44 protein-coding genes, 1 tRNA gene and 5 pseudogenes (1 of these 50 running past the window's edge) are annotated in these 57,671 nt (G+C 47.5%); 29 read left to right on the top strand and 21 right to left on the bottom strand.

Annotated elements, in window-relative coordinates; translation table 11 throughout:
- On the bottom strand, nt 1–557 hold the 5' portion of the coding sequence (locus ACIDITHRIX25_RS93260) for a hypothetical protein (protein WP_201732924.1). 184 nt of this gene lie to the left of the window's left edge; the window shows 557 of its 741 coding nt (coding positions 1–557); its start codon is at nt 555–557; the stop codon falls past the left edge of the window.
- A 36-nt stretch (nt 558–593) separates the two neighbouring features.
- Nucleotides 594–974, bottom strand: coding sequence for a hypothetical protein (locus tag ACIDITHRIX25_RS93255; protein ID WP_201732923.1), 381 nt, complete (start codon nt 972–974; stop codon nt 594–596).
- Nucleotides 975–980: 6 nt separating this feature from the next.
- Here ACIDITHRIX25_RS93255 and ACIDITHRIX25_RS93250 point away from each other — a divergent pair, with 6 nt between their 5' ends.
- Together ACIDITHRIX25_RS93250 and ACIDITHRIX25_RS93245 are read left to right on the top strand one after the other, a co-directional pair.
- Nucleotides 981–1,259 carry a hypothetical protein gene (locus ACIDITHRIX25_RS93250; protein WP_213333421.1) on the top strand — a complete coding sequence of 93 codons (279 nt, stop codon included), beginning with the start codon at nt 981–983 and terminating at the stop codon, nt 1,257–1,259.
- 486 nt (nt 1,260–1,745) lie between these two features.
- Nucleotides 1,746–2,537, top strand: coding sequence for a GntR family transcriptional regulator (locus ACIDITHRIX25_RS93245; protein WP_349632153.1), 792 nt, complete (start codon nt 1,746–1,748; stop codon nt 2,535–2,537).
- A 374-nt stretch (nt 2,538–2,911) separates the two neighbouring features.
- On the opposite strand, the gene ACIDITHRIX25_RS93240 is transcribed toward ACIDITHRIX25_RS93245, so the two are convergent.
- The 7 genes and pseudogenes from ACIDITHRIX25_RS93240 to trpS all read right to left on the bottom strand — a co-directional run bounded on the left by ACIDITHRIX25_RS93240 (nt 2,912) and on the right by trpS (nt 14,508).
- On the bottom strand, nt 2,912–3,847 hold the full coding sequence (locus tag ACIDITHRIX25_RS93240; protein ID WP_052605656.1) for a lysophospholipid acyltransferase family protein: 936 nt from the start codon (nt 3,845–3,847) through the stop codon (nt 2,912–2,914).
- A gap of 37 nt (nt 3,848–3,884) precedes the next feature.
- Nucleotides 3,885–5,473: pseudogene (larAH, locus tag ACIDITHRIX25_RS93235) on the bottom strand (NPN-dependent hydroxyacid isomerase, LarAH14/15/16 family).
- The gene (locus tag ACIDITHRIX25_RS93230) at nt 5,474–6,679 is read right to left on the bottom strand and encodes a zinc-dependent alcohol dehydrogenase (protein WP_201732921.1); all 1,206 of its coding nucleotides are present in this window, start codon (nt 6,677–6,679) and stop codon (nt 5,474–5,476) included. It abuts the pseudogene before it with no gap.
- Nucleotides 6,676–8,979 (bottom strand): HAD-IB family hydrolase, encoded by a 2,304-nt coding sequence (locus ACIDITHRIX25_RS93225; protein WP_201732920.1) that lies wholly within the window; start codon nt 8,977–8,979, stop codon nt 6,676–6,678. Before ACIDITHRIX25_RS93225 ends, ACIDITHRIX25_RS93230 begins: the two co-directional genes overlap by 4 nt.
- A gap of 153 nt (nt 8,980–9,132) precedes the next feature.
- Entirely contained in the window at nt 9,133–9,666 is a 534-nt protein-coding gene (locus ACIDITHRIX25_RS93220; protein WP_052605660.1) for a hypothetical protein, read from the bottom strand.
- 115 nt (nt 9,667–9,781) lie between these two features.
- Entirely contained in the window at nt 9,782–12,709 is a 2,928-nt protein-coding gene (locus ACIDITHRIX25_RS93215) for a sensor domain-containing diguanylate cyclase (protein ID WP_201732919.1), read from the bottom strand.
- Between the two features lie 815 nt (nt 12,710–13,524).
- The gene (trpS, locus tag ACIDITHRIX25_RS93210) at nt 13,525–14,508 is read right to left on the bottom strand and encodes a tryptophan--tRNA ligase (protein ID WP_201732918.1); all 984 of its coding nucleotides are present in this window, start codon (nt 14,506–14,508) and stop codon (nt 13,525–13,527) included.
- A gap of 221 nt (nt 14,509–14,729) precedes the next feature.
- Between trpS and mtnN the strand changes: the two genes are divergently transcribed.
- Nucleotides 14,730–15,515 carry a 5'-methylthioadenosine/S-adenosylhomocysteine nucleosidase gene (gene mtnN, locus ACIDITHRIX25_RS93205; RefSeq protein WP_052605663.1) on the top strand — a complete coding sequence of 262 codons (786 nt, stop codon included), beginning with the start codon at nt 14,730–14,732 and terminating at the stop codon, nt 15,513–15,515.
- A gap of 971 nt (nt 15,516–16,486) precedes the next feature.
- Here mtnN and ACIDITHRIX25_RS93200 read toward each other — a convergent pair.
- From ACIDITHRIX25_RS93200 to ACIDITHRIX25_RS93190, 3 genes are all read right to left on the bottom strand, one after another.
- Nucleotides 16,487–17,410, bottom strand: coding sequence for a cytochrome c oxidase assembly protein (locus tag ACIDITHRIX25_RS93200; RefSeq protein ID WP_201732917.1), 924 nt, complete (start codon nt 17,408–17,410; stop codon nt 16,487–16,489).
- Between the two features lie 229 nt (nt 17,411–17,639).
- Nucleotides 17,640–18,101 carry a SixA phosphatase family protein gene (locus ACIDITHRIX25_RS93195; RefSeq protein ID WP_201732916.1) on the bottom strand — a complete coding sequence of 154 codons (462 nt, stop codon included), beginning with the start codon at nt 18,099–18,101 and terminating at the stop codon, nt 17,640–17,642.
- A gap of 346 nt (nt 18,102–18,447) precedes the next feature.
- Nucleotides 18,448–18,657, bottom strand: a complete 210-nt coding sequence (locus ACIDITHRIX25_RS93190) for an acyl-CoA carboxylase biotin carboxyl carrier protein subunit (protein WP_052605667.1) — start codon at nt 18,655–18,657, stop codon at nt 18,448–18,450.
- A gap of 135 nt (nt 18,658–18,792) precedes the next feature.
- On the opposite strand from ACIDITHRIX25_RS93190, the gene ACIDITHRIX25_RS93185 reads away from it, so the two are divergent.
- The 6 genes from ACIDITHRIX25_RS93185 (at nt 18,793) to aroA (ending at nt 23,375) form a co-directional block, all read left to right on the top strand.
- Entirely contained in the window at nt 18,793–18,957 is a 165-nt protein-coding gene (locus tag ACIDITHRIX25_RS93185; protein ID WP_201732915.1) for a hypothetical protein, read from the top strand.
- Between the two features lie 236 nt (nt 18,958–19,193).
- On the top strand, nt 19,194–19,931 hold the full coding sequence (locus ACIDITHRIX25_RS93180) for a segregation and condensation protein A (protein WP_052605668.1): 738 nt from the start codon (nt 19,194–19,196) through the stop codon (nt 19,929–19,931).
- A gap of 177 nt (nt 19,932–20,108) precedes the next feature.
- Nucleotides 20,109–20,675, top strand: coding sequence for an SMC-Scp complex subunit ScpB (scpB, locus tag ACIDITHRIX25_RS93175; RefSeq protein WP_052605669.1), 567 nt, complete (start codon nt 20,109–20,111; stop codon nt 20,673–20,675).
- Between the two features lies 1 nt (nt 20,676).
- Entirely contained in the window at nt 20,677–21,453 is a 777-nt protein-coding gene (locus ACIDITHRIX25_RS93170) for a pseudouridine synthase (RefSeq protein ID WP_201732914.1), read from the top strand.
- The gene (gene aroH / locus ACIDITHRIX25_RS93165) at nt 21,446–21,826 is read left to right on the top strand and encodes a chorismate mutase (protein WP_235347737.1); all 381 of its coding nucleotides are present in this window, start codon (nt 21,446–21,448) and stop codon (nt 21,824–21,826) included. The genes ACIDITHRIX25_RS93170 and aroH overlap by 8 nt, the downstream gene beginning before the upstream one ends.
- Nucleotides 21,827–22,043: 217 nt before the next feature.
- Entirely contained in the window at nt 22,044–23,375 is a 1,332-nt protein-coding gene (gene aroA, locus ACIDITHRIX25_RS93160; RefSeq protein ID WP_201732913.1) for a 3-phosphoshikimate 1-carboxyvinyltransferase, read from the top strand.
- 253 nt (nt 23,376–23,628) lie between these two features.
- Here the strand turns inward: aroA and pspAB are convergent, their stop codons facing one another.
- The gene (gene pspAB / locus ACIDITHRIX25_RS93155) at nt 23,629–24,201 is read right to left on the bottom strand and encodes a PspA-associated protein PspAB (RefSeq protein WP_052605672.1); all 573 of its coding nucleotides are present in this window, start codon (nt 24,199–24,201) and stop codon (nt 23,629–23,631) included.
- Between the two features lie 500 nt (nt 24,202–24,701).
- Complete coding sequence (htpX, locus tag ACIDITHRIX25_RS93150; RefSeq protein WP_249685664.1) at nt 24,702–25,616, bottom strand: zinc metalloprotease HtpX; 915 nt, start codon at nt 25,614–25,616, stop codon at nt 24,702–24,704.
- A gap of 199 nt (nt 25,617–25,815) precedes the next feature.
- On the opposite strand from htpX, the gene cmk reads away from it, so the two are divergent.
- Entirely contained in the window at nt 25,816–26,460 is a 645-nt protein-coding gene (gene cmk / locus ACIDITHRIX25_RS93145; RefSeq protein WP_201732912.1) for a (d)CMP kinase, read from the top strand.
- 129 nt (nt 26,461–26,589) lie between these two features.
- Nucleotides 26,590–27,291 (top strand): lysophospholipid acyltransferase family protein, encoded by a 702-nt coding sequence (locus tag ACIDITHRIX25_RS93140; RefSeq protein ID WP_052605675.1) that lies wholly within the window; start codon nt 26,590–26,592, stop codon nt 27,289–27,291.
- Nucleotides 27,292–27,688: 397 nt separating this feature from the next.
- Here the strand turns inward: ACIDITHRIX25_RS93140 and ACIDITHRIX25_RS93135 are convergent, their stop codons facing one another.
- From ACIDITHRIX25_RS93135 to ispH, 3 genes are all read right to left on the bottom strand, one after another.
- Nucleotides 27,689–28,120, bottom strand: coding sequence for a hypothetical protein (locus ACIDITHRIX25_RS93135; protein WP_052605676.1), 432 nt, complete (start codon nt 28,118–28,120; stop codon nt 27,689–27,691).
- 173 nt (nt 28,121–28,293) lie between these two features.
- Complete coding sequence (locus tag ACIDITHRIX25_RS93130; protein ID WP_201732911.1) at nt 28,294–28,908, bottom strand: HD domain-containing protein; 615 nt, start codon at nt 28,906–28,908, stop codon at nt 28,294–28,296.
- A 225-nt stretch (nt 28,909–29,133) separates the two neighbouring features.
- A complete protein-coding gene (gene ispH / locus ACIDITHRIX25_RS93125) occupies nt 29,134–30,159 on the bottom strand; it encodes a 4-hydroxy-3-methylbut-2-enyl diphosphate reductase (RefSeq protein ID WP_052605678.1) in 1,026 nt (341 codons plus the stop codon).
- Nucleotides 30,160–30,196: 37 nt separating this feature from the next.
- On the opposite strand from ispH, the gene ACIDITHRIX25_RS93120 reads away from it, so the two are divergent.
- From ACIDITHRIX25_RS93120 to ACIDITHRIX25_RS93080, 9 genes and pseudogenes are all read left to right on the top strand, one after another.
- Nucleotides 30,197–31,609 (top strand): DUF512 domain-containing protein, encoded by a 1,413-nt coding sequence (locus ACIDITHRIX25_RS93120; protein ID WP_201732910.1) that lies wholly within the window; start codon nt 30,197–30,199, stop codon nt 31,607–31,609.
- A 61-nt stretch (nt 31,610–31,670) separates the two neighbouring features.
- Nucleotides 31,671–32,990 carry a ribosome biogenesis GTPase Der gene (gene der / locus ACIDITHRIX25_RS93115; RefSeq protein WP_052605680.1) on the top strand — a complete coding sequence of 440 codons (1,320 nt, stop codon included), beginning with the start codon at nt 31,671–31,673 and terminating at the stop codon, nt 32,988–32,990.
- A gap of 114 nt (nt 32,991–33,104) precedes the next feature.
- Complete coding sequence (locus ACIDITHRIX25_RS93110) at nt 33,105–34,613, top strand: acyl-CoA carboxylase subunit beta (protein ID WP_201732970.1); 1,509 nt, start codon at nt 33,105–33,107, stop codon at nt 34,611–34,613.
- Between the two features lie 835 nt (nt 34,614–35,448).
- Nucleotides 35,449–36,645: a methyl-accepting chemotaxis protein gene (locus ACIDITHRIX25_RS93105; protein ID WP_201732909.1), complete on the top strand. Its 1,197-nt coding sequence runs from the start codon at nt 35,449–35,451 to the stop codon at nt 36,643–36,645.
- A 222-nt stretch (nt 36,646–36,867) separates the two neighbouring features.
- Nucleotides 36,868–38,244, top strand: coding sequence for a glycosyltransferase 87 family protein (locus tag ACIDITHRIX25_RS93100; protein ID WP_201732908.1), 1,377 nt, complete (start codon nt 36,868–36,870; stop codon nt 38,242–38,244).
- 21 nt (nt 38,245–38,265) lie between these two features.
- A tRNA-Pro gene (locus tag ACIDITHRIX25_RS93095) sits at nt 38,266–38,343 on the top strand.
- A gap of 237 nt (nt 38,344–38,580) precedes the next feature.
- Nucleotides 38,581–38,664 (top strand): annotated as a pseudogene (locus tag ACIDITHRIX25_RS93090) (ATP-binding protein); the annotation flags it as partial.
- A gap of 300 nt (nt 38,665–38,964) precedes the next feature.
- Nucleotides 38,965–39,282: a hypothetical protein gene (locus tag ACIDITHRIX25_RS93085; RefSeq protein ID WP_201732907.1), complete on the top strand. Its 318-nt coding sequence runs from the start codon at nt 38,965–38,967 to the stop codon at nt 39,280–39,282.
- 98 nt (nt 39,283–39,380) lie between these two features.
- Nucleotides 39,381–39,893 (top strand): hypothetical protein, encoded by a 513-nt coding sequence (locus ACIDITHRIX25_RS93080; RefSeq protein ID WP_201732906.1) that lies wholly within the window; start codon nt 39,381–39,383, stop codon nt 39,891–39,893.
- Nucleotides 39,894–40,152: 259 nt separating this feature from the next.
- Here the strand turns inward: ACIDITHRIX25_RS93080 and ACIDITHRIX25_RS93075 are convergent, their stop codons facing one another.
- On the bottom strand, nt 40,153–41,745 hold the full coding sequence (locus ACIDITHRIX25_RS93075; RefSeq protein ID WP_201732905.1) for an FAD-binding oxidoreductase: 1,593 nt from the start codon (nt 41,743–41,745) through the stop codon (nt 40,153–40,155).
- A gap of 821 nt (nt 41,746–42,566) precedes the next feature.
- Between ACIDITHRIX25_RS93075 and ACIDITHRIX25_RS93070 the strand changes: the two genes are divergently transcribed.
- From ACIDITHRIX25_RS93070 to ACIDITHRIX25_RS93050, 5 genes are all read left to right on the top strand, one after another.
- Nucleotides 42,567–46,304: a bacteriohemerythrin gene (locus ACIDITHRIX25_RS93070; RefSeq protein WP_201732904.1), complete on the top strand. Its 3,738-nt coding sequence runs from the start codon at nt 42,567–42,569 to the stop codon at nt 46,302–46,304.
- 322 nt (nt 46,305–46,626) lie between these two features.
- A complete protein-coding gene (locus ACIDITHRIX25_RS93065) occupies nt 46,627–47,598 on the top strand; it encodes an alpha/beta hydrolase (RefSeq protein WP_052606400.1) in 972 nt (323 codons plus the stop codon).
- Nucleotides 47,599–47,690: 92 nt separating this feature from the next.
- Nucleotides 47,691–49,622: an alkyl/aryl-sulfatase gene (locus ACIDITHRIX25_RS93060; protein WP_201732903.1), complete on the top strand. Its 1,932-nt coding sequence runs from the start codon at nt 47,691–47,693 to the stop codon at nt 49,620–49,622.
- A 360-nt stretch (nt 49,623–49,982) separates the two neighbouring features.
- Entirely contained in the window at nt 49,983–51,212 is a 1,230-nt protein-coding gene (locus ACIDITHRIX25_RS93055; protein WP_201732902.1) for an MFS transporter, read from the top strand.
- A 288-nt stretch (nt 51,213–51,500) separates the two neighbouring features.
- Nucleotides 51,501–51,836 carry a transposase gene (locus ACIDITHRIX25_RS93050; RefSeq protein WP_201732901.1) on the top strand — a complete coding sequence of 112 codons (336 nt, stop codon included), beginning with the start codon at nt 51,501–51,503 and terminating at the stop codon, nt 51,834–51,836.
- A 13-nt stretch (nt 51,837–51,849) separates the two neighbouring features.
- Here the strand turns inward: ACIDITHRIX25_RS93050 and ACIDITHRIX25_RS93045 are convergent, their stop codons facing one another.
- The gene (locus tag ACIDITHRIX25_RS93045) at nt 51,850–52,245 is read right to left on the bottom strand and encodes a hypothetical protein (RefSeq protein WP_201732900.1); all 396 of its coding nucleotides are present in this window, start codon (nt 52,243–52,245) and stop codon (nt 51,850–51,852) included.
- Between the two features lie 301 nt (nt 52,246–52,546).
- Nucleotides 52,547–52,783 (bottom strand): hypothetical protein, encoded by a 237-nt coding sequence (locus ACIDITHRIX25_RS93040; protein WP_201732899.1) that lies wholly within the window; start codon nt 52,781–52,783, stop codon nt 52,547–52,549.
- Nucleotides 52,784–52,873: 90 nt separating this feature from the next.
- On the opposite strand from ACIDITHRIX25_RS93040, the pseudogene ACIDITHRIX25_RS93035 reads away from it, so the two are divergent.
- The 3 genes and pseudogenes from ACIDITHRIX25_RS93035 to ACIDITHRIX25_RS93025 form a co-directional block, all read left to right on the top strand.
- Nucleotides 52,874–53,087 (top strand): annotated as a pseudogene (locus ACIDITHRIX25_RS93035) (transposase); the annotation flags it as partial.
- A gap of 303 nt (nt 53,088–53,390) precedes the next feature.
- A pseudogene (locus tag ACIDITHRIX25_RS93030) lies at nt 53,391–53,483 on the top strand (IS3 family transposase); the annotation flags it as partial.
- Nucleotides 53,457–53,765, top strand: a complete 309-nt coding sequence (locus tag ACIDITHRIX25_RS93025; RefSeq protein ID WP_502756203.1) for a DDE-type integrase/transposase/recombinase — start codon at nt 53,457–53,459, stop codon at nt 53,763–53,765. The pseudogene ACIDITHRIX25_RS93030 and the gene ACIDITHRIX25_RS93025, both read left to right, overlap by 27 nt.
- Here ACIDITHRIX25_RS93025 and ACIDITHRIX25_RS93020 read toward each other — a convergent pair.
- Nucleotides 53,704–54,803: pseudogene (locus ACIDITHRIX25_RS93020) on the bottom strand (IS630 family transposase). The gene ACIDITHRIX25_RS93025 and the pseudogene ACIDITHRIX25_RS93020 sit on opposite strands and share 62 nt — an antisense overlap.
- Before the next feature lie 1,129 nt (nt 54,804–55,932).
- Here ACIDITHRIX25_RS93020 and ACIDITHRIX25_RS93015 point away from each other — a divergent pair.
- The gene (locus ACIDITHRIX25_RS93015; RefSeq protein WP_349632152.1) at nt 55,933–57,330 is read left to right on the top strand and encodes an MFS transporter; all 1,398 of its coding nucleotides are present in this window, start codon (nt 55,933–55,935) and stop codon (nt 57,328–57,330) included.
- The last annotated feature ends 341 nt before the right edge of the window (nt 57,331–57,671 follow it).

The following is a 57,671-nucleotide window of genomic DNA, read 5'->3' as shown; positions in this document are numbered from 1 at the left end:
GCAAGCAGGGACGCCGGGGCCCAGCGACCAGTCGGTGAGAGGCTCCGACCCGTAGTCACCGACGCGATCCCGAACAGGTAGCTGGCAATTACAACGCCAAAGACTGGATAGAAGAGGGGTAGCCCCGACGTGTCATTGGGCAGTAGGGGCAACTTGTCGACGGTGTGCAATGGAGCGCTCTGCGAGATCATCGAGTGTAAGAGTTCGTTTCGAGGCCAGATGTCACTGACAGCCCGTTGGCGCCGGCAACGTAGAGAGTTGGATTGCTGCTTAGAGTGAGGACGCCGAATATCCGTCCCTCGCGTAGCGACTCGAGGCCTATTTCGCTCGAGCGAGCCCGGACAAGGTCGAGAGCCCCCGGTTTGCTTTGATTGACATTGATGAACTAGCGCCGGAACGGATGCCGGACTGCCAACCACGTCGACGCGGCCATCGCGCGGGCGTGGTGAGTGATAACCAATCAGCAATACCGCGACGAACACGACGCCGACTGTCAGGGCTTCAGCTACAGGCAAGAAGAAGCCTCGCTCTTGTGATGCGCTGGGCCAATCACGCAAAGTTGTACCCTCTTGAATCTCGGGCCACCGGAACCCTCACACCGCAGATACGACGAGGGTTCCGGTGGCGATGTTAGCGGAGGTCGCCCTGGGCGAAGGCGTGATAGACACCCTCTTCACCGGACGCGGCGTAAAGCTCCCCAGAGGCAGGGTTCTAGTAGTTCCTGAGATTATGGAGGTGATCATGGGTATCACCGTCATCAACTCGATTTCCGTGGCTAGTAAGAGGTCACGGCTGTTCTGGGCACCGATTTTGGTGCAAGCAGCCGAGGTGTCCATCAGTGCTACGACGTTGAAGCCCTCTTCTTTCGCCGATAGGGCTGGGGGACCAAGCAGACATCGGTCGTCAAACCACCTATCAGCAAGTTCGTCTTGCCAGTGGCTCTCACTGCCTCGGCGAAAGCCGGGTCCTCCCAAGCATTGATGACTCCCTCTCGCTTGATGCGCGCGACGAACTCTTCGGGAAGGAACTTTTCGAACTCGGGCAATAGCGGTCCTTGTGCTTCGGTTTCGAGGCTGCTCGTGAGGACAAGAGGTATACCAGCCGCCTCAGCGAAGCGCGCGATGACCGTAACTCACATCTTGAGCTGTGCTGCCAGCAACAAACTGCTCCTTCTCTTCGACCACGAGTTCGCCCGCCCAGCTGATCGTGCCGACGTGGTGGTCGATGAGGACCAGTGCTGTGTTCTCGAAGTCTTCTGACCACCAGATGCGTTCGATGGATCTCGCCAGCGGTCTTGGCTGGTAGCGCAGTCGTACCTCTCAGCAGCTTAGCCGGATGGCGTGCGTGGCGTCGTTGTTCGCAAGGATATGTAGCACCGATCGGCGTGGATCGATTAAGGTGCTCACTGAAGAGGGTCTGAAGCGAATCACTATGGCGGAGCCTATCCACGCCGTAGCAGTCTGTCATTGCTTTGCGAATGTGTTGAGTGGCCAACAGTTGATCGCGCTCTCGGAAATTAGCCAAACGATTTTGGCGCATCTCGAAGTTGAACAGCTAACTAATGTCTACAGAGGAGATTGGCTGCTTATAGGTCGGTGAGCGAATATATACCAACCAGAGAATCTACCCAACCAGAGAATCTCTCGCCTAGGCGCTTTTTGTACCTAGCCTAAGTTGTAACGCTAAAATTAGAACCTAGCTTTTACTTTTTTGCTTTTAATGATTGTTGAGGGCTCGGTTTTGGAATTGTATCCAACTTTGGGTATCTTGGGAATATAGAAAGCAAAAAAACACCCAGATATATAGAGATTGCATCCAGCCTCCGTACGCAAATTGTGTCCGGACAGGTGAGTCGTGGCTCGGTCTTACCGAGCGAGGCGGCCCTTTCACGAACTCATAGGGCTAGTCGGATTACTGTAAGAAAAGCTCTCGATGTCTTGAGAAGCGAGGGCCTTGTTGACTCAAGACAGGGTTTTGGTTGGATCGCGAATTCAGACCCGGTACGTCAGAGCTTAGGGCGCTTCACTACCATTGAAGCCCAGATGTCTGAACGAGGTGTTAAACCGGGCAGGAAGATTATCTCCGCACGGGTTGAGATCGCCGAGGGCCGGCTGAAGGAGATTCTCGGCGAGGGCGAGTTGCTTGTCATAACGAGAATCAACCTCGCCGATGGTAATCCGTTTGCTAGGGTTACAGTTTGGGTTCCGGCGCAAATTGGTGCTCAGTTTTCGATACCTGAACTGGAGGAGGCGAGTTTGTATGATCTTTTGGGGGAGCGGGGTAATCTAGCTAAGCGTCTGAGTCGGGCGGTGCAGACAATTGTGGCCATTGCAATCGACCATGACGATGCCAAGTTGCTTGGAGTACCGCGTGACTCGCCGGCGCTTTGGTGTGAGAGGATTACCTATGATGAAGACGGTGGGGCCAAACTTTATTCAGTCTCCGTCTTTCCTGGTCATAAAACGGAATTTGTTACCGAGTTGGTTAGTGAGCCAGATTCTATAGCTCCTTCGGGTCTGCGTCTAGTGCAATCATAGCCGCTCTTTCGGCGCCGATTTTTCAATTTTTAACCAATTAGTACTGCCTTAGGCTATCTCAGTCCCTCGTTTTATTAGGCGTTAGGTCCAAGTATAAGTCTCCTCGTATCTAGAGTTTGGATCAACCAGGGGTTAGTCCTTGGAGCGATTGGTAGTTAGGTTATAAGTGGATGGGATAACCACCGCTAGACAGCCAAAGAGCGACGGGTAGATGATTTTATCCTTAAAACTGACCTTATAAATAACGAGCTGGCATCGTGTAATTTGGCCTTACCTAAACCGAGAGAAAGCCGTTCCCTGGGAGTACATTGGATAATAAATATGTCGACGTCGACCTTAAGGCTCGGCTCGTCTTTCTCTAGCAGGCTTTTAAATCAGAGTGGCTTGTCGATAAATGGTAATCTTGGCCAACGACTTTTCTTTGAATCTTCAAAGGTGTCGCTAAACCTGGGACGATTCCACTCTGCTATCCAGGAATTATCGCCATTGTCGGCCAAGTCCGGCGTGGAACTTGCTCCGCTTCTTAGCGCAGCGTCCCAGTAGTCGCTGTAGACTTCATCTCCAAGACGGTTGACCGCACTTTGTAACTCTTTGGTTAAATCACGGGGATTTGAACCGCTAGGACTTATTGGCCTGCCAAAGTTTACAACTGTAGAACCGGGGCTAAAGCCTTTTTTATTTTTACCTAGGACCTCATAGGTGCCACCTATGAAGACGGGTACGATGGTCGAGCCTGTCTTTAGGGCTAGCTGCGCGACGCCCCCTTTGAACTCCCTTGCGAAACCGTCAGGGGTTCTGCCGCCTTCAGGAAAGAGAATTAGGTTCCAGTCATCGCGCAGGATCTCTAAGGCTAAATCGGTTGATCTTCTCGATACCCTTGTTCTCTCGATAGGAATTGCTCCTAAGAGGAATGACCAGATGACTGCCTTGTATTTGCGGTCAAAGAAGTAGTCTGCTCCGGCTCCAACAGCCGTCTTGTGGCGAAAGTCATCTGGAAGCACCGAGAGTAGAAGCGGAGTATCTAAGTGAGAGGCATGGTTAGCGGCAAAGATAACAGGTACGTCGATACCCTTTAGGCGATCGGTACCGAGCACTTTTGGGGAAGCAACTATATTTATCGCGGGTTTAGTGACATAGTCAGTTATCAGTGATCGTACAAGACGTACTGAGTACCTTCTAGCCCATTCTGTATCGTAGTTTGCACCGAGTTTTGACTTGGGAATTGTTCTTTCTACATTGGCTGGCCAAGTGGGCCGACCAAGTGGGAAGGGCATAGTTATCTTGCCCAGTAGTCCACGCATTTTTGCCATTGCTCGTCCTTGGTATTAGATCTTTTCGAATTCTAGATTATTCAACTTGAGCCATCAACAGAGGAGGTGAGTGCAAGTGTGTAATCGACGGAGAAGTACCAACATAAGCCGAGGCCATTGCTAATGCGTCATTAAGGGTACTTGCTGCCATGAAACCCAGTCGCTTTGCAACCTTAGGGTCGCCACCAAGAATAATCACTGCTCCGAGGTGGTCAAGTGCGTGGGCTCCCCAGTACCACATATAGAACGGATGAACTCCATGGTATGCGTTACCTGTTCTATAGAGATGGATATACCAGGGGTCCTCAGCGTAACTCTTTTCGTACTTTGCCTCGATCTCAATTGGATCTGTGGTTTCACTTAGGACGTTTTCGTAAAAGTCAATGTAGGAAGGGTGAAAGACCGGGTCAAATTCGTTGCGCGTGGGGTGGCTCATTATCAACACACCTCCCTTTCGCACGAGAGGCTTGTTTTTGTACATATTAAAGAAATACCCAAGTCCCAAACAATAGACCAGAATTGGGTTCATGATCGAATTGACATTGTATGGACCAATGAATGGCAAACCCATAGTCAATATGTCGGATTGTCCAGAGACATGAACCAGTTGTTGCTTGTAGACCCGCTCAAGCGTCTTTTCATGGACGGCGTCTACCTCACCTGCGTTCACGCCAGTAAGGCCATAGGGAGATCTTATGGAGTGAAAGATATTACGAGCCATCCATGGGGAGTGGCCTCTAGAGCTTTAGATGTGGTGATGAATTTCGCGCGGTCTTTTAGGTTCCACTCCCATTCGCGCTTTTGGAGGAATTCGAATTGCTTTGGAAAGGTGTCGTTATTTAGAGTGGTTTCGATCTGGAAGATCTTGATGCCTGCCTCTTTTATGACTGCTCCCATCCTCCAGTTGGACGAGTGCAACTGCGAATTGTGACGATCCATAAATGACTTAGAGTGGACCATTGTCTTTACGTTATGGTGATGTCTTAGGCTCCGATAGCTAGATAGACCAGTAGCTACGCTCTTGTGGCCGCCATCCATGGAGACTAAATTGACATTTACATAGACTATCAGGTCGCTTTCAGCGGCGCGCTTGGAGATTTCGACCTCTTCGCCCTGTGGCGTGAGGCCTATAAAGCTAAGCCCCTTGGGATCTTCGGCGTCGTGCTGCAAAAGGAGACCGCGTGGGTAAAACGAGTCATAAACTCGATCTCCGACCGCATGGCGAAGTTCGGATTCGGTCATTCGGCGATGGAGAGCTAAAGCAGCTATCAGCACCACGTCCTCGACGCCTGCTCTAGCCGCACGCTCTAATACTGCTTCAATTATTAGGGAGCGAATGTCGGGTGAGACCATTTGAGGAAGAGGAAGCGACACGTCGTCAAAGGCGATTGTCAAGCGCATCCCTGAGGTCAGAAGGGTATCCAACGGATCGCTATCGCCAACTGGGTTGTCCAGAGCATCTTCGATGGCCCCGAGAGGGTCAGATAAAGATGGTAGCGATTCAGGTGCATAGATGACAGATGAACCTTCGGGAAGTTTTTCAATTCGATAGCCTTCGCCGTGCCAAAAGAGAGTTCCCGGATACGACTTGTCTACATTTAGGATAAATCCAGGTCTAGGACTCAATTAGGATGCCTTTCGAGGTGTGTGTGAAACTTTGGATGCAGGGTCAAATGCGATCTTGGTCGCTCCTCTGCGCCCTGAATTTCTAGCGTGATTAATTGCTTCTTCGAAATCTTCGAGGGGATAAATTGTCGATACAAATCGCTCCAAGCCAAGCGAGTTGGCTCTTTGAATAGCGAGTTCAAATGTTCGTATCGTCTTATCTTCGTAGATTTCGCTACCATATGCGTAGGTGCCCACGATAGAGATTTGTTTGTGCCAAAGCGGAGTTAAATCTATTCGCATCGGAGAAGGAAGACCGGAGAGAATTACAGTGCCACCAGGTCTAGTTATTTCGAGTGCATGGCTTAAGGTTTCATTTGTGCCAACACAATCAAATGTGGTATCGAAGCCGCCCATTACCCTATTGGCAACCATGATACCCTTTGACTTTCGCCTTGCAGTTCGACGTAGTTCGTCGTTGGAACGTAAAATCGAGGCACCGAACGAACTAGCTAGTTCGGCTTGGTTTGAGTAGCGGGCTAAGGCACTTACCTTGGCCTCAGGCGCCAAGGTGAAGAGGGCTGCGAGCGTCATCTGACCGACGGTTCCAGCGCCAATAACTGCTACCTCAGAATCGGCCTTGGGCTTAGCTCGCAGAACTCCATGCATGGCACATGCAAGTGGTTCGATCATGAGGGCTGCTTCATTTGAGATCGACTCTGGCAAGTCATGGATTTGGCTCGGGTGGGCGATAAAGTTCTCAGACCATCCTCCGCCAGTTGAATGGCAGTAGCCAGTTTGAATTCCACTATTTAGTGATCCGGAGATGGTGTTTATGCATTTGTCGGTAGCGCCAACGCTGCAGTAGTCACAGAGGGGCGAGATTTCTCGTACGATGCAACTTAATCCCGGTTCAATTACCACTCGCCTTTTAGTCCCATCGTCATTGGGGGCAAGCGCAACAATTTCATGGCCGGGGACAAAAGGAAAGCTGGTGAAATCTTCGAAGTATCGAGAAGAAGATGAGTCCAGCATGGATATGTCAGAGCCACAGATTCCGCTCAAAAGTACCTTGCATTGTTGATAAGGAAGGTTTCTATTTGGTAGTTCGAAGTTAGTTGTGAAGTCTAAGGGAGAGACCGACGCATTGAAACGCGAACTAACCACGCTAAGAGTCCGCGTCGCCGCGTACCTCGTTGGAGATCTTGAGAATACTAAAGCTTTCATCGTGCTTTACCAATCGGGAGGAGTAGTTTTGAATGTCCTGGTTGCCGTTCCCAATTTTCTATCGTCCAACCCCGTCTTTTTGCCATCGCTAGTAGGCGCGGTTCTGGATTTACAGCCACCGGGAAGCCAACAGCCTCCAGCATTGGAAGATCGGATGACGAGTCCGCATATGCAACGCATTTGGAGAGGGATACCTCGTATTTATCGGCAAAGTCTCCGAGCAGAATGGCTCGCGCTTCCCCGGTAGGTGGGGTTTGATCTAAGTTTCCGGTAAGGCGTCCACGGCTATCGGTCGTCATGGTACATGCGACGATGTCGTCAAAGAGTGGCGCTAATGGTGCTATGACAAAGTCGAGTGCTCCAGTTATCAGTATCGTCTTGTGACCCAATCTGCGGTGATGGCGAATCCGTTCGATAGCCCGAGGAAATGCTTTCTTTAGGAGGTAGGAGTTGAAGAGTTCGTTGGCGTCTTCACTGAGATGAGCCGCTTCTGCCTTTGAATAGCGTCGATAGAAGTTGCGCAGAAAGTCACCTCTATCACTTCGATCAGAGGCTATCAGCGACGGTCCTTCAGCCATTAGCGCGAGCGAAAAAAGTGCTTTCTTACCAAGAGGGAGATCTTTTGTTGCAAACCAGGCATATGCATCGACGACATTGGATGCTATAACTGTGTTCTCTAGGTCAAAAGCTGCCACTTTGAATTCATCGTTCAATATGGATGAGGTGGTACGATCCACTCGAGCGCTAGTGGACTTGCGATCTGGGGTCGTCTTTACTCTTGCGTGTTTGACTACTGAAGGTAGATGAATCTCTGTTACAAAAGAGTCCCAATTGATCAGTCGCGGATCGAATGCAAAATCTAATTGATCTGAGGCGCTTTGCTTATTCCAAAGCGCAAGGAGGTTCTTTACGTCAAAGATAGCTTCGGTCTCCGCGTAGGAGCCATAGAGCTTGACGTATGAAAGGGCTCTATTTATAGCCTCCTTCTTCTCCTCTAAGTCTGTTACGAGTTCGGCTCGTTCCCCTCTGAGGGGGAGATGTGAAATTATCGAATCAGCGAATTCTAAATTGGTAGCTAACCTTGCGAGTTGTTTTTGGACCCGACCTCGGCCGGGGAAGTTCCACTCTGGTACCAGGATAGGTTGTCCCTGTGAATCATAAAGTGGGTGTTCTAGGAACCACTCTCGCACTAGGTCGACAAGGACCTTATAGCGTAGAGGATTAGCAGAGCCCGAGGCAACCTGATAGACAGGAATATTTGTCGAAGGTTTTGGCTTATCTTCCGCAGCTACAGCAAGGATGGTACCAGTTACAAAGTCGACGGGAATTACGTCGATTATGCCTTCAGGTACTCCGGGGAACTCCTTGAGGAGACCTCTAGCGTAGGAGATGATGATAGGCTCTGCCATTCGAAAGCCCTTTATCCACCCCGGAAATGGGTGGATCATTGAAGATTCAATAATAGAAGGTCGAACGACAGAGATGGCAAGGTCGGAGTGGTTGGAGACCAGTGCCTCTTCGCCTAATGCCTTTGTGTAGGTGTAGGCATCGGGCCATCCAAGCGACTGAGCTCTAGCAATTCCTAGTTCAACCAGACGATCATTAACCCATTCGTCGCGAATCTTTTCGAGTTTTTGAGCTAAAAGCGGTCCACCAACCGCCCCTAGTTCTTTACGGGCGCTCTTTTTGAAGTCCTCGAGGCGCTCTGGGACTCGGGAGTCTCGTTCGACCTCGTCACGTAATTGAGAGGCTACGTTAACTTCAGTTTTAAAGTCAGGCATCGGCGAGAACGGGGTATTTCGAAGAAGCTTTTCGGGTGCTAACCCTCTGCGATAGCCAGCCACGTAGGCGGTTGAAACTGTAATAAAGTGGGTGTCGGTAGGGGCTTTCCCGGCTCTTTGGGCAGCCGCTTTGATTGCATCACCGACATTTGTTGGTCCAAGAAGGTTTACTGATACCGCTTGTGTCAATGGTGAGTCGAAACTAACGGTAGCTGCAGAGTGTACCACGATGTCAGCACTTGCAAGAGCGTCAAGACCAGAGTCGTCTAGGCCCAGAAGGGGCTTTGATACATCGCCTGGGACAGCACTTAGATGTGAATTTATGTAACGGTCGAAGTCATCGCCAAAGCGTTCGCGCATGAGGTTGAATGCATCATTTTTAATGATCTCTCGCTTGGCACGCTCTATCGGAGATGCACGACGGCCCGCCCTAATCAAAAGGATCAGCTTTGCGTCGGGAATAACATTTAGGATTCGTTCCGCTAGGGCAGTTCCTAGAAAACCGGTTGCTCCGGTCACAAAAAATGTTTTGCCTTCGAGTGTTTGAGATATCAATTTTTCACCGTTTCTGCAATGAACTCGCTTGTTTTGGGCTTGGACTGCATTGTCACACCTTGATTGACGATTAAACCCAAATAATTACTACGTTCACTATTAGTTCGGCCGTGGGAACTATTTTTTGTTATCATGTTCTGAAGATGCACCACCCTTGGGTCCCAATCGGCCCAAGCTTCCGTAGAGTTGACTGCTAGGTGCTGGAGTTGGTTGTCTCTTTTTGCGGGGCTTTGGTGGTGTAATGCGTCGTGATTCGAATTGAATTTGATTTTGAGTCGATGTGGCCTTTGCTGACTGCTTCGCCTCTGCGTTAGCTTTGATCCGATCCTTCTTGGGTTGCATGACAAATCTAAAGCCAGAAAAGGCCGCGAAGATAACAGCAGGCATCATCAAAACGACATATTTGCCAAGAGGTCCAAGTGAGAGTGCTAGTCCTGCGAACCCGACCCAAATTCGTTTGCCTACAAAGACTGTAAGCGCAAAGAAGAGGGCAATCGCAACACCTTCAATCGCGTATATGTATGGAGATGATTGACCTTTGACGACCTTATCGTGAAGGTGGGGTATCCACAAGATCAAATAGACGACTATTGCATAGATTGCTATGGCGAAGCCAAGTAGCTTTTCTTTTTTATTTAGAAGCGAACGCACAGTTGTCTAGTTTATGCCGGCTTGGGGGATGTTTTCGACATCAATTGACTTATGATCCTTCAAATGCTGCCAGTTATAGCTTTTTGGCCCCCTCGAAGGGGTCTAATGGGGCTACTTAGTAGCCGAAAGAGATGCTATTGCCAAAGGGATGTCTTGGATGTGGATCTCTGGAGGTGGCAAAGCTCACTACATCTCCTGAGATGACTGTAACACCGGCCATTACAAGAGGATCCACGTTGTGCTCGTCATTTAGATGTTGCGCTACGATTCGAATTCCTCGGTCATGTGCAATTGCCAGGAGAGAAGAGAGGGAATTCGGAATTGCGCGGTTAGCGTCGCTAACTGCTTCATTGGCGCTGATTGCGAGATATGTTACCATTGGCATGCAGATGTCATGGAAGCGTAGTTCTCGATTCTCTACCGAAGAGATCATTAGCTCGCATCGAAATCTAATTGCTAATGCCGAAAGTGCGGTGAGGAGGTCTGGATCTTTTGCTAGTTCTCCTGAGGTGATTGAGAGGACGAGCCTTCTATGTCGTTCAAAGGTTCGGGCAAAGTTAGCGACAGAATATGCCAGGTCTCCGACCCCTTGCACGCTGATCGGCCCCAATTCGACTAAGACCTTTGCTCCTCTATATGTCATTGACGACGAGAAGATCTCGGAAGTTGGACCCATCTCTGTCAATTTTCTAAGAACAGAGAGGTGGTGTCCATCGTTGGAGTTTGCCACATCGAGGCCAGGTCTAAAGGCGACAAGTTCAGGTCGTACGTCACCTATTTGGCTTGCTAGAAAGGTGGTCGGTTGTAGGTCGTTTGGAATCCGGCGATCATATGAATGTGGCGCAGGACTGCCGGTTAGCGACTCTATGGCATGGCGCAACTTTGCCATTTCCACATAGTCGGCACTAAAGCGTAGGTAGAGAGTGGGCACTAGGTCAGATCTCAACTTATTTGTTGCCTGGTCTTCGATCTTTCTTTTTGAAAATTCAAAGGTCTCGCGAAGGTCGATTTCACCAAATTGTTCTCGATTATCGTGAAATGAGAGTCGCGCCCGACCACGCTCTTTGGATCGATACATCGACTTGTCAGCATTCGCCAGAAGATCTAGGCCGCTTATGCCAGCCGCGCCGAGTGCGATGCCCATGGATATCGAGACATTTAACTCGAGTTGGCCGATTGAATAGAGGTCATTGAGTCTATTGAAGGCGCGGGTAGCAATTTCGATCAATTCGTCCCGTTCAGGGGCATTTTCTACAAGAACTACGAATTCGTCTCCAGATAGGCGTGCCACGGTATCCGTATCCCTAAATACCCCAAGGAGGCGTCGGGCAATTTGTACTAGAACTTGGTCGCCTGTTTGGTGGCCGTAGGTGTCGTTAATATGCTTGAATAGGTCGATGTCGATGAAGATTACTGCGGTCCGCGCATTGGTTCGCTGTGCTTTCCCCAGGGCGACGCCGAGTCGATCGTTGAATAATTCGCGATTTGGAAGGCCGGTTAGGGAGTCCTTGAAAGCCATCTCGCGAAATTTCTCGAGGCTCCTTTGTTCAGAAAGGCGGAGGCCGACGTTATCGGCGACCAGTGTTGCTGAAATACTCCAATCCAGTGCGATTGATTTCTCTTGAGAACTCCAGAATTTCCTGTCTTTTGAGATCGTTGATGCTCCAAAACCTATTAGGCCATCCGAAGTGGAGATTGGGACTATCGCATATGGCTTTTGTTGGACTAGATCTACTATCTCGTTTGTGTAGAAGCTGGAATCGGTGTATTCGATGAGTAGTGGCTCATGGGAAGCCGCAATAGTGCGATAAAAAGGAAGGTAGGAAGCTTCGACTCCGATCCAATTACTGCGAATTTGCTCCGTTTTGTTTTCGTCACATCCAAAGCTTGCAATGACGGAGATCTTGCTTTGATTTTCAAATAGAACAAATAGAGCGGATTCGGATCCAAGGGTTAATGAGAGGGATCGTGCAAGAAACTTTGCCATTTCATCACGGGTGATAATCTGCGTGGCGGCGTCCAACATGGGTGCAAGTCCATCGGTTGCTCTAAGGCGGAGCTCTTTTTGCTGGTCTTCTTGAAATTGAGTAAATAAAAGCGCGAGATGTGCCAGCAAAAGGGTAACACTTGGGGAATCCACGAGGTTATTCCAGCTGCTGTTTATCGGTTTCTCAAGGACGATTACGCCCAATTTACTCTCACCGCGACGAAGTGGGACGACTATTCCATGGCGACTTCCATCAGCGTTGGAGCGCGAATCTTTAAAGTGCATCGCATCGATATAGTTTGAGTCGAAGTCAATAGGTGTCCGTAACTCAAATGCTCTATCAGAGAGGCTGGAAAGTGCGCTTAGAGTCTTTTTGGTTGGATAGGAGCTATTGAAGTTTACTACCTCCCCGTTCGAGCAAGCTACAACTGGGACTAGTCGACCTTGATCAAGCGCATATAAGGTGGAATTAGAAAATCCTAGATGTATTGCAAGACAACTACAGAGGCTGCGTAATCCTGTAACCCAAGAATCCGCGGTAGCTGCGGCGCTGGAGAGTTCAAGGATAAGTCTGTCTAAGGCTTCGTCTGAGGTTGGGTCAAAGGATGCCGTTACGTCTTTAGGGATGAGCCTGGATAATTCAGCGATTGATGGAGTATTCCACTCCTTGGCATCGATGAGAATTAAGGCAAGATTTGACTTGTAGATAGGGACTATGAGTTGCCAGGAGTGGTCGTTTAGAGTCAAAATTTCGGGGATGAAGTGGCTCAGTTCTTCCTTGAGAGGCGTCGTCATCTTGACTCTACGTGGCTTATGCGAAGGTAATGCCATTTTAACGTGGCGAATGACTTCCTTGGACTTCATCCAATCCGTTGAGCCTAATTCAAGAGTGATTGTCTCGTTCTTTGTCTTCGAAGCTCTCTTGGCGACAAGTCCCATAATCGAGTTAGCATCATTGAAGGTGATGGCTATGACGAAGGTTGCCTTTGAAGCGAAGGTGAATTCGGTAATAGCTCGATCGAGATGTTCGATAGGAACGCGATTTGATGTAAGCATTTATTTGGCTCGCGCTCCTTTTTTCTGGTGTAGCCGCATTCTCTGGGCGGGTGGTGGACCAACTACTTTATGTGACTTATCATAGCACTAGTTTGTGGCTGTAAGGGTATTTTGCACAATTAGTGACAATAAATGCCGTCAGCGATTTTTTGTTCGCGAGTAAATGCAATTCATTCTTGTGTGAAAACGATTCTACTAATCCGATGTAACCCTTTGGTAAGGAAAGCCGGCTCACTATGTCCATATCGGAAGGAAATCACCCCGCAACTTGCTTGCATGAATCTATACAGCTCATTATCTTACTTAAAATCTGAACTCGGTCGGAGTGATTCTTCTATTAAAGTTATTGAAATTGATGAACTAGATGCAATAATTTTGCTCCTCTAGCTATAACTTTCAGGCGCCAAGGTCGCGGGAGTGTGCATTTTTTATTTACTTCAATTTATAGGTGTTCGTTCATTTTGGGTTCTTTCATCTATCTAGTTGTTCAGTACAACAACGCAAAATCTGGCATTACGGCTATTCTTTGTAAGGCCGATTAGTAAGGCCGATTAGTAAGGCCGATTAGTAAGGCCGATTAGTAAGGCCGATTAGTAAGGCCGATTAGTAAGGCCGATTAGTAAGGCCGATTAGCTCTGGTACTTGCCTAAGTGAATAACCTACAAGATTCCTTATATATAAGTAGTTTGCCCGTAGAATCGCCCCTGGTGCACGGCTATCGAAGTCTCCTAAGTTGCTCTTTAGGGTAACTACAACTTGAGGTTTTGATATTAGGTTAAAGGTTTATGAAATGTCAAGGTAAAGCCTGATCGTCTCTATTGACTTCTAGGAACAAACCCGACCGCGTCTTGTGCTCTTTGCAGGGTCTCGTTGGCTGTAATTTCAGCCTTTTCGGCGCCCATACGCATTAATCTTGCTAGTTCAGCTTTGTCATCTAGTAAGTTATTTAATCTGTCTCTTATCGGTGCCAGATTTGTAACGAGCACTTCCGTTAGATCGTTTTTGAGCGCTCCATAGCTCGAATAAGATTGAGCAATCGATCTTGGATCTTTGCCGGTCGCTACACCAAATATCTCTAAGAGGTTGGAGATTCCCGAACGGTTTTGAGGGTCATACTCCACGCAATTGTCGGTATCGGTTACGGCCTTTGAGATCTTCTTTTTGATTTGATCAGCTGGTTCAAGCAGATAGATTATACCCGCAGGCGAGGAGGAGGACTTAGACATCTTTTTTGTTGGATTTGAAAGATCCATTATTCGGGCACCGATTGTAGGAATCGATGGTTCCGGTACCGTGAACACCTCGCCGTATAGTCGGTTGAAGCGCATCGCTAGGTCTCTAGTGAGTTCTAGATGTTGCTTTTGATCGTCTCCAACTGGTACTTTATCTGCTTGATACAATAGGACGTCTGCTGCCATAAGCGCAGGATAAGTAAAGAGACCGGCCCTAACACTTTCGCTTCCACGGCCCTTGTCTTTGAATTGGGTCATTCGGTTAAGCTCGCCCATGCTGACAGTGCACTCCATTAGCCAGGCTAAATTTGCATGTGCTGCTACGTGGCTCTGGACGAAGAGTGTGCATTTATCCTGGTCAAGACCGGCGGCCAAAAGAGTTGCAAATAGTTCCAATGTGCCCAAATAGAGTTCTTTCGGATCGTGCTCTATCGTTATGGCGTGAAGATCTACGACTGTGAAATAGGAGTCTTGGAGCTCTTGTTGGGCGACCCAGGACTTTATTGCTCCAAAGTAGTTACCGATATGTGCTTGTCCCGTTGGTTGAATTCCTGAAAGTACCCTCATCAAGCCAAGATTCTAACCGCTCGAGAGATATCTTCATCAAGCTCCTCAAAGTTAAACGCTGTAGAAGTAGCCCAGTGTCTAGCCTCTTTTTTCAAATGGGACATGGCTTTCTCCCATATGGTCTCTGTGAGCCGAGTTACTTTCTCGATCAGGGTTACAATGGCCATTGGCAATTTATTGATTTGCTAGCTTTGCTATTGGTTGAGATAAGGAGCTTTGCGGTGTCAAAGGAAAAGTCCAAAGTTATAGGACTTGTTGTGGCTATGGAAGAGGAACTCCTTGAGCTCCGTAATCGTCATTTCCAGGGTTTTGAAATCACTGAGGGGCTCGTTCCGATGTCTCAAAGTCAAATCGGGGATTCAATCGTTGTGATGGCTTATTCGGGGATGGGTAAAGTTAACGCTGCGATGGCCGCAGCCTCCCTGGTAGAGAGGTACACCGTAAGTGCACTTTTAATCTCCGGATTAGCGGGATCTTTGGATGATCGGTTAAACATCGGTGACATAGTGCTTGCAAGTGGCGCCTTTCACCATGACTTTGACCTTCGTCCCATTTTGAATTCGCCTGGCATTCTTCCGGGAGCAAGTTGTCATCTAATCTCTGCCGATCCAGGGATTTTGGCGCTTGAGGTGGAGATAGCCAATAGATATTGCCTTTCTAATGTAGGTAGCGAATCGTCTTTTGGATCGGGTGCAATCTCGCGATCGATTAAATGTGTGATAGGCGAAGTGGCTTCCGGAGATGCGATAATAGGCACAAAAGCGCAAAAGATTGCAATAAAGAAAAATTTCCCCGATGCGATCTGCGTTGATATGGAAAGCGCTGCTCTTGCTCAGGTGGCGCTTGCAGCAGGGGTGCCCTGGGGTGCTATTCGCGTAATCTCGGACTTCGCCGATGACTCCTTTGACATGAATATGGTTGTAAATTTTTGCGTCAATGAGGCAAGTTCAACTATTGCGCAAGTCATTAGCGCACTAGTTCGAGACGAGAAGATTCATCGAGGCTGATCGTCAAGTTACCTGGTTACCCTTTGTTATCTGATAGTTTTCTGTGGTGTGTTATTGGGGATTTCAAATTGGAACAGATCTGATCTGACCATTTGTCGTGCTATTCACAATCAAGGTTTGTTGGCCCGGGTAATTAGTCAGATTGGGATTTCCAAGGAGGCTTCATGGCCGATCTGCCTAGTGCTTTGTGGGAGTTGGCGCCATGTCTGTTCTTTTTTGATTTATGTTTAGGGCTTCTTTGAGTGGATCAAAGGTTTGATGGGAACCGAAATAAATTTGTATTTGTCGCAGGGGCGATTTTCTGGTGAGATTTATGGCTGGTGAGATTTATGGATTTGGTAATAGATTGAACATAAGAACATAAAAAGCATTGCTCGGATAAATGTGGTTGGTGGGCACTTTAGGATTCAAGAGTGTCACTTGGGTGGATTCGATGGGGAGTTGATGTTCGCAAAGACTAAGGCGAAATATATACAAGCTAGCGCATAAACAGCGCCTCTGGGTCGAGCTTTTCCAGTTCGCGAAGGCGCGGATTGACTAGATGCAGTTTTCCCAGAAGATTTGACGTTTTGGATAGATTTAAGAATCGTAACTGAAAGAGATGTAGCCAAGATATGAGTTGATGGGTCGACCTGACCTTTCTTTAATCTTCGGTCCATCCCGCCAAAATCTTTGAACCGTCTAATTCTTTGTTGGACTAACATTCTTTGGAACTGCGCAAAATATGCACTTCAACGAAGCATCGAGCATTTATAGCGAACATAAATGGGTCTTCAATGATGATGGTCGAAATTGATTGCTACGTCTGACTTTTTGCAAACTTTATGCTTATCTATGGGTAAAGTCGATATGGTTGAGCATTTTCTCGTTTCAACCTTGCACCCCATGCTATCTAGTAGTGGGGAGTCCCCTCTGGGTAAAACGGCCACGAGTTGGCTGTTAGACGTAGAACAAGTTTCGATAATGACACTCTATGAGAGGCCGGGTATCCTCTTCTTGACCTTGTTATTTGATGACTTTGTCGTAAGTTTTTCTAGTTCGTAGTCAAAGTCTGCCTCTCTAGACATCCACTTTCGAATGTTGTAGATCGCAGCGTAGGTAAATGGCTCCATGCACAGGACCCATAGAACTGCAGAGCCAAGTTCTTGATCGGCCATTCCCGAAAGGGTCTTTCCTGGTATATGTAGGTAGACACTGTAGAAGGGAACTGATGCGAAGCCCATTATCATGGCCAGGATCCAAGAGAGGACCGTTGTGAAGAATATCGGGACAATCCGCTTGATCTCGGGGTAGATGCGAGGTCGAATTGGATGGGAATCTACTAAATGGATCCAAAGAAGCATTCCTGAGACCACAAAGAAAAAGTGCATAAAGTTGTGGACCACCTGGTTTCGTTCCGCCAGGTCAAGTAGGGCTGGAAAGTGCCAAAAGTACATGTCGACGTTGAAAAACAAGAATCCGAAAACTGGGTTCATGAAGAAGTTTCCAATGGACCTTAAAATTGAGGTTTGTTCGCTCACAAGAAATGTTCGACCTAGGGATCGACGCCATTTGACAGGGAGTCCTCTGTAGATAACTAACCATGGAGCCGATATCACTATTAGCGCTGGTGCATAGACCATCAACATGACATGCTGGAACATGTGGACCCAGAAGTAAGTATCGGACCAATAGTCAACAGGTGACATTACAGCCAGAACCAGGATGGCAATTCCACTTCCGAAGATCAACGCATTGAGTCGCCGCCGTTTGGGCGATCGTTTTGAACCCCGAGCAATTGTGGCCTCGAGTCTTCGGTATCCGATCACATACAAGACCACAGGTATTCCCGTGAGTATGAAAAATATCGGATCGAACCCCCAATGGCTCAGCAGATATTTATCTACAAACGTCATTGCTACCCCGCACTAGTCTCGTCGTACCGTTTAAACACCCTTTATTCTAACAAAGAATAATTATTAGTGGTGATCAACCCTCTCCAAGTTCCTTTGTGATGAGTTTTTTACGGTATGGCAATTGTCTCGTCTCTTAGGCGTGACGGACCTTGTTGATGCGCGCTATCGATTATTTTAGATCAGTTCTATGACTAGAGTGCTTGGGCTAATTGGCGAGGGGTTCTTTAGGCTATACGACCTTGAATTCGAGATATTCGACCTCAAGCTTAGATAAGTCGACGCGGTAGATTGAGCCCTTTGCGCATCTGATCGAGTCAGGGCTATAGCGTTCTAACAGTCGTAGGATTAAGGGAATAATGTTTCCATGGCTGCAGATCGCGTGTTCTCCTTCGAGATGGATCACCTCTTCGATAAAGGCATCCAACTCTTTGATCGAGGCATCTTCTCCGATTCGACGATCAATCATGATCTTTTTTTGGGTCACGGTGGACAAAGGCGTCAGTGTCTCGATAGCACGGGCATAGGGAGATGCCCACAGAAAATTTATTGGTCGATTTCCAAGATGTTGAGCGATCATCTCAGCCTGCAACTTCCCTTTGGCAGAGAGACTCCGATCTTGATCATCCTTTGAATCGTGCAAGCGTTCTCCTGCTTTTGCATGGCGGATCAGATAAAGATTCGAAGCTGTCATTATTGTCTCCTTAGCTTTTTGGCTTGATTTGGCGTAGTTGCGGCTAAATAAACAGAACATACGTGGTAGCTTGGCGAAGCTACAGCGCCCAAGCCGATCTAATACAATTTAGGTAAAGGTGGCAATTAACCAGCTTCAACGGTGGCGAGCTTTATCTATAACTTATGATGTTATAGACGCAAAGGCATCTTTTATTGTGACTGACTTGTTAATTATTTAGCCCTAGGGTCAACTTGGGTGATCTGCTACCTCGATTTGACGGTAGCACCCATGAGTTAGCGAAATTTGGTGAAGAAAGCGAACGATTATCTGAGCGACTAGGTCGCAATGGTCAAATTGGGCGCAGTTAGGCGAGCTCTATTATTGTTTGTCCTTCTTCAACGAAGTCACCCGGGGCTAGGGATAATTTTGCCACAACACCGTCAGTCTCTGCTGAGACAGGTATCTCCATCTTCATCGATTCGATGATGGCTACATCGTCTCCTTTGGAGATTGATGATCCAACTGCAACGCTGAAGGTAATTAGCGTTCCAGACATGGGACTTACTATTTTCATTGTCTTCCTTGAGATATTGACTTGTCAAAATAATGCCACATCAAAGCTCGGTCTGTGTTTGATTTTCATCTTGATATCTATCCGAATTAGAAATGAGATCTACCTGTAGCGGCTAATTTTGGAGGCTACCCATTATTGCTGGACTTGAAAAAGGTCGCCTTCGTTATCATTTTATCCCTATCGATTTCAAACTTTCAGATCCATGGACAAAGAGTTAGCGCCCTCTTGATGGGGGAGGTAGATGCTACAAGTGATCTTACCTTGGGATGGAGAATAGTTCTTGATGGTTATCTGGGCTGACTCGGTTTTTCGTGTCTCTTTTAGCGAACACAGTTTGTTCGGATGTGTTGGGACTTTACGTGACGATTGGGAGGTTTTATGGGAACATCGGTCTTTGGTAGATCTGGGCTTGGACTATCTTGCCTACAGTTAATGGAGCCTTCAGAGGTGCCTGGTAGTGTTAATGGTGACGTTGAGGTCTAAACATTTGGTGATTTGTTCAAAATTTTTGGTCGATGTGGGTGAAGTTGGTTTAAATGTCCTTTGAAGTCAAGATGGATATTTATGAGGGACCCATTGGCCTATTGCTCTCTTTGATCCAAGGGCAGGACCTAGATGTCTATCAATTGTCTATCTCTAAGTTGGTGAGCGACTACCTTGTGGAGATCGAGAGGCGCAAGGCGATAGACCTTGAAGTAGCCACGGAGTTTTTATTGGTAGCTGCTACTTTGTTGGAGATTAAATGTAGGCGGTTATTCCCGAACCTTACCGCTTTAGATGATGAAGAAGAGATTGCTTTCTTTGAAGAGCGTGACCTTCTTCTGGCGCGTCTGCTTGAATGCAAGACCTATCGAGATGTTTCTTTAGTGATTGCGTCGCTTTTGGAGGTTGGGGGAAGAAGGCGATCTCGAGATGCTGGATTTGGGATCGAGCTCTCTCACTTGGTCGCCGATCCCTTGGGTAAGGTTTCTCCAGACAAGCTAGCTCTCGTCTATCGAGAAGTGGTTTCAAGACAACCCAAGGAGAGTCTTGGTCCGATCCATGTAACGCCGCTTCCCAAGGTTTCAGTAGCCCAAGCTAGAGATAAGATCTTGGCTCGATTGACCCTCAAAAAAGAGGTACCTTTCGATGAATTGATTGAGTTTTCTTCTCATCGAATTGAAATTGTAGTGATGTTTCTTGGGCTTTTGGAGCTCTTCAAATTGGGCAAAATTGAGATATCGCAGGAGGGAAGCAGTTCTCCAATTTTGCTTTCGGCTCGACTACTGGTTTAGCCATGCGGTTCTCTGGGTCAAAGTGGTCTCATGTAATGGGTGCAAACTAGGATAAGTGGTACCATTACCCGAGTTCTCGGGGCCATGCAAATGTAAAAATGATGAATTTGAAGTTGGCTGGTTGAACTCACGATTAAATAGCACTCCAGATTTGCTGGAACCTCGAAGGTATAGACATTGTCGGAATTTGAATTATGCGCGATTGTAGAGGCTATATTGTTCGTGGCAACTGAACCAGTTACCGTCGATCAGCTCTGTCGAGCTAGCCGTTATGACCCCAGCCAGATCCGCGATGCGATCGATACACTAACGCAAAAGTATGATGATAGCGTTTCCGGCGTGGAATTAGTTGAGGTAGCTGGAGGATTTCGTCTTTATACTAAGCCTACTTTGAACGAATATTTGAAGAACTTCTCTGATGACGTCAATGAGTCTAAACTTTCGGGTGCAGCTTTGGAAACTTTGGCAATAGTCGCATATCAGCAACCCATTTCACGAGGAGCCGTATCCACAATTCGAGGGGTTAACTCAGATGCAGTCATGAGACTATTGGGGGTGAAGGGCTATATAGCTAGCGTGGGAAGAGATTCTGGTCCGGGATCGGCAGTGCTATTTGGAACGACAACCTTGTTTTTAGAAAAAATTGGTCTGGGCTCTTTGGGCGATCTTCCTCATCTGGCGGACTTTACCCCACCAATTGAGATAGCTGAGGCCTTCGAAGTTACCTTGAGAGAGGAGGCGTAACTTGTCAGACTTTTGGGATGGACTAAAAGATCTAGGGATTACAAAGGACAATATCGACGACTCTAGTAGCCGCATACGTCTTCAGAAGGTGATTTCCCAGGCTGGACTTGGGTCGCGCCGTCACGCCGAAGAACTGATTGTAGCGGGCCGCGTCATGGTCAATGGTGAAGTAGCCTGTCTGGGAGATCGCGCTGACCTTGATTGCGATACTGTAATGATTGATGGCGTCCCAATTATGGTGAATTCGTCGAGAGTTTACTATTTGATTCACAAGCCAAGGGGCGTGGTTTCGACGGTGCGTGATACTCATGAGCGACCGGTGGTGATCGATTTGGTGCCCTCGACTCCGCCTGTCTATCCCGTTGGCCGTTTGGATTCCGATTCCGAAGGGCTATTGATACTGACCAACGACGGGGAATTTACCAACCGCTTGACACATCCAAGATACAAGATCGAAAAGGAATACCTTGTGGTATTGGATCGTCCGGTTCGTCGCGAACATGTGGTGAGCCTAAGAAAAGGCGTCGAATTGGAGGATGGTATTACCCTTCCAGCTCAAGTGAATGATCTAGGAAATGGTGCGCTCCGTATTGCCATTCGTGAGGGCCGAAACAGACAGATAAGGCGAATGCTAGCCGTCTTGGGGTACGATGTCGAGAGATTGATCCGCACCCGCATTGGTCCGTTGTCGGACTCCAAACTCATTCCGGGCGATTTTCGCAAATTGGAGGAGATTGAACTTCGGTCTCTGTGGGCGGCTGCGTTGGAAAGTGACTAAAATTTTTCGAATGTCAGTCAGAGCACTTCGTGGAGCAACAACAATAGATAGAGATAGCCGTGAGGAGATCATCACTCGTACCAAAGAGTTATTGGGAGAGATGTTTTTGCGCAATGAGGTTGATAAGGACCAGTTGATTTCGATACTCTTTACTGGAACTCCCGACGTACACGGCGCATTTCCAGCGGCTGCAGCGCGAGAGCTTGGCTATGGCGACGTGCCACTAATGTGTGCTCAGGAACTTTCGATTGATGGCGGAACACCCCTTTGCATTCGGGTCATGGCCCATATTGAAACTACGAAGGCTCGAGACGAGCTCCGACATGTCTACCTTTGGGGCGCGAAAGGGTTGCGCGACGATCTTCCAGCCTAGAGATCATGAGCCTTTGGGCTTTAATTTCTAGCTAGGGTGAATCCGGGGTCGCTACTTCGTAGTCTACTTTCCTCCTTCTGGAAACGATTGAAGATAACTTTTGCTTTGCCATTAGCCATATGGTCGTGGATTTGACGTGCTGTTTTGCTAGTTTTTTGGCCAGATTGGGCCACTATCGATTTTTATAACTTATAAATTTTTGTCAGGAGATGTCCCTATGAAGGCTGTTGTACGAGGTGGGATTGGCAACGAGGCCTCGGTGTCGGTTCCTGGAGACAAATCGATCTCACATAGAAGTCTTTTACTCTCTCTCTTGGCGAGCGGGACGTACTCAGTAGATGGCCTATCTAGTGCTCTCGATGTCCTCGCAACTAAGGATATTGTCGAAACCCTAGGCGTTCATATCTCTCAAGAAGGTTCCAGAATTATCCTTAGGGGGGTTGGCTTTGATATATCTGAGCCCAATGACTTCTTAGATGTTGGCAATTCGGGTACACTGATCCGCCTAATATCTGGAGTTCTTGCGGGCAGTGAGGGTAATACATTCTTTTTGAAGGGTGATTCTTCGATTGGAAAGCGTCCCATGGGTCGCGTGATCGACCCTTTGACAAAGATGGGGGCGAAGATTATTGGTAGAGGTTATTCAACCCTTGCACCTCTTGGAATAGTTGGCACTAAGTTGCACGGTATTGACTATGAGATGCCAGTGGCTTCGGCTCAGGTAAAGTCTGCCATCTTATTTGCAGGATTGAACTCTTCGGGGACTACCACTTTGGTAGAGACGGTTCCAACACGGGCCCATACTGAAGAGATGCTCAGCCAATTTGGCGCAAATCTAGAAGTGACCAGGACCCCAACTGCAAATAAAATCTCGATTGAGCCATCTAAATTGCGCCCAATCGACATCAAGGTTCCAGGTGATCCCTCTTCGGCTGCCTTTTTTGTTGTATTGGGACTGATAGGTCAATGCTCAATAGAGGTTACGGACGTATATTTGGGACCGCAACGCGATGGATTTTTAAAGACTCTGATCTCTATGGGTGGGCGGATTGACCTTAGCGATAAGGGCAATGGTTTGGGTGATATTAAATCTTATCCTAGTGAATTGAGTGGAGTAGTAGTTGGGCCAGATGGCACCCCCGATCTTATCGATGAGGTTCCCATTCTTGGTGTAGCTGCGGCCATGGCGCGCGGGAGAACTGAGTTTTTAGGTGTTGGGGAGTTGCGACATAAAGAGAGCGATCGAATAGCCACCACCTGCGACATGCTCGCCTCTTTTGGGGTAGATACTGGTGAGTTAGATGGAGGGTTTTATGTCGATGGCATTGGCCATGATCCATCCAAAGGCGTCTTAGAAAGCAATGGATTCGTTCAAGAGCCACGTGTCGTTGTAAGTCACTATGACCATCGGATAGCGATGTCTGGCGCTATTTTAGGTGCCCTAACTCAAGGGGAGACTTACATTGAGGGTTTTGAATCGGTTGAGACCTCTTTCCCTACCTTTGTTTCGGTCTTTAGATCTTGTGGCTTTGAGATCGAAGTGCGATAGGCGACATTACGTTGCTCTTTTGACAAGTTTTAGCGATTGGCTCCATTTGGCCTTTAGCGGAGTATCCTTTTTAAATTTTTTATGCGATACTGCGTGGGTTCCATCTCCAACTATGGATACAAATAAAAGAAATCACATATTAGATTGCGCCGAGGCGACAAGATCGATGATCTCTGTAGTTTTGTGACCTTAACCTCTAAGAGATGGGGATTTGAAACTAGTTCTCTCATTAAACTACAACGGTGCTATTAGCTCACAGAGGTAAGTCCCAGATCGGAAACCACCTCTCAAGGTCGGCTTCTAGGACGATATCGTCTTTGATTATCGCTTGAAGAGAAAGCTCGCGCTCATTGTCTCGTCGCTCGCCTCTAAGTGGTGCAAATGGGTAGAAGGTCCCGCGTTTATATAGATAGATGAGATAAACGCGCTGTGCGCTATCGCGATCGGTAAAGGCAAAGACGGAACAGAGCAGCTGTGGCCCAAAGTTGTTTGACTCTAAGGTGGAATTGACCGCATGGATTGCGGTCGTTAGAGTTTCAAGGTTGTCGGCTTCAATCGTTACCCATTTATAGCCCATAGAATCGATTGTCTCAACCGGAGGTTTCTGACCGTCATCTTCCATCTCAAGGATCGCTTTAAAGTCCAAAGTGGTGTTGGCGAATGCGCTTCCAGATGCTGGTTTGAAACAGACCGAAGCTTTGTTGGTGGATATCAAATTAGCTGAAATTTCAAGCGTAATCCCTGCCGCAGGCAGTGCAAAAAGATTATCTAAGTTAGCCTGAGCTGGAGCAGTGCGCCCAAGTATGATGTCGCGAAGTTTTCCCAAACCGGTGCCTTTCTAAAGAGCCGATGCTATATCGATATTCTATTCCTTATCTTCATTCGGGCAAATGTCATTCTCTAATGAAGAGTGGCCAAAATGGGATAGTTTTTCCCAACTGATTAGAGATGCATCTTCCCATGGTCCCCCTAGGTGTCAAAGCAGTCGGATGTGCGGCTGGTTTGTGGTTGTCTATGGGTCCAAGTAAACCCGCTATTTCTTCGATCCCTATTTCATCGATCTGGGGCCTACTTTGTGGCTCTACTTGGAAAGATTTTCAAGGATCGGATGACTTTTCACCTAATTCGAGCTAGCGTTTATCCAATCTGATTTGCCATAATCTCGATTATCAAAAATTATGGCGTTCGAAGTTCAAGTGGCTCTTTGAAGCCTTTGATCCCAAAAATCACGCCAGCTTTAACCTATTTGGAGGTGACAGCGTTTTGCAAGGTGACAATGTAACCTTGCTCCAAAAGTTGCTTGCCACGCAGTTATAAAATGAAAAACTATTGCATCAGATCGCGTTCGAGTTTGTCCAACTGAGCGATTCTCTTTTCTAGACTCGGATGCGTTGAGAAAAGTCCGCTCATGCTATTAGGGCTAATCGCTGGAGCGAAATAAAAGGAGTTGAAGGCAGAGGCGCTTCTTAGGTCTCGAGTTGGAATTCGGCCCATCTCTCCTGTGATCTTGATCAGTGCTGACTTGAGATTTGAGGGGCGCCCGATCAGGATCGCTCCTGATCGATCTGCAGAGAGTTCGCGGTATCTAGAAAGTGCCCGAGTGATTAGAAAGCTAACGGCATAGACGACTACCGAGACAACCAGAATCAACATTCCAGCATTTCCCTGGTTATTGTTTCCGTTACCCCTTCTGTTGCCACCTCCGCCTATACCTCCACCGGTCCAGAGTTCGATTCGAGTAAGAAAACCAGCTACCATGCCCAAAAATGATGCAATGGTCATGACTGCGACGTCGCGGTGGGCTACATGCGAGAGTTCATGAGCAAGCACGGCCTCTAGTTCCTGCTCGTTTAATCTCCTCATGAGGCCAGTAGTTGCGCACACCACTGAATTTGATGGGTTGCGACCGGTGGCGAATGCATTTGGCATATCATTTCGAGCGACTGCAACTTTAGGCTTTGGCATATTGGCCAACGCGCATAGGCGATCCACTAACGCGTGCAACTGAGGCTCTTCTTCCCTGGTTACTATCTTTCCTTTCATAGATGCTAAAGCAATCTTGTCGGAAAAGAAGTACTGCACGAAGAGAATCCCGAAGGCAACGACTGCTATAAGCGAGAGTGAGAGCTTGAGCATTAAAAGCACTGCGATAAAAATTACGTAAACCAACCCGAGAAGGAATACAGTCAATCCCATTCTTGCGGTAAGGCCTCTGTCTTTTGGAAATTTTGATTTTGCCACACCAATATTCTTAGCCCGAATTCTTCAGGAATCGATCGAGTTTTCTGAGTTCTTTCTGAATAGTTTGTTTTTGAAGATTGGCATCATCTTGGCTCTATCTGTCCAAAGGGATTGTGTGGTTTTACCTTAGGTCCGTCAAGGTCGCCTGTTTCCATCATAAATCAGAGGTATTTTCCTCATGAGCGAATAGTTTCGTATTGTGGAAAATGTTGAGGACTGGCATGAAAGATCGATAGCGATTGATGGAATGGCGGGTACAGGTAAGTCCACTTTAGCTCGATTGATCGCCCAAAAGGTGGGTCTCGCATTTTTGGATACTGGTGCAACTTATCGCTCAATTGGCCTTTTGGCGATTCAAAATGGGCTGGACTTAGATGATGGGGCCGCCGTCTGTGAACTCGCTAAATCGGTGGTACTTTCTTACGTCGATGGCAGGATGTTTCTAAATGGGTCCGATGTCTCTGGAGCCATTCGCACCCCTGAAGTATCCGAGGCCGCAAGCCAGATAGCAGTACATCCTTGCGTTCGGGAGTTTTTGAGTAGATGGCAGACAGATTACGCTCAAAGTCATGGAGGGGCCGTTCTAGAGGGTCGAGATATTGGGACCAAAGTGCTTCCAAAGGCTAAATTCAAGGTGTTTCTAGTGGCTAACCCGGAGGTCCGCCTCGCGAGGCGACAAGAGTTGACGTCTGAACAGCTTTCCAAGCGCGATTTGCGCGATTCGAAGAGAGTTCATAGTCCCCTAGCTATTGGAGACGATGCGATTGAGATCGATACATCTAATCGAACTATCGATGATCTTTTGGATGAATTGGTCACACTCTATGGGAACCGTTTCGTTTAGATAACGGCCCCTTGTCGGATTTTGTTTATAAGCTTCGTGCGCATCCATGACGTGCTGGTCATGCGCTAGAGTGTTGCTAGGTTTGGGAAATTTGCCCATATCTCGGGAGGTTGTCTTTTGGATGATTTGATGAAGGTTGGCGACTTTGAAGTTCGACTTCATACGAGTGCAGTTGATAGCGGTCTGTATGCAACAGCGACCTCAATTTTGAATGTCGTCAATCGTCTTTACTTTCGATTAGAAATCAAAGGTGATCTTCCACTCCCAGAACCACCCTACATAATAGCGCCAACGCATCGTAGCTATCTCGACACAATTTTGATGGCATCATTGACGCGAAGGCGTCTTCGCTATATGGGCAAGGAGGAACTGTGGAAGTATCCTTTTCTAGCAAAGGTGATGGGAAGTATGGGAGGGATTCCAGTCAGTCGCGGTACTCCTGATCGCAATGCCGTTGAGGCTAGTATTCGGATATTACAAGCTGGACAGTCGCTAGTTTTATTTCCCGAAGGAACTAGACGCCACGGGCCAATCGTTACCGACCTGCTCGATGGAGCAGCCTATATTGCACTTAAGGCCCGAGTTCCAGTTATCCCAATTGGAATTGCAGGCAGTGAGGGTGCAATGTCTAAGGGTGCCAAGTTTCCTCGTCCCGTGAAGTGCATCATGTCTATTGGGCCAGCAATTTTAGATGGAGTCGAGGGCGACCCTGATCAAAAGCGCATAGCTCGATCTCGTATTCGTGTCTTGACAGACAGACTTAGGAATGATCTTCAAGCGCAATATGATATGGCGCTAGAGGCCCTTGGGCAGCAGTCGGGAAAGCTTTAGCAATTGAATTTTGACTAAATTTTACTCCCATTGCGAGGTAGTTCATTGAGTAATAGCTGAGATTTGTAATTCAAAGTGACCCATCAATTGGTTTTTCTTTTGGGCTACCCGATAATCTGACGCGCCTAGAGCGGTTGTGGTTGTTTTACGGTTGTGGTTGTTTTAGTAATCCAAACGGTAAATGAGGCGAGAGCGTTGATCAAACGATTAGGAACTATCTCGTGGCTTCCAAAGGATGCTGTTCTTTGATAGGACTGTATTTGGGGGACTATTTTAGTCTGGAGTAGCTAGCAAGGATTAGGGAGTCGGGACATATTCGAAGCTCTAAATGCTACTATGGCTGGCATCTTTTGGTGTGTTCATCGCCTTTATCTTTAGGTAATCGACAAGGCGATCGTTATTGGCTACGATTGCCTATAAGTGCAATTGTTCGCCAATAGGTGCCATCTTCTCTAAATCTTTTACCAGAGATAGCAATACCTGCGCCGACTAGGACGATTACGTGAAAGATATCTAGGATACCGCCCGGAATGGAGATGTCGCGTAGGACGACTAATCCAAGTAGGACCAAGGTGTAGATCACGTAGCTCGAAATCATGATAAAGGTTGATGCGAGTAGGATGAAGTTATAAAGATCTAGATCGAGCTCACCTCTTACCCCGGATAACAATAGCAGGGCAGCTCCTGCGGTGACGCTTGAGAGTAATATGAAGATTTCATAGGCTGAGTTCGAATGACTCATGTAGTTCGTCTGTGAAAAGATAACCCACCAAGCAAAGACGATTCGGGCTATCGTTTGATTGCGTTCGCCCTTGAGCATCGAAATCACTACTTCCTCCTTGAACCGTTGGTTGAGAGCGTGCTGATTTGAAAATATCCAACAAAGCCACTAGGTCGCCTAGAGACAACCGTGGTTTTAATCTTTATTATTTTAGAATCCTATAGCCTTTGGTACCATTAGTTGATTCAAGGAAGAAGTTTAAGGATCACGTTTTCTTCGTATTAACCAAATGACCTTTTTGGCTTTGCGAAGGTTTGCCTAATTAGCGGCTCAAAGTGGCTTAGAGGTTGAGTGGGGTAGGTAGGATCAAATGAATTTTGATCCCATTTATCCGCGAAAGTTTCACCAGTTGAAAACCATGCTTCGTCGCGGTAGCCTTCACGAGCATCTGGATTGCCTCCGAAATATTCGAAATAGTGTCGGCCTTGGAACTCTTGGTGGGTTCTAATTACGTTGTATACGTCCTCGTCTACGTAAGGACGAAGGATTTCAGCCGCAATTTGAGCATGGTTAGCCACAGAAATTGCTTTACCAATATCATGACAGAGCGCAGCGACAATCATTTGAGGTTCTGCTTTATCCTCTTCAGCGCGCGTTGCAGTTTGCAGGGAGTGGGTAAGTTGGTCGACAGAAAATCCATCGACGATATCTTTTAGCGAATTTAACATCGTCAATATCGATTGAGCGACCCTTGGTTGATTTTTGGAGGTTTCGTGGCCTATCGCCATCCATTGGTCTTTGTTGGATGAATCCATGGCGCTGAAAGTATTATTGAGTGAACTGGTCGTAGTCTTTTCATCCGTCGTAGTCTTTTCATGCATATGTAAATTATGCATCAACTGTCTAATCCGATGTGGCTCATTGGCTACTTATTGACCACGGAAATCATTTATTTGTTCGGCTCGATGAGACTCGATCTTCGAAATGATGAGACTTTATCTTAGAAATTGAATTGCTCCGATCATGAGTTACTGGTATCGGTTCACTGTTTCGCCTTTTTAAGGCGGTAAAAGGCGAAACAGTGTAGCTTCCGTTAGTTGGGGTGAATTTGGTGATAGCGATTAATTTATTACAGACGACGCGGAGATTGATGAATCGTTATCTAAGGGGAAGTAAGCGGGCTTGGGAGCCCCGAAGACAAAGGCGCTAACCAATGTGAGACTTCGTAGAAATTCTCTTAGTTCTCGTGGAGGCGGGAAATATTCATCTTCGTCCACCACGGCAACTTCTTCGACTCCTTGAATTGGGGCTAGTCGTTCGATTACCTTTTGGATAAGGTCCTCTGGGGCTGAAGCGCCTGCTGTAATCGCAACGACACCATGAATATCATCTGGAAGCTCGCTTGCAGAATTGACCCGTAACACCCTAGCGTCGGTAACCTTTTTGGCCACCTTTTCAAGTGCGATGGTGTTCGAGGAATTCTGCGAACCGATAATAATTGTTGTTTGTGCTAGCGGCGCAAGATGCCTAATGGCACTTTGGCGATTTGTGGTTGCAAAACAGAGATCACTTTTGCCAGGCATCCAAAGACTCGGGTAAAGCTCGCTGGCGCGATCAGCCATCTCTCTCCATTCGTCCAGAGCTAGCGTTGTTTGGGCGATGAGCGCGACTGACTCCGATTCGATCGTCAAATCCTCGAGTTCCGCGATGGTTTCAATGAGTTTCACATTTTCAGGCGCTACCGCCTTGGTCCCAAGTGCCTCATCGTGGCCGTGATGGCCGATATAGATTATCTCAAACCCCTTGTTTGCTCGCGTTTTTACTTCGTGATGTACCTTTGTTACAAGTGGGCAGACTGCGTTTATCGAGATGCTGGCGATCGAACGTGAAGACTCAACGATTGAAGGCGCACTTCCATGTGCGCTTAACATTATTGGTGCGCCATTTGGAACATCGCTAGGGTCATCCACGAAGATAACTCCTTGTTCTAAGAAACGATCTACAACAATTTTGTTGTGTACTATCTCGTGGTAGCAGTAGACTGGAGGGTCGAAGACGCGCACCATCCAAGAGAGGGCTTTGATTGCCATCTCGACTCCTGCGCAAAAACCTCTAGGCTTTGCTAGTAAAACTTTTTCAACGGCCATACGCTAAATTCTAGCCCAAGGCAATAGGTGTCTCGAATTGTCGAATCCAATAGTGCTCTCAGTAGCGAAGAATTCCCCGGCGGCATTGGCAGGTGTTATACCTGGCGATGAGCTAGTGTCGATTAATGGTCAGGTTCCAACCGACGTCATAGCCTATCAGATGCTAGTAGAAGAGTCAGATGTAGCTCTTTTGATCGATCGAGGTGGTATTGAGTTCGATTTTGAGATAGAAAAGCTTGCCGGAGATCCATTGGGAATTGAGGTATCCTCCGCGATATTTGATCAGGTTCGGACCTGTGACAACCATTGCGAGTTCTGCTTTATCTATCAGTTGCCAAAGGGAATGCGAAAGACGCTCTATATGAAGGACGATGACTATCGACTTTCGTTCCTTTATGGAAACTTTACAACGCTAACCCGTTTTACAGAAGCTGATTTAGAACGGGTAATTACTGAGAAGCTTTCACCGCTCTTTGTCTCGATCCATTCAACGCATCCAAAGCTACGGACTGAGCTTTTGCGAAACCGCCGTGGTGCCACCTCTTTGCGTTGGCTAGAGGCACTTTTAGAGGCGGGTATAGAGGTTCACGGTCAGCTTGTGATCTGCCCAGGTGTGAATGATGGTGCTTTTTTGCACGAGACTCTTATATCGATTTTGGATCGTTTCCCGAAATTGGTGAATGTAGCTGTTGTGCCCTTAGGCGTGTCACGCTTTTCTAACGAGGGGCGGATGCGCCCACATACCCAGCAAGAGGCGCTCTCGGTGGTTGAAGCTATCGATTCGATGCAGAAAGTTTTTTTGGAACTACTTGGACGAAGGATGGTTTACGCCTCTGATGAATATTACATTCTCGCCCAGGTGCCACTTCCTAAGTATGAAGATTATGACGATTTTTCACAACACGAGAATGGAATTGGTATCGCTAGAGCATTTGAGGCAGCCTTCAACGGAAATAGTGACGCAGCATTTTCTGTGAAGTCGGGCTTTTTCTCTTGGGTAGAAGGTGCCCCAAAGAGTGGCTATCGTGCACAGAGGATCACCGATCAGATCGGAGTCTCGGTGGGAGTTCCGCGCAAAAGGAGTGACCGTCGAATCGCGATTTTGACTTCGACTTATGGTATGGCAACCCTCCCAGAGGTAGTCTCGCCTAGATTTCCTAATGTTGAATTCTTAGAGGTACGCAACGACTTTTTCGGAGGCAATATCGGTGTTGCGGGTTTGATGGTCGGAGAAGACATCAAACGAACCATTTCAAAAGCGTCAAAGTATGATTTGTATCTCCTTCCAGATGTGGCTCTCTCTGAGGATATCTTTTTAGATGGCACCTCCGTGGATGAGATAGACGCACCTATTCGCGTTGTGGCGACCGATGGCATTGCTCTTCGGGGTGTATTGGAGGAGATCTATGGGCACAAAGGTGTACCAAAGGGTGAGTTTTTAGCTCGATAGTTATCGAGCTTTATTAATTGGAAGTTATAAATTCCAAGGCGAGAAGTTTCAAGGAGCGTTAATGTTTAAAGTGGCAGTCGTGGGACGGCCAAACGTCGGTAAATCGACGCTTGTAAATCGTATAGTGGGTAGACAGGATGCCATCGTTGAGGAACGATCAGGCGTTACAAGAGATCGCAAATCTTATGTTGCGGCTTGGCGGGGCCATAGTTTCGAGTTGATCGATACAGGCGGATGGCTTGAAGCCGGCGACGCCCTTGAGGTAAAGATCTCAGAGCAGGCGCGCTCGGCTATGGCCGATTGCGACATAGCGCTCTTTGTGGTGGACGCTGCAGTGGGCATAACTAGCGAGGATGCTGATGTCGCGGAACTGCTTCGTCGTATCTCTAAGCCAGTCATAGTCGTAGCTAACAAGGCAGAGTCTGAGTCTCGTCGCTTTAATTCTTGGGAATTTGCAGCGCTTGGCTTTGACGATCTAATTCCAGTATCTGCGTTGCATGGTGTAATGACGGGAGACCTTCTTGATGTGCTCATAGATCGACTTACTGAGAATGCGCCTGAGGGCTCTATCGATCTTGATGATGGCGAGAATAGCGAAACCGATGTCGATGACGGAATCTTCTCGGTGGCAATTGTGGGACGGCCAAATGTGGGTAAATCGACTTTGTTCAATCGGATGGTTGGTGATGATCGAGCCGTAGTCCACGATATGCCAGGTACTACCACCGACACAGTGGATACGGTCATCGAAACCGACATTGGAGTACTTCGGTTCTTAGATACTGCAGGAATGCGTAGGCGAGCAAAAGAGGCAAGTGGAACCGAGTATTACTCTATGGTGCGTGCGCTAAAGGCTATAGACTCAGCCGACGTAGCGATTTTGGTGGTTGACGGCCAAGAAGGTGTTACCCATCAAGATCAAAGACTCGCTGAGCGTGTAGATGCTGCAGGTAGTCCCGTGGTGGTCGTTTTGAATAAGTGGGAAGACCTCTCCTCTGAAGACAAGCTGATCCGTGGCGAGGAGGCCGAAGAGAAGCTGGCATTCCTCACCTATGCTCCTTTTATTAGGATTAGTGCCAAAACTGGTTTGGGAGTCCATCGAATTCTTCCTGCAGTCCAAAATGCGATCGTTGCCTATCGTCGACGAATTCCAACTCGTGAATTGAATGTGGCTATCTCTGAGTTTCAGACTGTACATCCGCCTAAGGGAACAAAGATCCTCTATGCTGTCCAGGGTGCGACTGACCCACCTACCTTTACTCTCTTTTCGTCGAGACCGATAGATGCTGGTTATATGCGCTATCTCGAGCGTAAGTTGCGAGAGAGATTTGGCCTCGGCCCAACTCCTATAAAGATGAGGGTTCGTCGTCGTTCCGACTGATTAACTTGATCTATTAATGTTTTCAATTGCTTTGTAACTTTGTTGGCTGCTACATTGATAACTTCATATGGAGCTTTCACCTAAGGGGAAGATTTGACAAGTAGACCACTTGATATGGATAAAGTTCGCTCGGAGATTAGAACCGGAAATAGCGAGCGATCCAAAGCCAAGCTCGAATCTAGCGGACGCCTTTACGTGCGCGACCGTACAGCGCTCCTTTTTGATCAGGGCAGTTTTGTCGAGGATGGCCTCTTTGCCAATGTTTCATCCAACTCTTTGCCTGCCGATGGTGTCGTAACCGGCCTAGGTGAGATCGATGGGCGCAGAGTTTGCGTGATGGCGAATGACTCTACAGTGAAAGCTGGATCTTGGGGTGCACGTACCGTTGAGAAGATAATTCGAATTACCGAGACTGCGCTCCGTTTGGAACTACCGATCGTTTATCTGGTCGATTCTGCTGGTGCGCGTATCACTGATCAGGTTGAGCTTTTCCCGGGTCGACGTGGAGCTGGACGGATCTTTTATAATCAGGTGCAACTTAGTGGGAAGGTACCCCAGGTCTGCTGTCTTTTTGGCCCGAGTGCGGCCGGAGGTGCATACATACCTGCTTTTTGTGACGTTGTCTTTATGGTGGAAGCCAACGCTTCGATGTACCTCGGTTCACCAAGGATGGCTGAAATGGTGATTGGAGAAAAGACTACATTAGAAGAGATGGGTGGCGCTCGCATGCATGCAAGTGTCTCGGGCTGTGGCGATAATCTGTTTGATTCCGACGAATCAGCGATTGCCGCTGCTAGAGAATACCTTTCTTATTTTCCGACCAACTTTAGAGATACTCCTCCAACCTATTTGAGTGAGCCCCCAACGCTGGAGCTCGAGAATGACTTCTTCCCGGAGCTATCCACGGCTGGGTATGAGATGCTGGATGTGATCGAGCGATTGGTCGATGAAGGTAGCTTTTTTGAGGTAAAGCCTCTTTTTGCGCCTGAATTGATCGTAGGCTTGGCTCGACTCGATGGCAAGTGCATTGGGATTGTTGCAAATAATCCCGCCAGCCGTGGTGGAGTTCTCTTTGTGGATTCCGCCGATAAGGCGGCAAGATTTATCTGGATGTGTGACGCCTTCAACATCCCTCTTTTATTTTTAGCTGATGTGCCAGGGTTTATGATTGGTACAGCAGTCGAGAGACAAGGCATTATTCGCCATGGCGCGAAGATGATCGCAGCGGTATCAGAGGCTCAGGTCCCGAAGGTGACCGTCATTGTAAGAAAGGCCTACGGGGCTGGACTCTATGCCATGGCCGGACCCGCTTTTTCGCCCGAGGCAACCATTGCTTTGCCGGGCGCAGAGATCGCGGTCATGGGCCCTGAAGCTGCGGTGAATGCAGTCTATGCCAATCATATTGCTGGAATTGTAGACCCAGTCGAGCGGGAGCAATTCATTGCACAAAAGCGAAGCGAATATGTCGCTGACGTCGATCTGTATAGACTTGCGAGTGATTTGGTGATTGACGACATAGTCAGTCCAAGTGATCTGCGCAGTGAGTTGATTGGAAGATTTGACTGTGCCATTGGAAAGCCAAGGTTAGATGTGCCAAAGCACCACGGCGTTCATCCGGTATAGAATTTGCTCTCAGCCCAAACCATCCTGACAAGGTTTTCTTGTAGTTCCGATCTCGGAGGAAGTAGGATCACTGTCAAAGTTATTATTTATGTAGGTGAGTTTTTTGGCTTGGTGTGAAACATGTGCGAAGTTTCAAGAGGACGACAGAATTCCGCGTAATGGCCACTGTCCGGTTTGCGACACTCCTATTGTGAAGCCGAAGAAAGCTCCATGGCACTTCAAATTACTAGTGGTGGCCACCGCGATATATTTGGTCTATCGCTTGGTTCAATTGATTATTTGGTTGCCCCATCACCTCTAATTGCACGGTCGCCTGATTTAGCCTGATAATTACCCTGGACTTTCCATTCCAGTAATTTTTTGCTTAGCTCATGAAGTTCGATTGCGGTATCGACTGATTTTTGTGTCGGTAGAAAATAGCCATTTGTTGGGTGGTGATCGGCTAGGCATGCTGACCAATAGAAGGTATAAGCGTCATTAGCTTGGTTATAGCGTTTGTAATTATTTTGTCAAAAGTGATCGCCTGATTTTAGAGCGTAATCTACCATTTTTGAATATTTTATGAAGCTTTGCAAAGAGGATGTAGGCTTGAAACATCCTGGATCGATCTGCTCGAATTAATAAGTCGGCTGCTAAATAGGCTTAGTTAGTTAATCTTAGAACGCAATTGTGCAATTAATGGATCGTCTGAATTGTAGGTTTGTGGATTTTAATTGCCTGATATGGTTGTAATTTGCTTGATACTATCGGCAAACATATTCAAATTCGGATATTTATTTAATTGAATAATTAAAAATTCGTTTACTTGATGATGTGCTATGCCGATTATCGAAATATGTTTGGTAAATCGAAAGAGACTGTAGATGTCGGACGGCTCGAAGCTGTCTTGGACTTGGTAGATAACATTGTTATGCTCTGTGACTCAAGCCGTGAAAATACAATCATTTATATGAATAAGGCTGCTTCGTCAACCATGGTAAAGTACCATTCCAAGCTCACCGAGGCGTTACCACACTCGGATCTAGCGCACGCGATGGGAAATTCGATTCATCAATTTCATAAGGATCCGGAGCGGGTTCGGCGAATACTGGGCGAGATGGGAAGTGGATCAAGCTCAGAGCACGTTGCCGATATTCCAATGGGCAATGATATCTACTTCCAGACTAAAACCTATCCCATATGGCATCCCCAGAAAAAGGGTGAGCTTTTATGCTACATGGCCTGTTGGACTGATATTTCAACTCAGCGTGCCCTTGAACGCACACAGCGGTCCCTTGAACTTCAACGTACCGGAAGTATAAACGATAAAGTCTCAGCTATTGCTGCTGCGTTGGAAGAGATGAGCGCTACTGTAGCTGAAATTGCTAGGAGTTCTCAAGTAGCTAGTGATTCTTCGATAAAGGCGTCAAGCGTTACCTCTGAATCTAAAGTTTTAATACAGAGTGCAAGTGCGGCGATGCGGGATGTCGCTTTGAGAGTTAAAGATACAGCACATATAATTTCTGAGCTGGGTACTCAATCTGAAGAGATTGACTCTATCGTCTCTTCCATCAAGAGCATTGCCGAACAGACGAACCTCTTGGCCCTAAATGCCGCGATTGAGGCAGCCCGGGCGGGGAGCGCTGGCAAGGGATTTGCAGTTGTAGCTGACGAAGTGCGACAGTTGGCGGAACGATCCAGAATCGCAGCTACGGAAATTACCGAAAAGATTAGGATGATCCGAAATGGCACGTCGGCCGCAGTAACGTCGATCGAATCATTTACAAGCAAGGTTGCCGAATCCGAGGCGTCGTCTGCTCGGGCTGATAATGCTTTGTTAGAGATATTTGAAGACGTGGCAAGCGTTGGTGATATGGTCTCGCAGATCGCCGCGGCAGCCGAGGAGCAGAGCGTTGCATCTTCAGACATATCACGAAACCTAAATCACATTCTAAGTAGTACCTCGAACGAAGAGATAGAACATTCTACTCAATCAACCTCTCCAGTTGATCGCTTTGGGTACAAAGGGTCCTCTAAATCTTCCATACACTGAAGTTTCGCCTACGTTTGGTTGTTGCTAAGTTCTGCTAAGGTGTTACCTGGCGAACTTAGCGCTTTAGGGATCGTTCCGAGAGTGGATGCGAATTTCCTCTGTTGATCCTCATGGTTGGTAGTCTGCTTGATGAAGGCTCGCGATACCTCTGTTTTGTGGTCTAGGCCTTTAGAGTGCCTGGCGACAATCGCCCTGAGCGCTGGCGTTTGACAGATTATATTCATGAATATTTATCTCGGCGGATCGATGAAAAAGGGAAGATTTTTTAGTTTAAATCGCAGTTTGATTAGGTCGGAACTTATCTTTTGGTTGAGCGTCGTTCTCACATCGATCATCCTATTTTATTATGTTCGGCGCGTCAATCAATCTGATTTTCTTGTCTTCCTGCATGCGGCACGCGAGATTTCGAGGGGTCGGAGTCCATATCCGCCCGTGGGATCGCCGGTTACTTATTCGGGATCTAGCTATGTATATCCCTATTTTGTCGCATATCTCCTACAGCCATTGGGTTATTTTTCCAACTATCTAGCCTCAATGATCTTTGTTTATCTCTCGATTTTGTTAAATGCACTCACTATTCGTTTTTCAGTTGGGGCTAAACCTTTGGTCGCCGTAGCCCTAATGGTCTCTAGCCCGTTCGTGATTGCCATCCAGATGGGTACATTGACTCCAATTCTGATCTTTGGGATGGTTTTTGTTTGGCACTTTAGAGATCGGCTCAAGATAGTCGGTGGCTTTGTATTGGCTGGCGTCGCAATGTCAAAGCTCTATCTGGCTCCTCTTTTGCTTTTTCCCATTTGGACTAAACGGTATTCTTTGACGATTTCGTCATTGACTAGCTCGATACTTCTATTGGGTATTGGCTTTGTAGTTGGGCCCCTCTCACCTCTTGGATTTGCCAAGATGTTGTTACTTCTTTCGGGCCATGAGACGCTTCAGGGTTGGTCGTTGACTCGGTTGATGGGAACTCTCGTAACAAGCCATATTTTACGCGATCTATCGGTTGGAGCAGTTGCTGGTGGAGTGATATTTGTAGGGCTTGGAATTTATCGCAAGACTAAGGACGATTCCATCCTCTTTGTCGCCTTGATTGCGGCATCTTTGGTCTTGACACCGATTCTATGGAGCAGTTATCTTCCTATTTTGCTTGTTCCGATCTTGATCAAGAGGAGAGATCCGCTCTTTTTGGTAGTTGCAGGCACAATTGGTACATTGTTGGTGACCCCAGATCGCGGAACCCTTGCAGTCAATGGATTTCAATTCTTAATAGAATTTACCTCTTTGGTTTTGGCTTTTCGAATCTACATTAATTCTAGAGTCGACTTATTGGGAGAGGCTTTTGGCAAGCGCTTATTTCTGGCCGTGAAGCGACTTCCTTTGCGGTCGGTGGTGCCAGGGGTCTTTCTCATTTTAGGATTAGTAATTTTGATGGTGGCTTCTCCGGTCTTGATGCCGGATGTGCTTGTGCAAATTGGAGTGTTTAGCGTCTTTGTGATTGCAATACTGGATTCGCTTCGAGGTTCAGGTTTCAATCTTTCCGAAAGTGTAAAGGGTGGTTTTTTGTCTTCTCGTCGCCGTCCTGGCCTTCCTACGGGCTAAGATGTTGTAACTCAATGAGTTCGGGCTGTGGCGCAGCTTGGTTAGCGCGCTTGACTGGGGGTCAAGAGGTCGGAAGTTCAAATCTTCTCAGCCCGACCATAAATGTCCAGGTTAGATGGCATAAATTTTCCTCTTTCATCACGGACGCATCTTCTGAGCGAATCCTCTTTAGGCGAAAGCTATATAGCCACATCTTTTACGCTACGACCAGAATCAATTACCCTATGGGCTGCCTCTGTTTTGAACTTCAAGGTGAAGTTCCTCTTATTGATTGCCATAGTGAAATTCTTTCATTCAACATCGTATGTTGAATTGTTAGGTGTCTACTAATTCTGGTTGACCTCACAAGTACTAAGTACCGCAATTTTAGACAGACTGTTACATCACTGCCACGTTATAAACATCAAGGGCAACAGCTAACGGCTCAAGGATCGAATCAAACAAGGAATCTATACCAATCCACAAACTGGTGACAACGTGAAGAAAGGTGAAGAGGTGGAAAAATGAAAACTCGAAGTCAACACTAGCGATACCTAAGCGAACCTGATCCGGTCTCAAATGATTTCCAATCGGTTCGGGGGTTACAAATACCGAAGAACCAATACCTATTTCAAAACGTTACAGAATTATCTCAGCTGGGATCACTAGAGCGAACCCGAGAACCATTTCATAACGTTACGGAACTATCTCAGCTGAGAACTGAACAGAGAGGAGAACCCATTGCGTAACGTTACGGAACTACCTATCTCAAAGATCTGCGAGAGACAGGGGTGTGATCAAATACTTCCGGAACATTGCATAGCAAGACCACAAAGGTACTGCTCAGCAGCTTGTCGTATGGCAGCTCATAGACAGAGGAAAAGGGGCCCGATTAGAGCAGAGGTACATTTTGGTTCTGCAACTACCCGGAGTCGACCAGAGGAGCGATCCTGGATGGTCAAGTTACTTCGAGATAATGAAGAAGTGATAGTCACCTTCGATCAAACTAGAGATAATGCAGAGCGTCTTACTGCTCGGCTAAACGAATTTCTCAACTGAGATTTTCAGATCCACGGTGTCTTAGAAATGAGACACTTTTACTGACACCAACAACTACTATTGAACTCAATTGGGCGGGTCAATTTTAAACCGCTGATGTGGGTCAAAAAAACGTCGCTGTTTACAACTGCACAACCTGGCACGGTGCAACTGCACAACCTGGCACGGTGCAACTGCACAACCTGGCACGGTGCAACTGCACAACCTGGCACGGTGCAACTGCACAACCTGGCACGGTGCAACTGCACAACCTGGCACGGTGCAACTGCACAACCTGGCACGGTGCAACTGCACAACCTGGCACGGTGCAACTGCACAACCTGGCACGGTGCAACTGCACAACCTGGCACGGTGCAACTGCACACAACCTGGCACGGTGCAACTGCACAACCTGGCACGGTGCAACTGCACACAACCTGGCACGAATAGGTGCTATTACAGAAACTGTAATAACCACACCAAAGCTTCGACGGTGTTACTTTCAGATCGCAGGACATATCACTCGTTCAGCTAGAAAAGTAATACTCCATCTTGAAGAATACTGGCACTATAAGGATAAGTTCTTAGAGGCTCTTGATCGGATCAGAAAGTTTGAGATCGCCATCACCTGAAAATCTGGTTACCTAACACACTGAATATTACTTGAAGGAATTGCTCTAGAAGACAAGTGATTAGGTCACTATACCCAAAATGAGATTTCAGAATCTCAAAAATGACCAAACAGGCTCAATCACAAAGGGAATAGGTCATATTTGGCACTCTGAAACCAGATTTAAGCCATAGACCCTCCGTCAAACCTAAATCAGTTCCAAAAAACCGACTTGGATTCACACCGAAGGGCTCAAGCTGGTTTAATTCTGTGGATTCAGGCTAAATAGCGAGGCTATGATCAGGGATAAGCACTCCAGGGTTCATGATTCCTTTTGGATCGAGCCTATCTTTCATCGCCCGTAAACTCTGTTCGAATAAGGTCGGTATCTGTCTTAGATAGTATGATTGATGGTCGCGACCAACGCTGTGGTGGTGAGTGATAGTACCGCAACTTGCAAGGATTGCTTCACTGGCTACCGACTTTATCTCTTCCCATTGTGCTATTTCGCTATTCGTCTTTGCTGGGGCTATGACGGTGAAGTATGGAGCTGGCCCATCTGGATAGACGTGGGTGATGCGCATGCTAACATAGCCTCCGCCACAGATTGCATCCAATGCTTTTTTAACTTCGATGGTAACTTTGGAGCGAAGGTTGTCGAAGTTGCTCCATGTGCATGCGGTCTCAAAGGTCTCAACCATAATGCCGAGTGAGATTAGATGATCCCTGAGGTAAGGTGCCTTTAGGAATGATTGCTTCCATAGATTCGCAGAGGTTGATGAGGCAGAGGTTGGCTTTTGGAATTTGCCGGTGTGAGATGCCAGAATCTCTGTCGCTTGGCTCATTAAGCCTTGTGTCGGTAGGTCTTTTGACTCGAATCCAACTAAGACAATTGTATCTCCAGAGGAGTCTCCGATTGAAATTGCAGCTTCGATTGGGTCGAGCAGTCGAAGATTCGACGGATTTAAACCGCTCTGTGAAAGTTGTTTCAGCGCTGATATTGCGTCTTCGAAGCGCGAGAATGATGCTGACTCTACCGATTTAAATTGGGGACGATCTTGAAGGCGCATCCATGCCTGGGTTATTATCCCAAAGGCGCCTTCAGAGCCCAGTATGAGCCTTTCGGGTTGTGGTCCCGCGCCACTAGCAGGGAATCTTAGAGTGGAGAGTCGGCCGGCTGGTGTGATGAGGTCGATGGCCTCTACGAAGTCATCTATGTGGGTGTAAAGAGTTGCATAGTGGCCACCCGCCCGTGTGGCAATCCATCCACCTAAAGTTGAAAACTCAAATGACTGGGGAAAGTGCCGTAATGTTAGCCCGTTTGGACGCAACTCGTCTTCTAACTTTGGACCAAAGATGCCGGCTTGAATCTTTGCCGATCTGGATTCTAAGTCGATCTCAAGTACTTTGTTCATCGATGACATGTCAATAACCAAGGTGCGTTTGAACCTTCCCTCGGTGCTGGGTTCGACGCCTCCTGTGACGGAGCTACCTCCTCCAAAGGGTATTACGGCTACCTCACAGCTTTCAGCCCAATCGAGGAGTTGTACAATCTCGTTTTCGTTTCGTGGGTATGAAACTATATCGGGCGGATTTTCGTACTGGCCGCGGAAGCCTCGTATGAGATCTTTGTAGCTCTTTCCGTATGAATGAGTAATACGACTTATAGGGTCGTTTCGCGAAGGTATCGTAATTGAACTGGCCAATTCAACCTGGGGCTTGCGAAGATGGATCTCTCCAATCTCGGTTGGATCTTGGCGATTCATCGAGTCCGCGCCAAAGGAAGCAATGAGCATCTGGGTGACTTGGTTTCGGGCTGCCTTGGAGAGACCCTCGTCACTGTTTCCCCATCCCCACCAAGATCTATTGCTCATTTTATGATTCTAATCCACCGTGGATATTGAAAGTGAGTCAAACCTAACACCATATAAAATTGCATTACCAAGCCAGAGTCGGTTGGTCAGAGATATCTTTGAATGGGTGTATCTCTTTCGGAAATACTCATAAAAATTAATTGAATACTAAAAATATAGAATCCCACTCGCGCCACATTAGATTAGATAATAAGAAATCCACTTCATGATTAGTCTTGAGAAATTCCTTGCTTGTATTGAGGAACATTGTGTTGATTTGCCCCGTGCTGTCGCCTTGGTGGTTGTAGGAGATTTATGGTTGAGGCGCTTTGGGGGAATTGATAGGATTTTTCTCGCGCTAAAACCTCCTAGTTGTAGATCTTTGAGCCATGCACGAGTCAGCCGTTAGGGATTTGGTCCTAAACCTGAGAAATTTTCTTCTTCGTGATAGGGCGGTTTCTCAGTGTTTGTCGTGGGATTTGAAACCTTGTTTGGGCAGAATTATGGTTCTTCATCAAGGTCAACTTGGGTGACTTGAAAATTGGTACGCCTTGATCACTGGGGAGCTGGGGAGCTGGGGAGCTGGGCCCATCTTTTTGACATCGTCGGTTTCGCAATAGTTAATAGTTTCTTTTGAAGACTTGAGATGATTTATGTGCGAGAATTAGCCTTACTAAGCATGAGATAGGTTTAGGTATGGGTGCTTCGTTGACGATAGTTACTTAGGAGAAGGCAGTGGCATTGTTGGTTAAGTTCTTTGCAGTAGAGTGGTGCGGCGTTGAATTGGATTTAAATGAAGTCAGCGGAGATTGCCTTAACCCCAATTAGCAGGGAGGGGTGCGTTGAGTTTGGATAGTAGGAGCCGGTCAAATGATGACTCAAACTCCGATGGAATAAATGTTCGGGATGGATACATATCTGGTCAGCTTCTTTGGAGCAAACAGCTGTTATGCGGGCTAGATATAGTTGATGATCAGCATATGCGGTTGGTGGCTATCTTCAATGAGCTTGCAGCATGCCTTGAGAGATCTTCCTATTACGCGGAGCTAAAAGAGATTTTGGTGCGGCTTGTTGAATACACTCGGTACCACTTTGGCGCTGAGGAAGAACTTATGGTCCGGTTTCGTTTGCCAGATGAAGACTGCAGGTCTCATATGCAGGCCCATCGTAATTTTGTTCAATTTCTAGAGCGGGCCCAAGACTTCGCGCAAATTAATCCCCGTGATGTGATTCTGAATCTCACCTCGTTTTTAGCGCAATGGCTCCTGCATCATATTATGGAGGTGGATTCCCGTATGACACGCCAGATTCGCGATTGCCAAGAAGGCAATGGCGAGGGAGACCTCTCAACGGATCGGGAAAATTCCGTCAAGGACCTTCTCATAGACTCTGTAAGTGCGCTAAACGACACTTTGGGGTGGCGTACCTTCGAGGTGATGGAGTTAAACCTCAAACTCGAAGAAGAGATTCAAAAGAGCAAGAGACTGGTTTTGCTAACGCGCCTTTTAGCCGAGGTGAATTCTGCCGTGGTAAGGGCCAACGACGAGGCGGAATTACTAGGTCAGGTGTGTAATTTGGTGGTTGATATTGTTGGCATGAAGTCAGCTCTTATCGTTGCTGAAGCCAATGAAAATGGTGTCGAGGTCGTCGCTAGGGCCGGATCTTCAGGAACGGGGCAATATCTGAGATTTCTTGACCTCGCTTCGTCCACGTTCATCGAAAGAGGCAGTTCTCTAGATTACCAATTGACCGTTGGGGATGGGCAACTCAATAGAACCTCCAATTGGGAGATCGAGGTCGACCCAAAGCATTCAAATGGCCAAAAGCCATTCGAACAAGATGCCTTCAGTGTGCCTATAAGCCGTGATGGGCAACAGTGGGGGTCGCTATTGATTCTGGATTCTCCTAGCACCTTCAGACAGGATCAATTTAGTGAGTTATTGAATGAAGTTGCTAAGAGCCTCTCTAATGGCCTTGAGCGAGTTGATAGGGTGAATAGGGAACATCGGATGCATCGTCAAATTGAGCATCTAGCATTGCATGATCCACTGACCGGGTTGGCTAATCGCCTGCGGTTGGAAGTATTTCTTGAAGATGCTCTCGAAAAGGCTGAAATAGTTGATTCAACGGTCGGTGTTGGCATCCTTGACCTCGATGATTTCAAGCTCGTAAATGATTGCTGGGGCCATCATGCCGGAGATGTCGTTTTAAGGGAGTTTGCCCGTCGAATTCAGATGAGGTTGCGCGATGATGATTTGGTTGCACGACTCGGTGGTGACGAGTTTGTAGTCGTTTTTCGAGGTATTGATCGTACGCGACTCAAGGAGAATTTGGACGCTATTATGGCGCGTCTACATGAGGCCGTAGAAGCTCCATTTGAGGTATCGCCGGGGTGCTTTGTCAATCTTGCCATGAGCCTTGGGGTTGCGCTCTACCCATTTGAGGCTCGAGATGGCGATATGCTTATGCGCAAAGCCGATCTGTCTCTCTATCGTTCCAAAGAGGCAAAAGGTTCGCGGCACTCGTGGTGGCGAATGGCTGGGGGGACAGATGATGAAAACGACGATGACCCCACTTACGGCAGTGAAATCGTTGGACTCTTAGAAAGAGCTCACAGATATATTGAGGTAGCAGCGACTGAATTTGTGGAAGAGTTTTATGGTGGTTTGCTTCAAGAGAGTGATGCGAATTCGATATTTTCTACATTAACCGTCGAGGAGATGCATGCTCTAAAGAAGATCCAAGCTAGCCATCTTCAATTTTTGCTTTCACCTAAGACGACACGTTTGGATATTGAAGAGTCAGCCAAAAGGATTGGAGGGGTCCATGCATTGATTGGAAGCGATAGCTCTACCTTGATGAGGTCAGTTTCGATGTACCGTAGCCTACTTAATGGACATTTAGGAGTCGCTCCATTTGATTCACGTGATCGGTATCGTCTGTTATTAGCCTCTGAGATGCGACTTCACGAAGATGCACAGGTGCAATTGCGTTCGATGGAAGAGACGATCGGTTCGTACCGCCTATTCCTCAGTAGGGAAATTTCCAATGACTACACTGAATGGAATATTATTCGTGATTCTGAACTCGAAAGGCTAAGCGGTCTTCCGGGAATAGTTGGCGTAGCGCTTTGGAAATTGGACTCCGAAGGGGAGTTTCGCCTTGAGGTGCTAGCCTCTGCCCAAAATCACGATGAATCCAAAGGCGATAGCGGATCCCTTCACGCTAATCTATTTAGGTTTATGGGCGAAAGAGAGTTACTGTCTCGATCTTGGCATACCGAGACGATTGTCACGACTTCGAACGCTCAAGCTCTGGTTCCATTAGGAGAGGGTACGAAAAAGGCTCGGGGTGGGGCGATTAGGTGTGTTACATTTGTTCCGATATTTGATGAAAATAAACGGATAGTCTCTCTTGTGGAGATCTATGGAGCTTTTCCAAATCAGTTTGCTTCCAAGGCACTATCTCCATTCGTCCAGGGCATCCAGGTTCGAATCGGCGAGTTACATCGAAAATGTAATTTAAACGCTTTACGAGTCGTTGGGCATGAGATTGGATTCAAATACCGTCAGACGCTATTTTCCGGTGGCCTGCAGATGTATATGCAGCCAATTGTGAATCTTGCTACTGGCGAAGTCGAGAAGTTCGAGGCTCTCGCCAGGTTGAAGACCGACGACGGGACGATTATCGATCCCGATGGTTTTTTAGGGCTACTAGGTGGAGTGGAACTGGATCGTCTCTTTCGTCAAGGTTTGGACCAGACCCTCGATCGCCTCAAGGAATGGGACAGCTTGGGTATGAAGTTTGACATTTCGGTCAATCTTCCCCCTTCGGTTCTATCGGACGAGGAATGTCCAAACTGGGTTCAAGGTGCTCTAGAGCATAGGGGGGTGGATGCTGGTCGTTTATATCTAGAGCTTCTTGAGACTCAAGAGATCTCTGAGGATTCACAAAATAAATCGATTGCGCGCCTGGTCGAGATGGGCGTGAAGTTGGCAATCGACGACTTGGGATCTGGTTATGGAAGTTTGCTTCGTCTTTCCACATTGCCATTTGCAACTATCAAGGTGGATCGCGAGGTCCTAAATCAGCTATACAAGTCGCCACTACAGACACTTAGCCTGATGGAGATGTTGATCAATCTGGGGCGAGATTTCGGGCGTGACGTAGTTATGGAAGGGTTGGAAGATCTTGGTATGGTTGAGGCTGCCAAATTCCTTGGTGCTCCTTATGGACAAGGGTATTACTTTGCGCGACCGATGGCCGGTGACATGGTAGGCAATTGGTTTAAAGACTATTCTCGCAGATCTCCATCAAAGAACGCAATCCAGACTGACTTGGGAGCGTTGGCATATTTTGTAAGTAAGGCTCATAAGGCGAGTCAATTCGACAAAGATGACTTCTCTGAATGCCTGCTAGTGCCTTATCTGGAGAGCCGCTTATATGGAGATGGGGCTTTGGTGGATCTGCATAAAAGGGTCCATGGCGAAGGCCTGAATGGAGATGCCCATCGGGTTCTCCTTGAATCCTTGGTGGTACGAGTTCTCGCCGTTACCCAAGGCGACCTGATTAAATCTTAGGACTCCGACGATTCTTGTTAGCGAATTTGGAAATTCTTTTTTGTCCAAAGACCCTGATGGCCGATCTTGTCGGGCACATTCAAGTCTTCAATTGTCATTGAGGCTTTTCAGGTAAATTTGCTATGTACCTATACCTAATTCTTGGGTGTAGGTACATAGCACGCAGTAGCTTTTTGTCAGGATCTCTAGGGATAGTACAAGCGAATCCTCTACTTTTTGGAAAGAATTTTTCGCAAGAGTCAATTATCAAATGACTCAAGGATTTCCGAGGGCTATAGTGGTCGCTGATTTGATTTAACGGGTATTTAGAAAGCAGGCTAATTTGAGTGACCTCTCGCATCCGGCGCCACCTTTTGATCCAGAGCTGGCAGCCGCACTGGCAGCCGCAGGTGATTTGATCCCATCCACAATTACTCCCGAAATGATTCCGATCTTTCGCGCAAACCCAATGTCTGTTCCGATCGAAGACCTTCTAGTCGATCGAAGCGTTGTGTTCACTGAAACTTTGGTGCCCGGATTTAACGGCGATCCAGAGGTTCTTGTGACAATTTTTTCAAGGAGCGATCACATCCCCGGAGGACCTGGCATCTTTTATATTCACGGTGGCGGAATGGTCATAGGAGATCGATTTGTAGGAATAGGCAATGTTTTGGATTTTGTTGAGCACTTCGATGCTATTGCCATAACCGTTGAATACAGACTTGCTCCGGAAAACCCAGATCCAGCGCCTGTTCATGACTGCTATGCCGGGTTAACCTGGATGGCCCATAACGCCTCTGAGCTGGGTTTTGACCCGGATCGACTGTTGGTTGCTGGTGGGAGCGCCGGTGGTGGATTGGCAGCTGGTGTCGCACTTATGGCTCGCGATAGGTCCGGTCCGAAGCTTTGTGGACAGCTACTGCTCTATCCGATGCTAGATGATCGGAACGAGACGATTTCGAGCCACCAAATTGACGGAATTGGGATTTGGGATCGAGGTAGCAACGATACCGGGTGGAATGCCCTTCTTGGCGATCGAAGGGGTAGTGATGAGGTCTCGATCTATGCAGCACCTGGACGCGCAAGCGATTTGGGAAATTTACCAGCAACTTACATCGAGGTAGGCTCGGCTGAGGTTTTCCGAGACGAAGACGTCAATTACGCAATGAGAATCTGGGCCCATGGAGGAGTCGCTGAGTTGCACGTTTGGCCTGGTGGCTTTCATGCATGTGATGGATTTGCTCCAGACTCCCGAATCGCCAAACTCATGATTCAATCAAGGCTTCGATGGTTGGAGAACCTTTTCAAGGGGTGAAACTAGATCTTTCCCTAATTTTTGGTGGTTTTAGGTTTGTGAGGGTAGTCCTAAGCGCTCTACCTTCTACTTAGTAATGAATGTGAGATATTTTGAGTGCAAATGTTCCGTCCGTAAATAGCGAGACGGGTAGAACCTATGCGTCAAACTTTACCCGCAGCGCAAATGAAGAATTTGCCAGCAAGCTCAGTTTGGATGATCAAAGAGATTTTGAGAGGGCAACTAGGGGAAGAATTGACTCGCTTGACTCGTTGGTGGTCTTTCACGATCAATCTATCGGACGCATTGTATGGGATATGGATGCATACAGGTTTGTTGAAGGGGAAGCGCCAGATACTGTCAATCCGAGTCTCTGGCGTCAAGCCAAGTTGAATGGGATTTACGGGCTTTTTAAAGTAACGGAACGTATCTATCAGGTCCGGGGCTTTGATATCTCGAATATTAGTTTTATCGAAGGAGATTCGGGATGGATCGTTATCGATCCGTTGACCTCAAGTGAGACTGCCCGAGCGGCAATGGCTTTGGTCGAGAGCGAACTAGGGGCCAAGCCGATAAAGGCAATCATCTACACCCATAGTCATGCGGATCATTTTATGGGCGTTTGCGGGGTAGCATCTCGCCAAGAGATCGCGCAAGAATCTATTCCGATCATTGCTCCGATCGGTTTCATGGAGGCAGCGGTCTTTGAGAATGTCATCGCAGGCAACGCGATGTTGCGACGTGCTTCATATATGTATGGCAACATCCTTGATAAAGGGCCCGATGGACAGATCGACTGTGGGCTGGGCAAGAGCGTTCCCAGCGGAAATATAAGTCTGGTAGCTCCTAGCGTTCTTATCTCGCAGACCGGGCAGGAGCTCTCCATCGATGGTGTGAGGATCGTATTTCAGTACACTCCCGACTCTGAAGCTCCAGCAGAGATGGCTCTCTTTTTCCCAGAACTCGAAGCCCTTTGTATGGCCGAGAACTGTAGTGGCGTTATGCATAACGTCTATACGCCTAGAGGGGCGCAGGTGCGCGACAGCCTAGCTTGGTCGAAGTACATAAACGAAGCCCTTGAACTCTTTGGACGAAGAGTAAACGTGCTCTTCAACAGTCACAATTGGCCCCATTTTGGGCAGGACGATTTGGTTGAATATCTAAAGTGTCAGCGTGATACCTATCGCTTTATTCATGATCAGACCATGCGCCTAGCCAATCATGGATTTACGCCTTTGGAGATTGCTGAGAAGCTTGAGCTACCCGACAGCCTTGCCAAGGAGTTTTCTAATCGAGGATATTATGGCACGCTAAGTCACAACTCGAAGGCGGTTTATCAGAAATATTTAGGATTTTTTGATGGCAATCCCTCCAATCTCAATCCTCTTCCGCCAAGCGAGGCCGGTGAGGCCTATGTTGAATACATGGGTGGAGCTGCGGCCCTACTAGAACGAGCACAGCGCGACTATGGCCTTGGAAAATATAGGTGGGTCAGCCAAGTCTTGACTCATTTGGTCTTTAGCGAACCAGAGAATATCGCTGCCCGTCAACTTCTTGCTTCGACATATGAGCAGCTTGCTTATCAGGCTGAATCTGGTCCCTGGCGTAACTTCTACCTTTGTGGAGCGCTAGAGCTTCGCTCGGAGGTCTCATTTGTTCCCACGGCCCGACCTGGGGCAAATTTTGAAGTTCTCTCTTCGATGTCTATCGATATGATCTTTGATCTTTTTGGAGTCCGTCTCAATGGTCCAAATGCGCAGGGGCGCAATATGGCTATAAATTGGGACTTTCCTGATACCGGCGAGAAGTGGGTCCTGTGGTTAGAAAATAGTGCGCTTAGTTACCTAGGCCGCCATGATCTCGAGGCTACAGCTACCATTCGATTAGATCGCCATGTGCTGGATCTGGTCCTTAGCCAAAAGCTTGCCATGATCGATGCTATAGGTTCCAAGCAGGTAATCATAGATGGCGACGTTGGCGCATTGATTGACTTTTTTAGCCTTTTGGACAACTTCGAAGTGGACTTTAATATCGCACTGCCTTAGCGGGCGCTTGAGAGAGTCTCTTCGTGCCACTAGGGGCTGCCTCTGTGTGTGAACAGCCTTTTGTTCATAAATGGCGTTTTCCGGGTTTGTTAGGTTTATCAAGGATAGAATCAGAAGAGAGCTCTTTGGCGCAGTTGCCACTTTTGAAGATCACTTTATTATCGTAGTTTTTGTAACTTGAAAATTAAGGTGTTTAGTTGGCAGGCCTTCGAGAAAGCCAACTCATTTGGTTTGCCCTTTGGGCAAGAGTCGAATTTTTAGCCTCTCACCTCGGCGGATTTGTTCAAGGTGGTGCAACTTTGTCGATAAAGTCTCCTATGAGATAGGTCTGCGATTTGACAAATATAGTCCGGAGAACGATTGACTGGAAAGAATAGCGATTCGAAGTTAGCGTCATTGTTAAAGATCGGCCGGCCGGCACAGCGCCTGCTTGCTAGCTCTGGTCTTGTCTTTGGTGGTTTTGCGACATCGACGGTCTTTGTCTCGCTGTTCTTTTATGTGGCCAGTGGAAGCGTAGATGAGATGGCCCTCTATGGGCTGGGGCGATATGTCGGCCTTATTATCATATCGGGGATAATCGTTAAGGTTTTTCCGCAAAGTTCACCCAGGCAGCTCTTTCGGATCGGCTTAATTTTGACGGCAGCCTTCTATCTCCTCATTATCGTACTGAGGACAAGTGCGGTTGGTTTGGTCGTGCCACTCGGGTTATTCAATGGAGCTGCTGCTGGGATCTACTGGTTTGGCAATAACACATTGGCTTTTGACGTCCTTAGTCCAGATGAGCGAAGCCACTACTATGGTTTGAGCTTCGCAATTATGAGCATTCTCAATGTGGCGATGCCCTTGGCTGGGGGATTGATAATCTCGCGTGTTGGCGGTGAACTTGGCTATGTCTGTGTCTTTGGGGTTTCATTAGTGAGCTTTTGTCTAGCATGGTGGACCTCGCGAAAGTTGCAAACTAGCACCGGGGTTGGAGCAGTTTCAATGCGTCATGCTCTAATCGTCCCACCCCGCCAAAGAGGCTGGAGCTTTATTTGGATCGCAATCGCCCTTCACGGATTCAAACAGGGCGGTGCAGATCTGGGGATGATTGTTTTGGTCGAACTTGCAACACACAGCTCAAGTGATCAGGGTATCTATGTCTCAATCGCTTCGCTAGCCGGAGTTGCTAGTTCAGTTATTGCTGGGCGCTTGCCGCCCTTAGTTAGAGGCAGGACAATGTGGATTGGAGCCCTTGGATACGGGATGGCTCTGATCTTATTATTATTTGGGGCTAACTTCGCCATTTTGTTGGTTTATGGACTCGTTTCAGGCTTTGCCTATCCGGGCCTTATGGTCTCTTTGTCGAGTGTTGTCTTGGACGTTATAGCTTCCGATCCGTCCGCAGCGCAACTGAGGGGCGAGTATGTGCTCTCTCGAGAGATAGCGACCAACGTAGGCCGTATCGTCGCCATCTCGCTTCTTATCGGTCTCATGTGGTTTTTGAGTGTGACGGCTTCAATCTTGGTCGTGCTCTGTGTGGCAGCAATCTTTCAGCTTGTGGCGGCATTTTTAGGTAGACATGCTTCACTCTCGCTCCGGTTGGCTTAATTTTGGGTACCTTCGGTGAAACTATGTAAGAAGGTTTCGGGATCGAATAGACCATCTGTAGTGGTATCTTTTGGGATTTATATACTTGACACCCTAACTTCAACGATTTAAGCTAGGAATATGAAGGACGGAGTGACCATCTCTGCCTATGAATTTATCAGAGCGCCGGAAAACCCCGTCCGTAAGGGCGGGGATGGATAGGCGCAGTTCTCTTTTCTTAAAGTACTCAATCTGTATGTTGACAAGTCCAACTAAAGTCCAGCGTGTATTGAGTGGATAGGTATAGATATGAGTATTCGAGAGCGCTTATACCCAAGGGATGAAGAACTACCCATTCTGGTACAACACTGCTCTGATGCTCGTTTTGTTTGGAATCTTGGTCTCGAACAACGCAACTTATGGGTTACGGGTAGATCACAAAAGATAACCTACAATACCCAAGCCAAGGAACTCACCCAATCCCGCAAGGAGACTTGGTTAGAAGAGGGTTCTGCTGCTATCCAGCAACAAGCCTTGAGAGACTTAGACCGTGCTTTTCAAAACTGGTGGGGAAGACCAGATCACTTCAAGAGACCAACATGGCGTAAGGCTGAGATAAATGAAGGCTTTGCTATACGGGACTAATCTGTCAAGAGACTTAACCGTAAGTGGGGATTGGCTTGGCCGGGACCGGTGCGACGAGCATGCCCCGAGTCTGACACTTGCAGGTGCGCCGGTAGGTAGGGCGGTAGGTAGGGCGGCGATGTCGGTGTCGCACGATGTGTACTTGCCAGTCGATCTGGTAGGAGGTCTCTTCGCCGAAGGCGGCATAAGGTGCCCCGCAACCCGAACAGATTCGCTCGTTGTCTGGTACGTCGTGGATCACTTCGACGGTTTCAAGGGCCGAGTAGTCCCGTCGGCCATGCCCTGGACTCTCTGGTTGTTGACCACGGGGGCGTTTCTCACCTGTGATATCGTCTTTGCCTCTTCTAGGCTCGACTGACTTACTCTTCTCCGACGAGGTGCCAAAGACGAGCTTTGCGAGAGTCGTCACCTTCTCGGTGAGCGCGCCAATCTGGCCTTCGAGTTCACTAACCCCGAATCCACAGAAATGGACCAGCTTGAGCCCTTCGGTGTGACTCTGAGTCGGTTTTTCGGAACTGATTTAGGTTTGACGGAGGGTCTATGGCTTAAATCTGGTTTCAGAGTGCCAAATATGACCTATTCGCTTTGTGATTGAGCCTTTTTGGTCATTTTTGAGATTGTGAAATCTCATTTTGGCCATAGTGACCTAATCCCTTGTCTTCTAGAGCAGTTCCTTCAAGTAATATTCAGTGTGTTAGGTAACCAGATCTTCAGGTGATGGCGATCTCAAACTTTCTGATCCGATCAAGAGCCTCTAAGAACTTATCCTTATAGTGCCAGTGTTCTTCAAGATGGAGTATTACTTTTCTAGCTGAACGAGTGATATGTCCTGCGATCTGAAAGTAACAACGTCGAAGCTTTGGTGTGGTGATAACAGTTTCTGCAATAGCACCTATTCGTGCCAGGTCGTGTGCAGTTGCACCGTGCCAGGTTGTGTGCAATTGCACCAATAACTAACCAGACCAGAGCTAACCAGACCAGTGATACGCCCCGGAAATCTTGGAGACTCCTAGTCTTTCAGTTAAGGAGTCATCATTATGGCAAGAGTAAAGAAGTATTCACCCGAAGTTCGTGATCGAGCAATACGAATGGTCACGGACCATCGAGGTGAGTATCCCCCACAGTGGGCAGCTATTCAATCTGTTGCTCAGAAGCTGTAAATGACGCCCGAGACGCTACGTACTTGGGTACGTCAGGCTTCGATAGATGTCGGTGAGACTAAAGGAACAACTACTCAATGAGAGAGAGCGCACCCGTCAACTAGAGCGAGAAGTCGTAGAGCTTCGTAGAGCTAATGAGATTTTACGTGCGGCCTCGATTTTCTTTGCGACCGAGTTGGACGGTCAAAGCGCGAAGCGAAGCAAGTAATTGCTTTTATAGATTGCAATAAGCAAAAGTGGGGAGTCCAGCCGATCTGTAGGGTCTTACAGTTCGCTTCCTCGACTTATTACTCTAATAAATCACGAGTTGCCTCAGTGAGATCTATTCGTGATAAATCTCTCAAGACGAAGATAAGTAAAATTCACAAGGACAACTACTTTCGTATATGGGCTTAGGAAGCTCTGGTGTGCGCTTAAGCGCGAAGGTATCGACATCGCGCGCTGCACAACAGAGCGTTTGATGGCTGAGCTCGGTATTTCTGGGGTGAGACGTGGTAAGACTTACGTCGTAACCACCGTCGCGAATGAGCTCGTAGAACGCCCGAAAGACCTGGCAAACAGGAACTTTACGTCTAATGAGCCAAACAACTTGTGGGTGGCGGATATCACTTACGTCAAGACAAAGATTGGCTGGGCCTACGTTGCCTTCGTTACAGACGTATTTTCAAGGACGATCCTAGTGTCCCCTCTCATAAGTTCCCTGAGTTCTAGTTCCCCAGATACTTTGCCATCGATGCGAATATCTCGTCAGCTGTCTTTACCCACCTAAATGGTGTTGGGTCTTGGTTCCAGCGCTCTGCCCAGGTGTTGATCGAAGCAACGAGTTGCTTTTGTGACTTATGGGTGGATGTGTGGAGCATTTTGGTAGTCAGTTCCGAGAACCATCTCTCAACCAGGTTCATCCACGAGGAGTAGGTGGGTGTAAAATGGAAGTGGAATCTGGGGTTTTTTATGAGCCAGGCCCGTACAGCATCGGTTTTATGCGTTGCATAATTGTCCAGGATGACGTGGACTTCGAGTTCTTTTGGAACTTCTTTTTTCACCTGATCCAAAAAGGCTATGAACTCGATCGCCCGATGAGCCTTTGTGGTGTTGGTGATCACCTTGCCAGAGGCAACATCAAGTGCTGCAAAGAGATTTGTTGTGCCGTTGCGTTTGTAGTCATGTGTTTGCCGCTCTGGAACAAAAGGTCTCATGGGAAGCAGTGGCTGGGTTCTATCCAACGCCTGGATCTGTGTCTTTTCGTCAATACATAGTACCAGTGCAGCATCAGGGGGATTGAGATAGATCCCAGTTATGTCGCGGACTTTTCGGTAAAGGCCGGATCGGTACTGATGTTGAAGTATCCCAAGACATGGGGCTTGAGGCCAAAGGTTCTCCAGATACGTGAGATGCTCGCTGGTGATACCCCGATCCGCTTGGACATTGAAGACGTCGACCACTGGGTAGCAAGCGGGGGCTCTTCTTCCAAAGTGATCCTTAGAATCTCGGCGATCTTTTCGTCATCAATGCTTCTCGGTTTTCCACTTCTCGGTGCGTCATCGAGAAGTTCCACTCCGTAGTTGATAAAACGCCGCTTCCATTTGCATACCGTCTCTGTAGATATCTGAAGTCTTTGCGCGATCTCGTTGGTTCCAACCCCTTCGTTACTCCATAGGGCAATGCTGGCCCTTGCCACCTGTCCTATGGGAGCTGTGGACTTTCTTACCACTGCTTCTAATTCGCTACGTTCTTTGGGACTGAGCGGAACCACCGAAGCTTGTCGTCCAGATCTCTTCTTGGGCGGCTTGCTCTGGTTGGCATCAATGTTTGGCTCCTCTGAAACGGTGTGACTTAGCATCGTTCTCCCTTGCAAGGTTATGTCCTTACCAAGGAGAACAACCTTACGAAGGGATTAATTCCTCAGTTTCAGGGAAATTATGAGAGGGGACACTAGGATGGAAGGTATCGCCATCGCTTAAGGCAAACTTGGCAACCGATGCCCTTGAGATGGCTATTCACCAAAGGGCGGTGTAGCCAGGCCTTGTCCATCATAGCGATTAAGCCGAGGTTTTCATTAAGCCGAGAAATCATAGTTATTCCAGCGTAGTCGTGGCTTACTGAACAATTCTTCGGCTTAATGTTTCAGTTGATTATCGTTATTATTCGTTGTATCTATATGTTTATAGAAAGGGACAGGTATAGATGCCAAGGTTGTGCCAATTGGCAATCTACCGTTCCAGAACTTCACGATTCTCATTTTTGAAACTCGACAATTGGCAAGTGGATAAAGATAATCAGGACTCTGGCTGCGTTCGTCGACAAACAGGGACGTGTCTACTCCCACCGTCAGGCGCCGTGCTCACTTTGAAGACGACTACTCCAGCAACCAGATTCCCGCCGGGAAGATCCTCACCTAGGATGGACTTCTGGTCCCGTATAGGCGGCGTTAGTACTGAAATGTTAGCCGAGGAATAATGATAATTAAGCCACGTGAAGTGCACAAATCACGATTTCTCGCCTTAATGAAAATCTCGGCTTAATCCCGATGAAGCCTATGAGAGTGTTGCTTGATCCATATCTATGTTAGGGGAGCCTTGTTTTTGGAGCAGTCTCTTCAACTACTTATTTAAAGATCCGGACTTTATTTAGAGCGCAACCTAGTTATAGTTGATCATGGCTAAATAAGATTCGATAGTTAGTTAATGCGGCTTTGTGGGTTGGATCATCAGTCTGTGTTTTGTTTTTTTTGGCAACGTGGATTTTTCATGGCTAGAGCTAGAGGTTTGAGTTTTTTATCTTTGATCTGGTCATTTATATTTTGGACCAGGTTGAAGTTTTGTGTATGAACTCCAGCTGGTTTTAAAGGAGAGCGTAATGGGCTCGTTGAATACTCTGAGGAGGTTTTATTGGCTTCAAATGGAATTTCATTGAACAATCTCGGTAAGTCGCGTCGCATGGCCGTTTTGGCTATCTGCTCAATGAGCCTGTTTATCGTTGGAATTGATAACACGATTATAAATGTGGCACTTCCTTCGATGGGGAGAGATTTAAGGGCGAGTGTTTCTGGGTTACAGTGGACCGTAGACGCCTATACCCTAGTCTTGGCCAGTCTTTTGATGCTCTCTGGTTCCACTGGGGACCGAATTGGACGACGTAGGACCTTCCAGATAGGGTTGACCGTCTTTTCAATGGGATCATTGCTGTGCAGTCTCGCCCCAAATCTAGGGTTTTTAGTGGCCTTTAGAATGTTGCAGGCCATTGGTGGCTCTATGTTGAACCCTGTAGCACTCTCAATAATCACCAACACCTTTACTGAACCCAAAGAGCGGGCCCAGGCCATTGGAATTTGGGGCGCCGTGATTGGAGTATCTATGGCACTTGGTCCAATCCTGGGAGGTGCTCTAGTGGATTCGGTGGGTTGGCGTTCGATCTTTTGGATCAACGTACCAATTGGAATTGCTGCTTTTGTCTTAGCAGGGAAGTTTATTCCGGAGTCGCGTGCCGACCACGCACGTAAGCTAGATCCAATTGGACAGCTTCTGATATTGACTTTTTTGGCATCGGCTACCTTTGGAATTATTGAAGGGCCGGCCTCTGGGTGGGGATCCGTGAAGATCGTAACCACCTTTAGTGTTGCGGCCATCGCTCTTGTCTTGCTTTTGATCTACGAACCCCGTAGAAATGAACCATTGATAGACCTTAGATACTTTAGGAGTATCCCCTTTTCAGGAGCAACTCTCGTTGCGATAGCAGCCTTTGGTTCCTTGGGTGGTTTTTTATTTATGAATACCCTCTATCTCCAAAATATTAGAGGATTATCTCCACTTTCGGCCGGAATTGACACTCTTCCAATGGCGATAATGACAATTTTTGCGGCCCCTCTCTCTGGTCGAATAGTGGGAAGCTATGGGCCGAGGGTCCCTTTGCTAGTTGGTGGCCTCGGAATTGGGCTAAGTAGCCTTGCCTTGACTGGTCTTAGCGCAACTACTCCCTTTTCGTGGCTCTTTGGCGCCTATTTAGTCTTTGGAATTGGCTTTGGGCTAGTGAATGCCCCAATTACTAATGCCGCTGTCTCTGGAATGCCCAGGCAACAGGCTGGTGTAGCCGCCGCCGTTGCATCCACAAGTCGTCAGGTTGGCCAATCCCTTGGTGTCGCGATAGTGGGGGCCATGTTATCGGTTGCAATGGGTGGAAACCTAAATGGTAACCTTGCAGGTGCTAGCCATTCGAGTTGGTGGCTTTTGGTTGGCTTTGGAACCACGATATTTTGTTTGGGGTTGATAATGACTTCGGGATTTGCCAAGGCGAGCGTAGCGAATGTCGCCTCAATTTTTTCATTTTCAAGCGAGTAAGCGCAAATGGCCAATAGCTTTTATGCGATCTATCACCTATCAGGCGAGATGGACGAACTCTTTTAAAAAGGAGATCTTGTTAGGCCGATTTGGGTGTAACTCCGATCTCTTTTATAGTTGCTTTCTCGTTTGGTCATCCCCTATAGGGTCACCTACGGTCGAGCAAGAAAGGACGACAGTATTCAAATGATACAAGTCAGGGATACAGGTCGGGGTACGCGACTCGTTGTAGCTCGAGCTAAAAGATGATGCTTCTTATTCGGGAGTTTGGCCAATTTTTATGCGGGGTTGAATAGCCTTGTTTTTTTTGGAAATTCTTGACAGGCGGGCAATAACGAAAT

It is taken from the genome of Acidithrix sp. C25, assembly GCF_904848545.2.
This window is presented reverse-complemented; position numbering and strand designations above follow the sequence as displayed.

What these genes read in the sequence shown, in the direction of transcription:
- ACIDITHRIX25_RS93250 (WP_213333421.1), top strand. Translation starts at nt 981, where the DNA reads ATGACTCCCTCTCGCTTGATGCGCGCGACGAACTCTTCGGGAAGGAAC.
- ACIDITHRIX25_RS93230 (WP_201732921.1), bottom strand. Translation starts at nt 6,679, where the DNA reads ATGAAAGCTTTAGTATTCTCAAGATCTCCAACGAGGTACGCGGCGACG.
- trpS (WP_201732918.1), bottom strand. Translation starts at nt 14,508, where the DNA reads ATGAGGGTACTTTCAGGAATTCAACCAACGGGACAAGCACATATCGGT.
- ACIDITHRIX25_RS93180 (WP_052605668.1), top strand. Translation starts at nt 19,194, where the DNA reads ATGTCCTTTGAAGTCAAGATGGATATTTATGAGGGACCCATTGGCCTA.
- ACIDITHRIX25_RS93240 (WP_052605656.1), bottom strand. Translation starts at nt 3,847, where the DNA reads ATGGCAAAAATGCGTGGACTACTGGGCAAGATAACTATGCCCTTCCCA.
- ACIDITHRIX25_RS93130 (WP_201732911.1), bottom strand. Translation starts at nt 28,908, where the DNA reads ATGCATAATTTACATATGCATGAAAAGACTACGACGGATGAAAAGACT.
- ACIDITHRIX25_RS93105 (WP_201732909.1), top strand. Translation starts at nt 35,449, where the DNA reads ATGTTTGGTAAATCGAAAGAGACTGTAGATGTCGGACGGCTCGAAGCT.
- ACIDITHRIX25_RS93200 (WP_201732917.1), bottom strand. Translation starts at nt 17,410, where the DNA reads ATGACGTTTGTAGATAAATATCTGCTGAGCCATTGGGGGTTCGATCCG.
- aroA (WP_201732913.1), top strand. Translation starts at nt 22,044, where the DNA reads ATGAAGGCTGTTGTACGAGGTGGGATTGGCAACGAGGCCTCGGTGTCG.
- ACIDITHRIX25_RS93100 (WP_201732908.1), top strand. Translation starts at nt 36,868, where the DNA reads ATGAATATTTATCTCGGCGGATCGATGAAAAAGGGAAGATTTTTTAGT.
- ispH (WP_052605678.1), bottom strand. Translation starts at nt 30,159, where the DNA reads ATGGCCGTTGAAAAAGTTTTACTAGCAAAGCCTAGAGGTTTTTGCGCA.
- der (WP_052605680.1), top strand. Translation starts at nt 31,671, where the DNA reads ATGTTTAAAGTGGCAGTCGTGGGACGGCCAAACGTCGGTAAATCGACG.
- ACIDITHRIX25_RS93190 (WP_052605667.1), bottom strand. Translation starts at nt 18,657, where the DNA reads ATGAAAATAGTAAGTCCCATGTCTGGAACGCTAATTACCTTCAGCGTT.
- ACIDITHRIX25_RS93015 (WP_349632152.1), top strand. Translation starts at nt 55,933, where the DNA reads ATGGCCGTTTTGGCTATCTGCTCAATGAGCCTGTTTATCGTTGGAATT.
- ACIDITHRIX25_RS93215 (WP_201732919.1), bottom strand. Translation starts at nt 12,709, where the DNA reads ATGCTTACATCAAATCGCGTTCCTATCGAACATCTCGATCGAGCTATT.
- ACIDITHRIX25_RS93195 (WP_201732916.1), bottom strand. Translation starts at nt 18,101, where the DNA reads ATGACAGCTTCGAATCTTTATCTGATCCGCCATGCAAAAGCAGGAGAA.
- ACIDITHRIX25_RS93140 (WP_052605675.1), top strand. Translation starts at nt 26,590, where the DNA reads ATGAAGGTTGGCGACTTTGAAGTTCGACTTCATACGAGTGCAGTTGAT.
- ACIDITHRIX25_RS93075 (WP_201732905.1), bottom strand. Translation starts at nt 41,745, where the DNA reads ATGAGCAATAGATCTTGGTGGGGATGGGGAAACAGTGACGAGGGTCTC.
- ACIDITHRIX25_RS93110 (WP_201732970.1), top strand. Translation starts at nt 33,105, where the DNA reads ATGGATAAAGTTCGCTCGGAGATTAGAACCGGAAATAGCGAGCGATCC.
- ACIDITHRIX25_RS93050 (WP_201732901.1), top strand. Translation starts at nt 51,501, where the DNA reads ATGAGTATTCGAGAGCGCTTATACCCAAGGGATGAAGAACTACCCATT.
- ACIDITHRIX25_RS93025 (WP_502756203.1), top strand. Translation starts at nt 53,457, where the DNA reads ATGGCTGAGCTCGGTATTTCTGGGGTGAGACGTGGTAAGACTTACGTC.